Origin of the sequence: Mucilaginibacter antarcticus, assembly GCF_042686155.1 — a bacterium.
Taxonomy (GTDB): Bacteria; Bacteroidota; Bacteroidia; order Sphingobacteriales; family Sphingobacteriaceae; genus Mucilaginibacter; species Mucilaginibacter antarcticus.
Genome location: NZ_JBHUON010000003.1, coordinates 115,343 through 173,013 on the forward strand (window position 1 = coordinate 115,343; position 57,671 = coordinate 173,013).

General features: G+C 42.4%; 50 protein-coding genes and 1 tRNA gene (2 of these 51 running past the window's edge). 32 read left to right on the forward strand and 19 right to left on the reverse strand.

All coding sequences use genetic code 11. The features are described from left to right. Positions 1–52: the 3' end of a glycosyl hydrolase family 28-related protein gene (locus ACFSYC_RS04085; protein WP_377123808.1), read on the forward strand. Its footprint begins 1,502 nt before the window's first position; the window shows 52 of its 1,554 coding nt (coding positions 1,503–1,554); its start codon lies off the left edge, out of view; its stop codon occupies positions 50–52. A gap of 56 nt (positions 53–108) precedes the next feature. Here ACFSYC_RS04085 and ACFSYC_RS04090 read toward each other — a convergent pair whose 3' ends face one another. The 5 genes from ACFSYC_RS04090 to ACFSYC_RS04110 form a co-directional block, all read right to left on the reverse strand. Further along, positions 109–1,239, reverse strand: coding sequence for an acyltransferase family protein (locus ACFSYC_RS04090; protein ID WP_377123810.1), 1,131 nt, complete (start codon positions 1,237–1,239; stop codon positions 109–111). 24 nt (positions 1,240–1,263) lie between these two features. Next, complete coding sequence (locus tag ACFSYC_RS04095) at positions 1,264–1,647, reverse strand: response regulator (protein ID WP_377123812.1); 384 nt, start codon at positions 1,645–1,647, stop codon at positions 1,264–1,266. Positions 1,648–1,717: 70 nt separating this feature from the next. Beyond that, complete coding sequence (locus ACFSYC_RS04100) at positions 1,718–2,167, reverse strand: GNAT family N-acetyltransferase (RefSeq protein WP_377123814.1); 450 nt, start codon at positions 2,165–2,167, stop codon at positions 1,718–1,720. 299 nt (positions 2,168–2,466) lie between these two features. Beyond that, positions 2,467–2,553: transfer RNA gene (locus ACFSYC_RS04105), tRNA-Ser, on the reverse strand. Between the two features lie 151 nt (positions 2,554–2,704). Beyond that, complete coding sequence (locus tag ACFSYC_RS04110; protein WP_377123816.1) at positions 2,705–4,768, reverse strand: HD family phosphohydrolase; 2,064 nt, start codon at positions 4,766–4,768, stop codon at positions 2,705–2,707. A gap of 240 nt (positions 4,769–5,008) precedes the next feature. On the opposite strand from ACFSYC_RS04110, the gene ACFSYC_RS04115 reads away from it, so the two are divergent. The 10 genes from ACFSYC_RS04115 to ACFSYC_RS04160 all read left to right on the forward strand — a co-directional run bounded on the left by ACFSYC_RS04115 (position 5,009) and on the right by ACFSYC_RS04160 (position 15,993). Further along, positions 5,009–5,548, forward strand: coding sequence for a hypothetical protein (locus ACFSYC_RS04115; RefSeq protein WP_377123818.1), 540 nt, complete (start codon positions 5,009–5,011; stop codon positions 5,546–5,548). 3 nt (positions 5,549–5,551) lie between these two features. Then, positions 5,552–5,719 (forward strand): Arc family DNA binding domain-containing protein, encoded by a 168-nt coding sequence (locus tag ACFSYC_RS04120; RefSeq protein ID WP_377123820.1) that lies wholly within the window; start codon positions 5,552–5,554, stop codon positions 5,717–5,719. Between the two features lie 33 nt (positions 5,720–5,752). After that, positions 5,753–6,931: an acetyl-CoA C-acyltransferase gene (locus tag ACFSYC_RS04125; protein WP_377123822.1), complete on the forward strand. Its 1,179-nt coding sequence runs from the start codon at positions 5,753–5,755 to the stop codon at positions 6,929–6,931. 49 nt (positions 6,932–6,980) lie between these two features. After that, complete coding sequence (locus ACFSYC_RS04130; RefSeq protein ID WP_377123824.1) at positions 6,981–7,913, forward strand: hypothetical protein; 933 nt, start codon at positions 6,981–6,983, stop codon at positions 7,911–7,913. A gap of 87 nt (positions 7,914–8,000) precedes the next feature. After that, positions 8,001–9,494 (forward strand): POT family MFS transporter, encoded by a 1,494-nt coding sequence (locus ACFSYC_RS04135; protein ID WP_377123826.1) that lies wholly within the window; start codon positions 8,001–8,003, stop codon positions 9,492–9,494. Between the two features lie 119 nt (positions 9,495–9,613). Then, entirely contained in the window at positions 9,614–10,345 is a 732-nt protein-coding gene (locus tag ACFSYC_RS04140) for a polyprenol monophosphomannose synthase (RefSeq protein ID WP_377123828.1), read from the forward strand. Between the two features lie 129 nt (positions 10,346–10,474). After that, the gene (gene ruvB, locus ACFSYC_RS04145) at positions 10,475–11,497 is read left to right on the forward strand and encodes a Holliday junction branch migration DNA helicase RuvB (protein WP_377123830.1); all 1,023 of its coding nucleotides are present in this window, start codon (positions 10,475–10,477) and stop codon (positions 11,495–11,497) included. Positions 11,498–11,591: 94 nt separating this feature from the next. Continuing rightward, positions 11,592–13,922, forward strand: a complete 2,331-nt coding sequence (locus ACFSYC_RS04150) for a GH92 family glycosyl hydrolase (protein ID WP_377123832.1) — start codon at positions 11,592–11,594, stop codon at positions 13,920–13,922. Then, positions 13,912–15,030: a Gfo/Idh/MocA family protein gene (locus ACFSYC_RS04155; RefSeq protein WP_377123834.1), complete on the forward strand. Its 1,119-nt coding sequence runs from the start codon at positions 13,912–13,914 to the stop codon at positions 15,028–15,030. The genes ACFSYC_RS04150 and ACFSYC_RS04155 overlap by 11 nt, the downstream gene beginning before the upstream one ends. Positions 15,031–15,111: 81 nt before the next feature. Continuing rightward, on the forward strand, positions 15,112–15,993 hold the full coding sequence (locus ACFSYC_RS04160) for a polysaccharide deacetylase family protein (RefSeq protein WP_377123836.1): 882 nt from the start codon (positions 15,112–15,114) through the stop codon (positions 15,991–15,993). 131 nt (positions 15,994–16,124) lie between these two features. On the opposite strand, the gene ACFSYC_RS04165 is transcribed toward ACFSYC_RS04160, so the two are convergent. Further along, entirely contained in the window at positions 16,125–16,373 is a 249-nt protein-coding gene (locus tag ACFSYC_RS04165) for a hypothetical protein (RefSeq protein WP_377123838.1), read from the reverse strand. A 10-nt stretch (positions 16,374–16,383) separates the two neighbouring features. Next, positions 16,384–16,752 carry a SpoIIAA family protein gene (locus ACFSYC_RS04170; RefSeq protein WP_377123840.1) on the reverse strand — a complete coding sequence of 123 codons (369 nt, stop codon included), beginning with the start codon at positions 16,750–16,752 and terminating at the stop codon, positions 16,384–16,386. 71 nt (positions 16,753–16,823) lie between these two features. On the opposite strand from ACFSYC_RS04170, the gene queG reads away from it, so the two are divergent. Continuing rightward, the gene (gene queG / locus ACFSYC_RS04175) at positions 16,824–17,750 is read left to right on the forward strand and encodes a tRNA epoxyqueuosine(34) reductase QueG (RefSeq protein ID WP_377123842.1); all 927 of its coding nucleotides are present in this window, start codon (positions 16,824–16,826) and stop codon (positions 17,748–17,750) included. A 90-nt stretch (positions 17,751–17,840) separates the two neighbouring features. On the opposite strand, the gene ACFSYC_RS04180 is transcribed toward queG, so the two are convergent. Next, the gene (locus tag ACFSYC_RS04180) at positions 17,841–18,830 is read right to left on the reverse strand and encodes an exonuclease domain-containing protein (protein ID WP_377123844.1); all 990 of its coding nucleotides are present in this window, start codon (positions 18,828–18,830) and stop codon (positions 17,841–17,843) included. A 125-nt stretch (positions 18,831–18,955) separates the two neighbouring features. Here ACFSYC_RS04180 and ACFSYC_RS04185 point away from each other — a divergent pair, with 125 nt between their 5' ends. Further along, complete coding sequence (locus ACFSYC_RS04185) at positions 18,956–20,929, forward strand: transglutaminase domain-containing protein (RefSeq protein WP_377123849.1); 1,974 nt, start codon at positions 18,956–18,958, stop codon at positions 20,927–20,929. Between the two features lie 166 nt (positions 20,930–21,095). On the opposite strand, the gene ACFSYC_RS04190 is transcribed toward ACFSYC_RS04185, so the two are convergent. Both ACFSYC_RS04190 and mutS read right to left on the reverse strand, forming a co-directional pair. Then, positions 21,096–21,659 carry a C40 family peptidase gene (locus ACFSYC_RS04190; protein WP_377123851.1) on the reverse strand — a complete coding sequence of 188 codons (564 nt, stop codon included), beginning with the start codon at positions 21,657–21,659 and terminating at the stop codon, positions 21,096–21,098. Between the two features lie 129 nt (positions 21,660–21,788). Next, positions 21,789–24,398, reverse strand: coding sequence for a DNA mismatch repair protein MutS (mutS, locus tag ACFSYC_RS04195; RefSeq protein WP_377123853.1), 2,610 nt, complete (start codon positions 24,396–24,398; stop codon positions 21,789–21,791). 353 nt (positions 24,399–24,751) lie between these two features. On the opposite strand from mutS, the gene xth reads away from it, so the two are divergent. From xth to ACFSYC_RS04210, 3 genes are all read left to right on the forward strand, one after another. Beyond that, the gene (gene xth / locus ACFSYC_RS04200; RefSeq protein ID WP_377123855.1) at positions 24,752–25,525 is read left to right on the forward strand and encodes an exodeoxyribonuclease III; all 774 of its coding nucleotides are present in this window, start codon (positions 24,752–24,754) and stop codon (positions 25,523–25,525) included. Between the two features lie 76 nt (positions 25,526–25,601). Next, positions 25,602–26,225 carry a hypothetical protein gene (locus tag ACFSYC_RS04205; protein WP_377123857.1) on the forward strand — a complete coding sequence of 208 codons (624 nt, stop codon included), beginning with the start codon at positions 25,602–25,604 and terminating at the stop codon, positions 26,223–26,225. Positions 26,226–26,428: 203 nt separating this feature from the next. Continuing rightward, on the forward strand, positions 26,429–28,774 hold the full coding sequence (locus ACFSYC_RS04210) for a TlpA family protein disulfide reductase (protein WP_377123859.1): 2,346 nt from the start codon (positions 26,429–26,431) through the stop codon (positions 28,772–28,774). A gap of 23 nt (positions 28,775–28,797) precedes the next feature. On the opposite strand, the gene ACFSYC_RS04215 is transcribed toward ACFSYC_RS04210, so the two are convergent. Beyond that, complete coding sequence (locus ACFSYC_RS04215) at positions 28,798–29,088, reverse strand: antibiotic biosynthesis monooxygenase family protein (protein ID WP_377123861.1); 291 nt, start codon at positions 29,086–29,088, stop codon at positions 28,798–28,800. 20 nt (positions 29,089–29,108) lie between these two features. After that, the gene (locus ACFSYC_RS04220; RefSeq protein WP_377123863.1) at positions 29,109–30,044 is read right to left on the reverse strand and encodes a cation diffusion facilitator family transporter; all 936 of its coding nucleotides are present in this window, start codon (positions 30,042–30,044) and stop codon (positions 29,109–29,111) included. A gap of 155 nt (positions 30,045–30,199) precedes the next feature. Here ACFSYC_RS04220 and ACFSYC_RS04225 point away from each other — a divergent pair, with 155 nt between their 5' ends. The 4 genes from ACFSYC_RS04225 (at position 30,200) to ACFSYC_RS04240 (ending at position 33,697) form a co-directional block, all read left to right on the forward strand. After that, positions 30,200–31,204, forward strand: coding sequence for a DUF2975 domain-containing protein (locus ACFSYC_RS04225; RefSeq protein WP_377123865.1), 1,005 nt, complete (start codon positions 30,200–30,202; stop codon positions 31,202–31,204). 2 nt (positions 31,205–31,206) lie between these two features. Further along, positions 31,207–31,413, forward strand: a complete 207-nt coding sequence (locus ACFSYC_RS04230) for a helix-turn-helix domain-containing protein (protein WP_377123867.1) — start codon at positions 31,207–31,209, stop codon at positions 31,411–31,413. A 28-nt stretch (positions 31,414–31,441) separates the two neighbouring features. Next, positions 31,442–32,920, forward strand: a complete 1,479-nt coding sequence (locus ACFSYC_RS04235) for a TlpA family protein disulfide reductase (protein ID WP_377123869.1) — start codon at positions 31,442–31,444, stop codon at positions 32,918–32,920. A 132-nt stretch (positions 32,921–33,052) separates the two neighbouring features. After that, the gene (locus tag ACFSYC_RS04240) at positions 33,053–33,697 is read left to right on the forward strand and encodes a DUF4397 domain-containing protein (RefSeq protein WP_377123871.1); all 645 of its coding nucleotides are present in this window, start codon (positions 33,053–33,055) and stop codon (positions 33,695–33,697) included. Between the two features lie 169 nt (positions 33,698–33,866). Here ACFSYC_RS04240 and ACFSYC_RS04245 read toward each other — a convergent pair whose 3' ends face one another. Both ACFSYC_RS04245 and ACFSYC_RS04250 read right to left on the reverse strand, forming a co-directional pair. Continuing rightward, positions 33,867–35,060, reverse strand: coding sequence for a GAF domain-containing sensor histidine kinase (locus tag ACFSYC_RS04245; RefSeq protein WP_377123873.1), 1,194 nt, complete (start codon positions 35,058–35,060; stop codon positions 33,867–33,869). Between the two features lie 75 nt (positions 35,061–35,135). Then, positions 35,136–36,014, reverse strand: a complete 879-nt coding sequence (locus ACFSYC_RS04250; protein WP_377123875.1) for a LysR family transcriptional regulator — start codon at positions 36,012–36,014, stop codon at positions 35,136–35,138. 101 nt (positions 36,015–36,115) lie between these two features. Between ACFSYC_RS04250 and ACFSYC_RS04255 the strand changes: the two genes are divergently transcribed. From ACFSYC_RS04255 to ACFSYC_RS04270, 4 genes are all read left to right on the forward strand, one after another. Beyond that, complete coding sequence (locus ACFSYC_RS04255) at positions 36,116–36,838, forward strand: class I SAM-dependent methyltransferase (RefSeq protein ID WP_377123877.1); 723 nt, start codon at positions 36,116–36,118, stop codon at positions 36,836–36,838. A 125-nt stretch (positions 36,839–36,963) separates the two neighbouring features. Continuing rightward, positions 36,964–37,245: a pyrimidine/purine nucleoside phosphorylase gene (gene ppnP, locus ACFSYC_RS04260; protein WP_377123879.1), complete on the forward strand. Its 282-nt coding sequence runs from the start codon at positions 36,964–36,966 to the stop codon at positions 37,243–37,245. Between the two features lie 44 nt (positions 37,246–37,289). Continuing rightward, a complete protein-coding gene (locus tag ACFSYC_RS04265; protein ID WP_377123881.1) occupies positions 37,290–37,619 on the forward strand; it encodes a YbjQ family protein in 330 nt (109 codons plus the stop codon). Positions 37,620–37,929: 310 nt separating this feature from the next. After that, positions 37,930–38,145, forward strand: coding sequence for a hypothetical protein (locus ACFSYC_RS04270; protein WP_214071009.1), 216 nt, complete (start codon positions 37,930–37,932; stop codon positions 38,143–38,145). A 70-nt stretch (positions 38,146–38,215) separates the two neighbouring features. Here the strand turns inward: ACFSYC_RS04270 and ACFSYC_RS04275 are convergent, their stop codons facing one another. After that, complete coding sequence (locus tag ACFSYC_RS04275) at positions 38,216–38,683, reverse strand: CYTH domain-containing protein (protein ID WP_377123883.1); 468 nt, start codon at positions 38,681–38,683, stop codon at positions 38,216–38,218. A 162-nt stretch (positions 38,684–38,845) separates the two neighbouring features. On the opposite strand from ACFSYC_RS04275, the gene ACFSYC_RS04280 reads away from it, so the two are divergent. The 3 genes from ACFSYC_RS04280 (at position 38,846) to ACFSYC_RS04290 (ending at position 43,437) form a co-directional block, all read left to right on the forward strand. Beyond that, entirely contained in the window at positions 38,846–41,608 is a 2,763-nt protein-coding gene (locus ACFSYC_RS04280) for a carboxypeptidase regulatory-like domain-containing protein (protein ID WP_377123885.1), read from the forward strand. Positions 41,609–41,691: 83 nt separating this feature from the next. Then, positions 41,692–42,573, forward strand: coding sequence for a hypothetical protein (locus ACFSYC_RS04285; RefSeq protein WP_377123887.1), 882 nt, complete (start codon positions 41,692–41,694; stop codon positions 42,571–42,573). A gap of 114 nt (positions 42,574–42,687) precedes the next feature. Further along, positions 42,688–43,437: a hypothetical protein gene (locus ACFSYC_RS04290; RefSeq protein WP_377123889.1), complete on the forward strand. Its 750-nt coding sequence runs from the start codon at positions 42,688–42,690 to the stop codon at positions 43,435–43,437. A 54-nt stretch (positions 43,438–43,491) separates the two neighbouring features. Here ACFSYC_RS04290 and ACFSYC_RS04295 read toward each other — a convergent pair whose 3' ends face one another. Beyond that, on the reverse strand, positions 43,492–43,782 hold the full coding sequence (locus ACFSYC_RS04295) for a YciI family protein (RefSeq protein WP_377123891.1): 291 nt from the start codon (positions 43,780–43,782) through the stop codon (positions 43,492–43,494). Between the two features lie 123 nt (positions 43,783–43,905). Between ACFSYC_RS04295 and ACFSYC_RS04300 the strand changes: the two genes are divergently transcribed. The 3 genes from ACFSYC_RS04300 (at position 43,906) to ACFSYC_RS04310 (ending at position 46,404) form a co-directional block, all read left to right on the forward strand. Then, a complete protein-coding gene (locus tag ACFSYC_RS04300) occupies positions 43,906–45,066 on the forward strand; it encodes a galactokinase (protein ID WP_377123893.1) in 1,161 nt (386 codons plus the stop codon). Between the two features lie 46 nt (positions 45,067–45,112). After that, a complete protein-coding gene (locus ACFSYC_RS04305; protein ID WP_377123895.1) occupies positions 45,113–45,643 on the forward strand; it encodes an RNA methyltransferase in 531 nt (176 codons plus the stop codon). Between the two features lie 101 nt (positions 45,644–45,744). Next, entirely contained in the window at positions 45,745–46,404 is a 660-nt protein-coding gene (locus ACFSYC_RS04310; RefSeq protein ID WP_377123897.1) for a YdeI/OmpD-associated family protein, read from the forward strand. Between the two features lie 109 nt (positions 46,405–46,513). Here ACFSYC_RS04310 and ACFSYC_RS04315 read toward each other — a convergent pair whose 3' ends face one another. Beyond that, entirely contained in the window at positions 46,514–47,995 is a 1,482-nt protein-coding gene (locus ACFSYC_RS04315) for a glutamate synthase subunit beta (RefSeq protein ID WP_377123899.1), read from the reverse strand. A 6-nt stretch (positions 47,996–48,001) separates the two neighbouring features. Next, a complete protein-coding gene (gltB, locus tag ACFSYC_RS04320) occupies positions 48,002–52,531 on the reverse strand; it encodes a glutamate synthase large subunit (protein ID WP_377123901.1) in 4,530 nt (1,509 codons plus the stop codon). A gap of 452 nt (positions 52,532–52,983) precedes the next feature. Here gltB and ACFSYC_RS04325 point away from each other — a divergent pair, with 452 nt between their 5' ends. Then, positions 52,984–53,199, forward strand: a complete 216-nt coding sequence (locus ACFSYC_RS04325) for a hypothetical protein (protein ID WP_377123903.1) — start codon at positions 52,984–52,986, stop codon at positions 53,197–53,199. Between the two features lie 186 nt (positions 53,200–53,385). Further along, on the forward strand, positions 53,386–56,421 hold the full coding sequence (locus tag ACFSYC_RS04330) for a protein O-mannosyl-transferase family (protein WP_377123905.1): 3,036 nt from the start codon (positions 53,386–53,388) through the stop codon (positions 56,419–56,421). A gap of 52 nt (positions 56,422–56,473) precedes the next feature. Here the strand turns inward: ACFSYC_RS04330 and ACFSYC_RS04335 are convergent, their stop codons facing one another. Beyond that, a protein-coding gene (locus tag ACFSYC_RS04335) for a formylglycine-generating enzyme family protein (RefSeq protein WP_377123907.1) crosses the window boundary here: on the reverse strand, positions 56,474–57,671 show its 3' portion. The gene runs 935 nt beyond the window's last position; the window shows 1,198 of its 2,133 coding nt (coding positions 936–2,133); its start codon lies beyond the right edge, outside the window; the stop codon is at positions 56,474–56,476.

The window sequence follows — 57,671 nt, forward strand, 5'->3', positions numbered from 1 at the left end:
ATATTATTACCAATTAGGCTTCGCAATAGTTGCAGACAATACTGCCGGCTAACAGCAGCAATTCATAAATGCAAAAAGCCATAACAATATTGTTATGGCTTTTTGCATTTATGAATTTAACGGGCGGCCTTCCATTTGTGGGACATACCCGGGTCGCTGGTTGGCAGGCTTTTTATAGGTAAAAAGCCACCATATATTATACCTCATACAAATATTATAAAAAAGTATTGGTATTACCGTCCCGGCAGTCCAAATCGTAATTATCAGAACCGGAACGTAGGTAATTTTTAATATATTAACCATAATTACCCGCCCTATAGTCATCACTATTATTTGCATGCAATAAATGTACAGGGAGTGGTATCCTATTACTCTTAAAAATTTAAGTGCGTTATACTTTTGCAATAAGAAAGATACGTTAAGAGAAATAGCGCAGCCAATTAAAGCCTCCACCAAGAAGAAAAATGGCATCTTATGCTCTACAAAATCAATCCCTTCTTTACCACCTTGCATATTATATTCTGCAAACTGGTATTGCATTACCAAAAAAACCGCTAACAGCGGAAAAAATATTTTAAAAGACGAAAACCGATCAATATTTTCCTGTTTTAAAACCGGGCTTGATAGCAGGTCACCTATAGCAAAGAAGATGTAAAACTCACAAACGTCCGTTAGAAAAGCTGCCTTTAGATCGTTAAGATGGATGTAACTTGAAATAGCGTATAAAATTAGCCCGAGCGCAACCTGATAAAATGGTTTGATCTGTAATTTTGCTTTTAAGAATGCGTAGACAACGCCTATAAAGAACAACGTATTTAGATACCAAAAATGACCGGTTTTACGCGCATCAATAAACAAATTGAGATAGTTCATGGTGGTAATACCATTATTGGTGTACCGCGCTGTAATAAGCTGAAAAGTAATCTCTATAAAACCCCAAACTGCTAATGGGTATAATATTGTATCCATCCGGTTGATCACATAACCATTTAATTGCTTCTTTTTTAGGCCAGCAGATATAAATATGCCCGAGATAATAAAGAATAAGGGCATCCTAAATCCATATAAAAAAACGCTAATATATTTAACTGTGGGATAATCGTATAATGCCAACCCATGGTTATCTAACACGGCGAGACAATGTCCAAAACCGACTAAAAGAATACTTATTCCTTTATCAGAGTCAATAAAAACCCAACGCTTTCTACTAAGAATGCTGCTACTATTGAAAAAAATCATGTTAAATTTAATTGTCTCTCAGGATCAATTAATTGCGGATTGTTTTTGACGTAATAAGTTATTTATAGTGCTTACTAGTTTATTGATATCAAACGGTTTGGGAATAAACGCGTCAAAACCAAAGTTACCAAGTGATATGACCAACTCATGATAAGCAGATATTAACACTACTGGAAGGTGGCATGTTTTCTCGTTGCTTTTTATAAACTGGCAAATCTTGCCGCCATTCATTCCAGACAATAAATAATCGGTTAAGATCAAATCTGGCTTATACATATCAACGCTTTGAATAATATCATCTGTCCGGTCAAGCCCCATTACCTCAAAACTATTAAAATTAAGCACAGTTTCAAGAACCTTTAAAATATCCTGATCGTCTTCTATTATCAATATTTTTCGCTTTTGCATTAGTCAAACATTAAGGGGTAAAAAAAGCAAGATTTGCCATTTGCTTATATGATAACAAATACTTTACCAATTATATTTCAGGTTGTATGTTTTTAAATAATATTACAAATGGCTGTGCATGAATAAAGTCATTGTCCAGATAAAAATTCATGGCCGGCATAAATTTATTAGTCATTAATGTTATTGTCTGTAAATTATTATCCTCCGCGTATTCTTCAGCATATTTCATTAACTGCTTGCCGCAACCTCTTTTCTGAAATTGAGGCGAAACGAATAATTCATCAATAAACAACTGTGTACTGTTCCACCATGTTTTTGTGTGGGCCAATAATGCACCTGCAATTTCGCTACCTTCATAAATAGCAAAACCTTTAAATTGTGGGGATGAAGCGTATTCTTTCAAGTATTTTACACTATCGTCAGGTGTCCAAGCATAATTCCAGGGTGCCTGATTGTAAGTTTGAATAAATATCTCTGCACAAGCCTTTATATTATTAGCTTCAAGTGGGCGTATTTCCATCGATTTAATTTAATTGGGCAGTTATTTTTAAACTGGTTCCCCGTTTTACATATTTCCTTTAAATTACATAACAACGGCAATTTAGTTTTAACAGATTTAAAATAACTTCGGTCTATATTGAAGAGTGTAGGTTGGGTTTTACGAATAACGGATCGCTAGCGAAATGCGGGCGACAGAACAGTCACCAAACTTTTAAAATCAACTCCCTCGAGTAACTGTTTTACGGAGTGTGCATTAAAACAAAAAACCTGTAAATCAAAAATTTACAGGTTTTTTTTAGCTGTCGATATGCACTGGAGCGGTGAGGGAGGGATTCGAACCCTCGGTACAGTTTCCCGTACGTCAGTTTAGCAAACTGATCCTTTCGGCCTCTCAGGCACCTCACCGTTTATTTTAAAGAAAGCCCCTTTTTCCAAGGGACTGCAAATATAGCAATTAGGTTAAGTCAACAAAAAATATTTTCAGTTAGTTTGAGCAAATAAATAGCCGTTAACAACGACTAATCACTTAATCAACCACTTAACTGTCAACAAACAGTTAATAATCTATCCGCACGTGATAAATACTCATCAACATGCGTTTAAATATAGTTTTGATAGTTTCCAGATCTTTAAGGGTTATATTACTGTCATTCAGTTGGTTTTGATCTAATTTGTATTTTATAATTCTATCAACCAACCCGCCGATTGATTTTTCATCGGGCTCCTTTAATGATCGCGAAGCGGCTTCAACAGAATCGGCCAACATTAAAACTGCAGTTTCTTTTGAAAAAGGGATAGGCCCCGGATATCTGAAAGTATTTTCATCAATAATTTTTTCTGGAAAATTTTTCAAGTAGGACTGATAAAAATAATCTACCCGCGTATTACCATGATGCGTACGGATAAAGTTTACAACAACATCCGGAATATTGCCTTTCTCGGCAAGCTCAATACCTTTTAATACGTGCCGAATTATAATTTGCGCGCTTTCTTCGTACGGCAATTTATCATGTGGGTTAAAGCCTGAATTTTGATTTTCTATAAAAAACAATGGGTTTTCCATCTTACCAATATCATGATAAAGAGCTCCGGCCCTAACCAATAAGGCATTGCCGCCAATTTCATAAATAGCATTTTCGGCAAGGTTGGCTACCTGCAATGAGTGCTGAAACGTCCCGGGAGCAGTAAAAGCCAGTTGACGCAACAAAGGCGCATTTGTATTAGTTAATTCAATCAGCGTGATGTCCGAGGTAATATTGAAAATCTTCTCGAACAGATAAATTAGCGGGTAGGCTAGCAGCGTTAATATCATGCTGATAACAAACGGTACAAAGTTTCTCCAATCTATGTCTACCAGACTACCCTCTCTTATTAAGGAGATACCTAAAAATGATACAAAATAGGTAAAGGTGATGATAAGCGCCGAGATCAAAAACTGTTCGCGGCGCACCAGGTTTTTAATACTATAAATAGATACCATCCCGGCTGTGATCTCAAAGTAAGCAAACTCAAAGCTATTAGGCACAAAGAAACCGGCAATCATTACCACGAGCAAATGTATGTTTAATGCCAAACGGGTATCAAACAAAATGCGGATAATAATAGGTACTATACAATAAGGTATATAATACAGATTTGGCAATTGCAGCTTAATAGCCATAGACAGTGTACCCAACATGGCCGTGATAACCAATAGAATCAAGCTTACAAGGCGGTTATCAGCGTAAATATCTTTACGGAATAGAAATAGAAATATCATCAGCAACGATATAGCTATCGTCACCAATAACAACTGCCCGCCCAGCACCAGTTTAGGATTACCATTAACCCGGGCATTATCTTCAAATGCTTTTTTGTATGATTCAAGCTTTTGGTAAACATCATCATTAACAACAGAACCTTTGGCGATAATAGTCTCGCCTTGCTGAACCATGCCACGGGTTGACGACAGGCCATCAAGCACTTCGGTTTCAAGCCTTGTGGTAAGTTTACCGTCAAACGCTACGTTAGCTTGTAGCCTGTTTTGCAACAAGTCAAGCATAAAACTTCTGTCAATTTCGGGGTGCCCGTTTAAGATCTCGCCACAGTAAACTAAAGCCGTTTCGCGGGTAAACAGGTCCGATGAATTCTTTTCTGTGGATACATTTCTATGCAGTATCACTACCGGATATCCTTGATTTTTATCGTATTTTACGTTAGGGCTAAAAACACCTTTAGTATAAACATCGGTCAGTAAAGCCACGCCAACATTCAGGTAATTGGGCTTACGCTTATCATCAATACCTGCATTATGCCACTTTATCTCCAAATCGTTTTTAAACCCGTCAATTTGCTGCGTCGCGACATCGGTATTTAACTGAAATAGCGGCGTAGTGCTGGCAAGAGCGTTTTTACGATCGTTTTGGATTTCGGTTTGTGTTTTTAGTATTGCGAAGTTATATGGCGATACCAGATCTTTTTGATTCCAGATCCGCCCCTTCTCAATTTCATAACTAAACTTAGCCTGTTTAGGCAACGAAAAAACTATCAAACAAATACTAAGCACCATCATGATAAACTTGACGTTGCGGGCGTATTTGCGTAGTACTGCCTTTTGGCGCGAAATGGAGAGTGTGGCCATTTAAAATATTAAGCGCCTCAAAAATAGCATATTTTATAGATATGTATTTTTTTATTGCTTTTGTCATTTCAATTTTGATATCTTTATGATATCACTTTAAAATCAAAATGAAATGAATACTGAAAAGATTATCAACCCTCCCTCAGGTTATTTAACCTTTATACAACCTTTTAGTTGTTTTATGCGGTGATAAAAGCGTAAATCCTATTGTTAACACCGGCACACTTTATCACTAAAATAATGAATAACTTTCAACAACTTGACCCATCACGTATCCTTGAATTGATGGTTATCCGTCAGGGATGGTTTAAATCGAGGTATATTTTAACAGACAATCAGTTTGAATATGGTTCATTGGGCTGTGCGGGTGGCGGCATTTTTAGCCGCGATAAAAAAATCGAGACGGCCGAGGGGAGCTTTATCATAAAACCGGTAGGTTTTTTTGCAAAACAAACGCAAATTATCGACGCCGGTAGCAACGAGGTATTAGGCACCTATACTCGGAATATGTGGGACTCAAAGAACTACATTTCGCTCACCAGCGGTCTAAATGCCGAACTGCTTCGTGAAGGTGGGATCTTTTCAAGAAAAATGGTTTGGAGCAACAAACAATTGGGTAACTTTATGACCTTGAAATCTTGCGCTGGTTTTTCAAAAACTTTTACCATAACTTTTGATCAAAACCTAATCAACAAGCCCATTCCTTTGGCGTTACTAAGCTTAGTTGGCGCAAATATAATATTACTAAAGCAAGCGCAGGCCGCAGCAGTAATAACCTAGTTTATGGCCGAAAAAAAAGCTTTTATATTACGTATCAATCCTGAAATGTTGAAGGAAATAGAAATTTGGGCCGGGGAAGAATTTAGAAGCACCAACGGCCAGGTTGAATACCTGCTGCAACAAGCTTTACAAGTCAGAAAAAAAACCTTAAAAAAAAAGAAGGAAGAATAATTAGATAATTTCGTATCACCAAATAACTATCTAATGAAAGAAGTAGTCATTGTATCGGCCACCCGCACGCCTATTGGCAGCTTTGGCGGCAGCCTGTCAGGCTTTACAGCCACACAATTAGGGGCTATCGTTATCCAATCAGCCGTTCAACAATCAGGTCTAGAACCAACCCATATCCAGGAAGTTTTTATGGGCAACGTGCTGTCGGCAAATTTAGGCCAGGCACCCGCTACCCAGGCGGCCACGTTTGCCGGGCTACCGCCTTTACCTGCTACAACCATAAACAAAGTTTGCGCATCGGGCATGAAAGCCATTATGCTGGCTGCGCAAAGCATAGAACTGGGTCAAAATGAAATTGTACTAGCCGGCGGCATGGAGAGCATGAGCAATGCGCCCTACTACCTATCTAAAGCCCGGACAGGCTATAAACTGGGTAACGACTTATTGATTGACGGTTTGGTTGAAGACGGCCTGTGGGATGTATATAATGATTACCACATGGGATCTGCGGCTGAGCTTTGCGCGGCAGACTGTAATATTAGCCGCGAAGAACAGGACGCTTATGCTGTTGAGTCATACAATCGTGCCATTAACGCTCAGAATGGTGGTAAGTTTGTAAACGAGATAACTCCAATCGAAATCAAAAATAAAAGAGGCGAGATAGCTTTATTTAGTGACGATGAGGAGCCGGCAACCGTCAAGTTTGATAAGATCCCGTCACTAAAACCAGTATTCAAAAAAGATGGTACTATAACAGCCGCTAATGCTTCAACCCTTAATGATGGTGCCGCGGCAGTAATATTGATGAGCCGTGATAAAGCCGAAGAGCTGGGCATTAAACCCTTAGCACGTATACTGTCGTATGCCGATGCTCAACAAGCGCCAGAATGGTTTACTACGGCCCCGGCCAAAGCGATACCCTTTGCTTTACAGCACGCAGGATTAACTGGCAACGATATTGATTATTATGAAATTAATGAAGCGTTTTCGGTAGTAGCTATCGCCAATAATCAGCTACTTAAACTCGATCGAGCCAAAGTAAACGTAAATGGCGGCGCGGTGTCATTAGGGCATCCTTTGGGAGCATCCGGAGCGAGGATTGTGGTTACCCTGCTTAATGTATTACAGCAAAACAACGGCAAGTTTGGTGTAGCAGGCATTTGTAACGGCGGCGGCGGAGCCAGCGCAATTGTTATTGAAAATTTACGTTAAGGATAAAAATCGGTTATATTTACTGCTTACCTATATTAAGAGATTAATAGTGCCAAAAAAATCCTTTTTAGTTTTGATTTTAATACTATTGCTGTCGCGGGTGTTTGCGCAGCAGCCAGTTGTTGCCAATAACATTAATCAACTTAATACTTACCAGGACAGCTTAAAAAAGCTTGGCAATGAGTTTGTTCATAATCAAAATGACCTTGAACGTAAAAATGCTAATTATGCTTTTATAAAAACATTGGTTACCGCGCTAAAAACAAATAACTCATTTACCTACCCTTTCGATTCGCTGAAAACGATATCGCTTACTCAGTCGCCCGACAATAAATTCAGAATATTCAGCTGGCATGTCGCTAATAACGACGGTAGCTATCGCTTTTATGGCGCTATACAAATGAACACCAGTGGCCCATTAAAATTATACGGTTTGGAAGACTACTCGCCGTTAATTAAAAACCCGGAAGATACGGTGGCTGATAATCGCACCTGGTTTGGCGCACAGTATTATACCATCGTGCCCGTTATGAGTATAAAACCCTATTATGTGTTATTGGGGTGGAAAGGTTATACAGATAAATCTACCAAAAGGGTGATAGACGTACTATCTTTTAAGGACGATAAACCGGTATTTGGGATGCCTATATTTGAAGGGAATAACAAAAAGCGGAGCCGTGTAGTGTTTCAGTACGCACGCCAGGCTTCTATGCTGTTAAAACATGTCCCGGCTCAAAATTTAATTGTATTTGATAATCTGGCTCCGCCAGATAAGCGGAATAAAGACCAGCCGGAAACTTACGGCCCAGACCTTACTTATAACGGATACCAACTTAAAAACGGTAAGTGGACCTACGTTGATAATATAGACATGCGCAATATACCTAACGAGATGGACGAGGGCTATGTTGATCCAAGAGTACAGCAGCAACAAACTCGCCCAATAAAGGCCGAACCAGCCAGGCAAAAACGTGTGCAATAAATACAATTTCTTAATAATCAGACCTGTAAATATGCTTTATTACATTTAACAGAATAATAGTATTTTAGACAAAATTTAACTGATCATATGTCTGCAAAAACCCTAACAACCGACAGCGTTGTTATTACAGAACCCAAGTACCCCCGCAGTATTCCATTTATTATAGGCAACGAAGCTGCAGAGCGCTTTAGCTTTTATGGTATGCGTTCAATTTTGGCTACGTTTCTGGTTGCCCAATTTTTTAATCCCAGCCTTAGCCCGGCCTTGCAAGCTGTTGCCGAGGCTAAAGCTAATCAGAGCACACACTTTTTTGTAACCCTGGCTTACACCATGCCATTTATTGGTGGTTTAGTTGCAGATTGGTTTACTGGTAAATACAAGATCATACTTTACATATCCATACTTTACTGTTTTGGCCACTTGTGCCTTGCTTTATTTGATACTAATTTAGACGGTTTTACCATAGGTTTAGTATTGATAGCAGTGGGTGCCGGGGGCATAAAGTCGTGCGTATCTGCCAACGTTGGCGATCAGTTTGATAAAACCAACCAGGCATTGATGTCAAAAGTATACGGTTGGTTTTACTTTAGTATAAATGCTGGCTCTGTGGTGTCAACCGTATTGATCCCTTGGGTATATGCTAATTATGGCGCGCAATGGGCCTTTGGTATCCCAGGCATATTAATGGCTTTAGCTACGCTAATATTCTTTTTGGGACGTAAAAAGTACGTAAAAGTACCACCGGGTGGCATCAACAAAAATAACTTCGTATTTATATCAGTGTACGCCTTATTTAATCTTGGCAAAAAGCTAAAAGGCCAGTCATGGTTGGATGTTTCTAAAGGCAAATTTAATCCAGCCAAAGTAGAAGGGGTAAAAGCGGTTTACCGTGTAATGTCGGTATTTATCTTCGCGCCTATATTTTGGGCCATGTGGGATCAAAACCTGTCAGAATGGGTTCTACAGGCCGAAAAGTTGGACAGGCACATCAGCCTTGGGTTTATTGACTTTACTGTATTACCCGGCCAGGTACAAACCGCTAACCCTATTTTCTTATTGTCGTTCATCCCGCTATTTACATATTTTGTTTATCCTTGGTTTGACAAAATTGGTATTAAAACCACCCCATTGCGCCGCTTTGGTGCCGGTTTAGCATTAACCGCACTATCTTTTGTAATTATCGCTTTGATTCAGATGCGTGTAGATCTAGGCGAACATCCATCAGTATGGTGGCAAATACTGGCGTATGTAGTACTGTCCGCAGCAGAAGTATTAGTATCGATAACCGGCTTAGAGTATGCTTATACTCGGGCACCTAAGTCAATGAAAAGCACCATGTCTGCCATTTGGTTATTAACCGTTGCAGCCGGTAACTTATTTGTGGCTCTTATTAATGGTAGCATTGCCAACGGCGGTTTCTTTTCCAAGTTCACAGGAGCCAATTTCTACTGGATGTTTGTTGGCATTTGTGCGGTATTTTTAGTAGCATTTATAATTATATCGCCGCGTTTGAAAGAACGCAGCTATATAGATGAGCCTGAAGATGATAGCGAGATAATAGCAGAAACAAATAATTTATAATACACGTTGATCGTTATACAAAGAGCAGGAGAATTTACTTTTCCTGCTCTTTGTATTTTTTTAAACTGGTAAATCTGTTACTTTAGTAAACTGTTTGTCTAAAGCTAAAATTATCTTAAGTGCCTGATAGCTTAATCATTATACCTACTTATAACGAGAAAGAAAACATCGAACGGATGATCCGTAAGGTATTTTCGCTTCCGTTCGATTTTCATATTTTAATTGTTGATGATGGTTCGCCGGACGGTACTCAAATAATTGTCAAATCATTGATGAATGTTTACCCGGAAAATTTGTTCTTACTGGCCCGCGAGGGTAAGCAAGGTTTGGGTACCGCTTACATCGCTGGTTTTAATTGGGCTATTGAGCGCCAATATGACTACATTTTTGAAATGGATGCCGATTTCTCGCATAATCCGGATGACTTGATAAAACTGCGTGATGCTTGTGTGGCAGGTGCCGATGTATCTGTTGGGTCGAGGTATATTACCGGAGTAAACGTAGTTAACTGGCCAATGAGCCGCGTGCTAATGAGTTATTTTGCATCAGTATATGTACGGTTTATTACGGGGGTAGATATACAGGATTTTACGGCTGGCTTTATGTGCTATAGCCGTAAGGTTTTAGAGACTATCGAATTGAAGAAGGTAAAGTTTGTGGGCTACGCTTTCCAGATAGAAATGAAGTATACCGCGGTAAAGCATGGTTTTAAAGTAACCGAGGTGCCTATCATATTTACTGACCGCACAGCCGGTGCGTCAAAAATGTCTAAAGGGATATTTAAAGAGGCGGTATTAGGCGTATTGACTATGCGCATCAACAGTATTTTCCGCAAGTATCCGGAAGGATAACGATTGGTTTATTGAAGAATGGCTATAAAAGATTAAAGATTAGTTGCTATCCAACTGAAAGCTAGTCTTCTTATCTTAAACTCTAATCTTTTTGATAACTAATCTTTCAAAAATCCTAATTTTACCTCAATGAATGAAAATCTTGATCCTGAGCGCGAGAGCCTTTCGCCTGCCGAGCGTGATATTGAAAAAGTTTTACGCCCGCAGGCATTCGAAGATTTTACCGGTCAGTTTAAAATATTAGAAAACCTTAGAATATTTGTTCAAGCGGCACGCCAGCGTGGCGAGGCGCTAGACCACGTCTTACTGCATGGCCCTCCCGGATTGGGCAAAACCACGTTGTCGCACATTATCGCTAATGAGATGGGCGTCGGTATCAAAATAACATCGGGCCCAGTATTAGATAAACCCGGCGATTTAGCAGGTTTGCTAACTAACCTTGAAACAGGCGATATTTTATTCATTGACGAAATCCATCGTTTGAGCCCCCTGGTTGAAGAATATTTGTATTCTGCTATGGAGGATTTTAAGATTGATATTATGCTGGAAAGCGGCCCTAATGCCCGCTCGGTCCAAATTTCGCTAAATCCTTTTACTTTAGTAGGTGCTACAACCCGTTCTGGTTTGCTTACCGCGCCTTTAAGAGCAAGATTCGGGATAAACTCGAGACTTGAATATTATGATGCTAAGCTACTGACTACCATTGTACTGCGTTCATCATCAATATTAAAAACGCCTATCACCGACGAAGGTGCTTATGAAATTGCCCGTCGCAGCCGTGGCACTCCCCGCATAGCCAATGCTTTGCTACGACGGACGCGTGATTTTGCCCAGATAAAAGGTGATGGAAATATAGACACCGCAATAGCCAAATATGCCCTTAATGCCCTTAATGTTGATGAACATGGACTTGATGAAATGGACAACAAGATCCTTACAACCATCATTGATAAATTTAAAGGGGGGCCTGTTGGTTTAAAGACTATAGCAACCGCTGTTGGTGAAGACGAAGGCACTATTGAAGAAGTTTACGAGCCCTTTTTGATACAAGAAGGGTTCCTGATGCGTACATCAAGAGGGCGTGAAGCTACTGAGGCAGCCTATCGGCATTTAGGTAAGATAAAACTGGGCGGAAATCCTTCCTTATTTTAAGTTTTTATTAGTACTATTGTTATTCAAACAAGTACAATAATATTCAATATTTTAACCATTAAATACTATAGTTTACCGCTATAAACAATCCTTTATGAAACGAATATTACTTTTTGCGACCGTGTTGTTATCAGGCAGCACTTTTGCTCAAACGGTTACCAAAATAACCGACCCGGTTGATTATGTAAACCCGTTGATGGGTACCGCCTCCCAACCCGATCTTTCAAATGGTAACACTTATCCGTGTATAGCTTTGCCATGGGGTATGAATTTTTGGACGCCACAAACCGGCGTTAACGGTGATGGTTGGGCCTACACTTACGATGCACACAAAATAGTTGGCTTTAAACAAACGCACCAGCCGTCGCCATGGATGGGCGATTACGGCCAATTTTCTATCATGCCGGTAACCAAACACCTAAAAGTTACCCAAAACGAGCGCGCAAGTTGGTTTTCTCATAAAGCCGAGGTTGCAAAACCGTATTACTATAATGCTTATTTGGCTGATCATGATGTAACTACTGAGATAGCCCCTACGGAACGTGCGGTACAATTTAGATTTACTTTCCCTAAAACCGATAGCTCATTTATTGTTGTCGATGCTTTTGAAAGAGGATCATATATCAAAGTAATTCCGGGCGAAAACAAGATCATAGGTTATTCAACACGTGTAGCCCGCGGTCCTTTAAAGAATTTCAAAAATTACTTTGTTATTTATGTAGACAAGCCATTTACGCTGTCGCAAACGTATAACCTTACCGAAGAGGAAAGAACAGGCCGCAATGGCGCGCGTAACCGCATTGAAGTTGCTGCCTTAAACAGCGGATTAGAAACTACCACTACCCATGCACTAGCCGCAATTGGCTTTAAAACTCGTGCCGGCGAAACTGTTAACCTACGCGTTGCCTCATCTTTTATCAGCTTTGAGCAGGCAGAACTTAACCTGAAAAGAGAAGTTGGTGGCGATAGCTTTAATGCAACAGCTTCAAAAGGGCGTGCTATCTGGAACAAAACACTGGGACGCTTAGCGGTGTCTGGCGGTACTGTTGACCAAACCCGTACTTTTTACTCATCGCTTTATCGTATGCTGTTTTTCCCGCATAAAATGTATGAGTTAGATGCTGCGAATAAAGTAATGCATTACAGCGCCCAAAACGGAGAAATTTTACCTGGCTACAAATTTGCCGGTACCGGTTTTTGGGATACTTTCCGTGCGCTGTACCCATTCTTAAACCTGGTTTATCCTTCTATCGATAAAGAAATGCAGGAAGGCCTGATCAATGATTATAAAGAAGGTGGCTGGCTGCCTGAGTGGTCAAGCCCTGGTTACTCAGACATCATGATTGGCAACAACTCAGCTTCTGTTGTTTCTGACGCTTATGTAAAAGGTATCCGTGGTTATGATATCAACACACTTTGGGATGCTGTAGTTAAAGGCGCTAATAATACAGGTCCTAATGCTACCGGACGTCGCGGTGTCGAATATTATAACACTTTAGGTTATGTACCATATGATGTTAAAATTAACGAAAATGCCGCCCGTACAATTGAATATGCTTATGACGATTTTGCTATCTGGAAATTGGGTAAAGCTTTGGGCAAGCCAGCTGCCGAAATTGATATTTATAAACAGCGCAGCTTAAACTACCGCAACTTATTTGATACCAGAATTGGCTTAATGCGTGGCAAAAACAAAGACGGATCATGGGTAACACCGTTTAATCCGCTTAAATGGGGTGATGCATTTACCGAAGGCAACTCATGGCACTACAGCTGGGGCGCTTTACATGACATGCAGGGCATGATCAACCTATTGGGTGGAAAGAAAGCATTTGTTAACAAGCTAGATTCCATCTATATCATTCCGCCGATTTTCGACGATAGCTATTATGGTGGCGTTATCCATGAGATCCGCGAGATGCAGATAGTGAACATGGGTCAATATGCACACGGTAATCAGCCTATACAGCACATGTCCTACCTATACAACTTTGGCGGCCAGCCTTGGAAATCTCAAGCTCGTGTACGTGAGGCTATGGAGAAACTATACGCGGCTACCCCGGACGGCTATTGCGGTGATGAGGATAATGGCCAAACCTCGGCTTGGTATATCTTCTCATCGATGGGTTTCTACCCCGTTTGTCCTACAGCAGGTGAGTACGTAATTGGGACCCCCTTGTTTAAAAACATGACAGTCACGTTAGATAACGGGAAGAAGATTGTTATCAACGCGCCAAATAACAGTGCTGCTAACAAATACATTCAGGCCTTAACAGTAAACGGTAAGCCATACGACTTAAACTACTTGAAACATACTGACCTTACTAAAGGCGCTGTTTTAAACTTCACTATGTCGGCTAAACCAAACATGGTGCGTGGTACAAAAGATTCAAGTGCTCCTTATTCCCTTTCAAATGAGAAATAAGCTATCGGGCTTTTATAAAAAGCTAATTGTACTAACATTAGCCACCTGTGCTTTTGCTTCGGCAAGTGCACAGGATACACGCCTGCGTTTAGGTATCTATGGTTTAAACCATGACCACATCAGCGGCTTTTTTAGCCAGATGAAACAGGGTAAAGCCAACGTTGTTGGTGTTTACGAACCCAGCCGCCCGCTTTGGGAAAAATACAAGAAGCGTTTTAACCTGCCCGATTCGCTTTACTTTGACGATGTAAAGAAAATGATAGCCGCACGCAAGCCCCAGGTTATGCTGGGTTATAACGCCGTTGGTAAACACGTTGATATTGTTGAGTTGTGCGCCCCTTTGCATATCCCTGTAATGGTTGAAAAACCGTTAGCGGCTACGCTTACCCAGGCAAAACGCATTGAGCAGTTGGCCAGGCAATACAACATTAGGGTATTAACTAATTACGAAACTACCTGGTACCCATCATTTCAATACACTTACGACGTGGTTAACCAGGACAGTATTGGTAAAATTCGGCGCATGGTCATCCGCGACGGTCACCGCGGGCCTAAAGAAATTGGCTGCAGCCCCGAGTTCTTAGCGTGGCTGACAGATCCTGCTGATAATGCTAATGGTGCAGGCGCCTTAAACGACTTTGGTTGCTATGGCGCCGATTTGGCTACCTGGTTGATGAAAGGCCAACGCCCTACTGCTGTTACGGCCGTAGCGCAACATTATAAACCATCGGTGTATCCAAAGGTTGAGGATGATGCTACCATTTTGGTTGAGTACCCTACTGCCACTGCTTCAATAGAAGCATCATGGAACTGGGCGCTGAACATTAAAGACATGGAAGTTTGGGGCGAAAAAGGTGTTATCCACGCTTTTGATGGCAATAACGTTCAAACCCGTTTAAAAGAAGGCGGTTACAATTTGGTTAACCGGGCTAAAGCTATCCCGTCGCCAAACAACGACCCTTTGATTTATTTAACCGCGGTATTACGTAATGAGATCCCGGGCACAGATGATCAGGCATCATTGAAATACAATATGATAGCTATGGAGATATTAGATGCTGCAAAGCGCTCTATTCAAACCGGTAAACGGATTGTTTTAAATCCGTAAAAACTTAATCAACATTAATTGTTTATAGGAGCTATGGATCAATCGTCCATAGCTCTATTTTTAATATCAAATTTATATCACATGTTAAAACCTACTATTGCTTTATTGCTACCTGTAGCTATGTTATTTTCTGTAGCCTGCCAATCTGAACCCGGCAAGACGACCAAAGCCGATACTGTTGCCGCTACAGATGGCACAGCAGTTGAAACCGAGGCCACTGCCCCTGCTGCGCAAGGCCCAAAAGCATCAAACGCAGAGATAATTGCCCGTAAACAGGTGCCTATTTTGTGCTATCACCAAATACGCGACTGGCGCGCTAAAGACTCTAAAAATGCGAAGGACTATATTGTACCGGTAGCAGATTTTAAAGCCAAAATAAAAATGCTGGCCGACAGCGGTTACCACACTATCCTGCCAGATCAGTTGTATGATTACCTTACTAAGGGCGCTGCACTGCCTAAAAAGCCTATTATGCTAACTTTCGATGATACGGACTTGGATCAATACACCATAGCTGCCCCTGAGCTTAAGAAGTACGGTTTTAAAGCAGTTTATTTTGTGATGACCGTATCTATCGGTCGCCCTAATTACATGACCAAGGAGCAGATAAAAGCCCTGTCAGACGCGGGTAACGTGATAGGCAGCCACACCTGGGACCACCACATGACCAGCAAATACAAACATGATACCGACCCTAAGAAAGACGACTGGACCGTGCAGATTGACAAACCAACAAAGAAACTTGAAGAAATAACCGGCAAAAAGATTACCTACTTCGCCTACCCTTTTGGTATCTGGAACAAATCTGGCTTCCCAGAATTCCACAAACGCGGCTTTAAAATAGCGTTCGGATTAGCAGACAAACGCGATCCGAACGATCCCTTGATGTGTGTGAGACGTATTTTGGACAGCGGCTACTGGAGCACTAAGACTCTGAGCAACGCTATCAGGAATAGCTTTTAGCCGGCAGCCCCTAAGGGGAAGTGATATGGCAACATTAAAAAAGCCGCTTCAATTTTGAAGCGGCTTTTCCATTTTATTGCTGTCACCTGTTGTAAAGGATGACGACAGGGACTAAACAAGCGCTGACGACATTATAAATTCTCTTCTGCCGGCCCGCCGTCTTTATTAGAGCTATCACCGTCTTCATCACCTTTTGATGGCGTTGGATCGCCGCTTTCTTGCGCCGGAGTTACCGTTGGTACACGCACGTCGCCAGGCTGGTCTTGCACGTTGGGCTGTTCGCCCTGTTCTAGATCATTATCGCCGTCTTTATTGGTAACAGAGTCATCCTGATTTGTTATCTGATCATCTATCGGGTCTGTGTTTTCTAAATTTTCCATATATATAGATTTAATTGTTTGCTGATATCCATTTGGTTGCTTCATCAAGTTCACTTAAAGAAAAGCCTTTTGCTGTACCGGGGATGAAGTGCGTAAAAGCATCTGTAAACCACTCCACTCCTTTTTGATCGCTCACTACGGCTATGCGTTTCCATTCGGTAAAATGTTTAATGCCTGCTACCAGGTCTTTCCACCAAGCCGCGAGGGTAAAGTTTGAGACATCGGTTTCCAAAACTAACAGATATTTAATTTCGCCTTGCCGTTTGGCAAGTTCGTCTAATCGCGGCAGTAAAACGGTTTCCATATCTTGTTTTGTGATCTCGCCTATAGCATGTATGCCAAGGACGTCATCTGGTAAGTTATTAATATATTGAAGCATGCCTTTATTATTTGAGAGTGTGTATACGATGAATAAAAAGTCTGTTTTTTATTTATGTTATCTTTGCGCCAATGCAAAACAAGGCCGCATACAGTAAACTTATCAAAGACGAAGCCAAAAAACTGGGCTTCCTGTTTTGCGGTATCTCGAAAGCCGAATTTTTAGAAGAAGAAGCTCCCCGCCTTGAAACCTGGCTAAATAAAAATATGCACGGCGAAATGCGTTACATGGAAAATCATTTTGACAAACGCCTTGACCCACGATTGCTTGTTGATGGTGCTAAATCGGTCATATCTATGGGGCTAAATTATTACACAGACGAAATTCAAACCGATCCGTCGGCACCTAAAATATCAAAGTATGCTTATGGCCAGGATTATCATACCGTAATAAAAGACAAGCTAAAACTACTGTTGGAGTTTATTAACCAAAACATAGGTGAAGTCGGCGGACGTGCCTTTGTCGACTCCGCGCCGGTATTAGATAAAGCCTGGGCAAAAAAAGCGGGGCTGGGTTGGATAGGTAAAAATACTAACCTGATCAATCAACGCACAGGCTCATTCTTTTTCTTAGCAGAACTGATAGTTGATATTGAACTTGACTATGAGATTGAACCGACTGCCGACCATTGCGGCACCTGCACCCGTTGCATTGATGCCTGCCCTACCGACGCAATTGTTGGCCCATATGTGGTAGATGGCAGCCGCTGCATATCATACCTCACCATTGAGTTAAAAAACGAACTTCCAACCGAGTTTAAAGGCAAAATGGATAACTGGATGTTTGGCTGCGATATATGTCAGGACGTTTGCCCGTGGAACAAATTTTCAGTGTTACACAGTGAGCCGGCCTTTCACCCGCACCCGGAATTGCTGGGCCTTAACCATGCCGATTTGAAAGAAATTACGGCTGACGTTTTCCAAAAGGTATTTAAAAACTCGGCGGTAAAGCGTACCAAGTTTGAAGGGTTGAAAAGGAATATTGAGTTTTTGCGATAACTATATTGTCATTGCGGGGACGAAGCAATCGCATAGTGAATGGTTCCGCTTTCTCCGTGCGATTGCTTCATTCCTGGCAACGACAAGGGTTTACCCCTTCTTAAACTTATCAGCCAGCAGCTTCAACATATCGTCGTTAACCGGTGCAGAAGGTTCTTCTTTCTTTTGATGAGATTTGTTATCGTAAGGCTTGTTATACGGCTTTTGATCAACTGATTTTGGAACCGCTATCGTCGCCGAAACTACGGCAGGTTGCGATTGGCGTTCAGTGATTTTTTTATTGTTCCAGCGTTTATATATCTCCGTTAGCTTACGTTTGGTATACAGCGGGAAATCGCCATTCATCATCCACGAATAATAACTTGGCTCACTATCAAACACATCTTCCACCTTTCTGCCCTTGTGTTTGCCAAAATTTAAAACTTCTTCGCCGGCATCGTTAAAAGCCATACGGCCTGCAAAATCAACCGGGCGGTGCAAATTGGTAAACAAGTGCAAACCTTCTACATGATTTACCACCGGGGTGCTTTTATTGCCTTTTTTATCTTCCCACTCCTGGTTTTCATAACGCGCTATCTGCGCAAGTAAAACTTCCATAGTGGCACGGGTATCCGCTTCGGCAGAGTGTGCGTTTATAATTTGTTTTTGGCAGTAAAACTGGTAAGCAGCCTTTAGCGTACGCTGCTCCATTTGATGAAAAATATTTTGCACGTCGACAAAATGACGGTTATCTATATCAAAGGTAACACCTACACGTAAAAATTCCTCCATCAGCATCGGGATATCAAATTTATTGGAGTTGTAACCGGCCAGATCGCTATTGTCTAAAAACTCTGCTATCAGTGGTGCAATCTCGTTAAACTTAGGCGCGGTGGCAATATCTTCGTCGTAAATACCGTGTATCAATGAAGTCTCTAACGGTATTGGCATTTCGGGATGTACGCGCCAGGTTTTCACATCTTCAGTGCCGTCCGGATGAAGTTTGATAATAGATATCTCCACGATCCTGTCGACCCCAATGCTCATACCTGTAGCTTCAATATCAAAAAAAGCCAACGGTCGTTTTAAATTCAAATTCATTATTGCGGGATAAGTATATGCAATTGCAAAAGTCTTAAAAAAAATCAGCACCAGAAACACTAAAAATGATATTAAATTTGTTTACCAAAAATAGTACCTTAATCTTACCAATTCCCCTTTTCAGAATGAGAAAATTAATACTTATTAACCTCTTTGTTGTTGTGCTTGCATTTACAGCAACCGCCCAAAACTTTCCATTTGGTCAGGTTGATATTGATGCGTTGTCAATGAAAACGTATGCAAATGACGAAAAGGCCCATGCCGTTGTTTTAAATGAATACGGCGAGTCGAGATTTTTTGCCGGAGAAATTGGTCACGCCACTATTACACACGACTATCACGTTAAGATAAAAATATTAGATAAAGAGGGACTAAAATACGGGCGGATAGAAATTCCATTGTATAATACGGATGTACAGGGCATGGAAGAAACGATAGACCAGCTACAGGGCATTACTACTTATAAAGACGACAACGGGGCTGTACAAACAAAAGAGTTTGAACCCTATTTTGCAATAACAGTAAAAAAGAACAAGAACAACAAAATACTTAGGTTCGAGTTACCCGATCTTAAGGCAGGCTGCGTTATTGAGTATACCTATCACTTTGTTACGCCTTTTTTTCAGAATTTTCATCCATGGCAATTCCAGGCCGAAATACCTAAAAAGATTTCGACTTATGAAACTTACGTTCCTTCGTTTTGGAGATATAACACGGTTTTGAGAGGAAATTTAAAGCTGAGCAGAAATACTTCAGAAATTAGGCGCCAATGTTTCGTACTGGGTTCAACAAAGGCAGATTGTGTTTATTCGTTATATCAAATGACCAATATCCCGGCGTTTATTGCTGAAGAATACGCTTCGTCGCCAAAAAACTTCATGGCCGGATTATATTTTGAGCTTTCGCAACATACAGAATTGTATACAGGCAAGCCTATAAAAATCGCTAAAGAATGGGAAGGTCTGGACCTTCAATTTCAGCAAGATGAAAATTTTGGAGCGCAGTTTAAGCGAGTGGACTTTTTAAAATCAAAAGTCGGCGCGGTAACTGCCGCCATTACAGACCCCGTAGCTAAGGCTAAAGCAGTTTACTATTACATTCAACAAAACATGAAATGGGATAGTAGCTATGCAATGGGCAGCTCAAGCCTACGCAAAGCCTTTGATAAACATGTCGGGGATGCAGGAGATATAAACCTGCTACTGGTTGCTGCCTTAAATGTGGCCGGTATACCAACCTCGACGGTGCTTTTGTCTACGCGTGACCATGGCGTGATCAATATACAAAACATAAGCCCGACGGCATTTAATTATGTGATTGCGGAAGCTAAAATAAATGACAAAAAATATTTGCTTGATGCGACAGACCCCTTACTGGCTTTTGGCACTTTGCCACTTAGGAGCTTAAATAACAATGCACGGGTATTAAGTGTAGACGAAGCTGCGCACTGGATAGATCTGACGTCTAATCAGACTCAGAACAGTACCTACCTGCTAAATTTAAAGCTACAGGATAATGGTAAAATAACCGGAACTTTAACCAGCCGTTTTACCGGTTACTCGGCGTATAACAAAAGAAAAGAAATTACAACCTTTGCCGACACAAAAGCTTATGCTGATAGTTTCGACAAACGCTTACCAGAGTTGAAAATCACCCATTCAGAAATCAACAACCTTGATAGCCTTGATTATCCGTTAACAGAGACGTTTGACATTGAGGTAGATGCTGCCACACAAAATGATAAAATCAGCTTTAATCCGTACCTAATAAGCCGTGTTGTAGCCAATCCGTTCAAATCAGAAGACCGCAATTATCCTGTTGATCTTGGTATGGCATCTGATGCAAAGTTCATCATCAATATCACCTACCCTGCAAGCTACGTTATAGACAACGCTCCGCAGAGCGCCACCCTGTCGTTACCTGACCAGGGTGGGCGTTATTCTGTAACCTCTCAGGTTGACAGCACATCGCTCTCGTTAACAAGTACGCTGTCGTTAAAAAAATCAACTTATACGGTCGATGAGTATCAACAGCTAAGGGAGTTGTATGACAAGGTAATTGAACAAGAAAAACAGGAATTGATATTTAAGAAGAAATAGTTTAGCTAAAAATCCAGATCCCCAGCAGGATGCCAACGATCATGATCACATAAAGTAAGATCTCGTTACCGGCAAAGCGTTTGTATTTGGTCCAGAAGCTGTAGTCGTTTTTTGCCATGATGAAGCAAAATTAAGAATAATATCGGGTCATGACGAATACTTGATATTACTCAACCTGCGCTGCCACGGTTTGCTCAACAATAACCGACCCACCGCGCGAGAAGTATTTGTACATCCCAATATCATGCAACTTGACAATCATTACACCTTTGCGGGTACTGGCATGCACAATGTACCCGTTTTGCAGATAAACACCTACGTGGCTAAAAGGCTTGCCATCAAAATCAAAAAACACCAGGTCGCCTTCTTTTAACTCGTCTTCGTATTTGCGTTTGATGACTGCTACCTGCTGATAGGTAATGCGTGGCAGGTTAACGCCGTACACTTGCTGCTGCAATAACTGTGTAAGGCCAGAGCAGTCTATACCATCTTTGTTTTGACCACCAAATTTGTAAGGCGTACCCATCCAAAAATCTATAAAGCTGTACAACCGGCCGTTTTTGATGTCGCGTTTTTTGACAGCCATTATTTCGCAGTATTTGTCGGCAACGCTGGCTGTGGGTGCAACGACATCCCCGGGATTACCTTTTAGCGCAGCTTTTTTGCTATGGCATGATGATAAAACTATAATGGCCGCGCAAAGTGCTAATACGTAATGGTTCAGCTTCATAATATAAAAGTAATAGCAATGATAGGCCGGGCGTTAAGGATGTTTTAAACATATCAACATTGTCCCATCAGTGAGGCACATGGCACTGCCTGTGCACGCTTAGTGCAATTGCACCTAAAATGGGATTTCTTAACTTTTTATCAACCGCTGTATCTCATCCAGCTTCATTAAGGCTTCTACCGGGGTAAGGGTGTTTACGTCGAGATTGTTCAGGTTATCACGGATCTTTACCAGCACGGGATCATCAATGCTGAACATCTGCATCTGCACGGCTTGCTTTTGCACCTTACGGATACTCTCTTTAATGTGCTCGCCGCCGGTACGCTCATTTTCCAGTTTCTTCAAGATCTCATTAGCCCGCGATAGCACCTTAGGCGGCATACCGGCCAGTTTAGCCACGTGGATACCAAAGCTATGCTCGCTGCCTCCTGGTACCAGCTTACGCAAAAAGATGATCTGGTGACCAATCTCTTTAACCGTGACATTGTAGTTTTTGATACGGTTAAAGCTGTTGCTTAGTTCGTTTAACTCGTGATAGTGCGTGGCGAACAGTGTTTTGGCTTTAGCTACCGGGTGATTGTGAAGATACTCGGCGATTGACCATGCAATAGAGATACCATCATAGGTTGAGGTACCGCGGCCAATTTCGTCTAACAGGATCAAACTACGGTCTGACACATTGTTCAGGATGCTTGCCGTCTCGTTCATTTCCACCATAAAGGTTGACTCGCCCGACGATAAGTTATCTGACGCCCCTACCCTGGTAAAGATCTTATCTACCAAACCCAGCGACGCCGACTTAGCAGGCACAAAGCAACCCATCTGCGCCATTAACACAATCAAACCTGTTTGCCTTAATAGTGCCGACTTACCCGCCATGTTTGGCCCGGTGATGATGATGATCTGTTGCGTTTCAGAATCCAGGAAGACGTCATTAGTAATGTACTCCTCGCCCTGCGGTAAAGTTTTCTCAATAACCGGGTGGCGGCCGCCTTTTATATCAATAACCTTACTATCGTTCATCTGTGGCTTGACGTAGTAATTCTTTATGGCGATGCTTGCGAAGTTCAGCAACACGTCTAAACGGGCTATTAACTGCGCATTTAGCTGGATAGGTTTGATATACTCGGCAAGGGCGTATAGCAGGTCATTATATAGTTTGGTTTCAAGGGCAAAGATCTTCTCCTCTGCTCCAAGTATCTGCTCTTCGTATTCTTTAAGTTCAGGGGTGATATACCGCTCGGCGTTCACTAAAGTCTGCTTGCGGATCCAGTCTGTTGGTACCTTTTCGCGGTGGCTGTGGGTAACCTCAAGGTAGTAGCCAAATACGTTGTTGAAAGATACTTTTAACGATGGTATGCCCGTAGCTTCCGCTTCGCGCTTTTGAATCTCTAACAGGTAGCCCTTGCCACCAAAAGCGATCTTACGCAGGCGGTCAAGCTCCTCGTTAATGCCATCATTCATTACCGAACCCTTAACAAGCATTACGGGCGGTTCAGGATGCAGCTCCTGGGTTATCTTTTCACAGATCAGTGTGCATGAATTAAGCTGCTCGCCAATGGCTTTTAACGGCAAGCTTACTGACTGCTCGCACAGCTTCTTTATAGACTCGATCGCAATCAAAGCCTTCTTTAGCTGGCAAACCTCGCGTGGGTTAGCTTTTTGTAAGCCTATCTTTGATATCAGCCTTTCCAGGTCGCCTATCTGGCGTATTTGTTGCTGCAGATCCTGGCGTAGTTCTTCTTCGGCTATCAGGTATTCAACAACGTTAAGGCGGTCGTTGATTGGCTTAAGCTCTTTAAGCGGCATCACTATCCAGCGGCGCAGTAACCTGGCCCCCATCGGCGAGCAGGTATGATCCAACACCTCAACCAAGGTGCGCGCGTTCTCATTGGATGATCCTATCAGCTCCAGATTACGTATGCTGAACCTGTCCAGCCATAAATGCCTGTCCTCTTCTATCCGGCTTACTGATGATATGTGCTGCAGGTTACGGTGCTCGGTCTCGTTCAGGTAATGCAGCGCCACGCCGGCGGCTACAATGCCCAGGTTTAGCTTATCGATACCAAACCCTTTGAGCGATTTAACACCGAAATGCTTTAACAGCGTCTCTTGCGCGTAATCGCCGCTGTATGGCCACTCATCGAGGGTGTAGGTGTAATAGCGGTCGCCGTAATGGTCTTTAAACTCGGCTTTACGGCTTTTAGGGTATATCACCTCGCTTGGGCTAAAGCCCTGTAGCAGCTTGTCTATATATTCGGGGTTACCCTGGGCGGTGATGAACTCGCCTGTGGATATGTCTATCAGGGCTATACCGATGCTGTTCTTTTCGAAATGCAGCGATGCGAGATAGTTGTTACTTTTTTGATTAAGGATACTATCATCAGTGGCAACACCGGGAGTAACCAGCTCTGTAACGCCACGTTTTACTATAGTTTTGGTTGTCTTTGGGTCCTCCAGCTGATCGCAAATGGCCACACGTTGCCCCGCACGCACCAGCTTTGGCAGGTAGGTATCTAACGAGTGGTGCGGGAAACCGGCCAGCTCAATAAAGGTGGCTGCACCGTTGCCCCTGCGGGTAAGCGTTATACCCAAAATGCCGGCGGCTTTAATGGCATCCTCGCCAAAGGTCTCGTAAAAATCGCCTACGCGAAACAGCAACAAGGCACCGGGGTACTTGGCCTTAATGGTATTGTACTGCTGCATTAAGGGGGTTTCTTTGGTTGCGTCTTTAGCCAAGCGGGTTATCCTTTTTAAGTAAACGGTAAAGTTAATGCATTAGGTGGGGTTTGGCAGGATTGTTGAAAATTTGCACAGATGTGGATAGCCAATGGTGTTTGTTTCACGCGTGTGTGACACAAATGAAACAAGTGAAACAAGATTTTTGGTTAACTAACTGCTAATAAGCTGTTTGTGAAAATAGAGTGAAACAAAATGAAACAAGATTTTGACTTAACAAATTGATAACTAGACCTTTAAAAAACAGCTAAATGTATTAAAAATGAAACAAACTAGTATTTTTTCTTGCGATTATCTGCCCTATTTTGGAACAATTACACACAAAATTTCTTTAATTTTTATAAGTTTAAACTATGAAAGTAGCTACCTATAATGTAAACGGCGTTAATGGCCGATTACCTGTTTTGCTGCGCTGGCTTGAAGAAACCCAGCCCGATGTAGTATGCCTGCAAGAACTGAAAGCTCCGCAAGAGAAATTCCCGGAGCAAGCCATACTTGATGCAGGCTATAACGCTATTTGGCACGGCCAAAAAAGCTGGAACGGTGTAGCTATTTTAGCCAAAGGCGATATACAGGAACTTAAACGCGGCCTGCCCGGCGACCCTGAAGATCTGCACAGCCGATACATTGAAGCTTTTATAAACGGCGTAGTGATAGGATGCCTTTACCTGCCCAACGGTAACCCGGCACCAGGGCCAAAGTTGGACTACAAGCTGCAATGGTTTGAGCGCCTGATCAGTCATGCATCGGGCCTGTTAGCACGTGGTATCCCGGTAATATTAACCGGTGATTACAATGTAATGCCAACTGAGCAAGACGTTTACAAACCCGAACGCTGGCTGGACGACGCGCTTTTTCGCCCTGAAGTACGTGAGGCTTTTCACCGCCTGGTGGCTCAAGGCTGGACTGATGCCATCCGTAAGCTATATCCTGACGAAACCATTTATACCTTTTGGGATTATTTCCGCAACGCGTACGGCCGCAACGCCGGTTTACGCATAGATCATTTTTTGCTAAGCCCCGAAGTTGAGGGCCGTTTGCTGGCAGCGGGGGTAGATAAACACGTACGCGGCTGGGAAAAGTCAAGCGACCATGCGCCGGTTTGGGTGCAGATAAAAGACGAGTAACAGTCTATTTGCCTAGCTGAGCTGTTGCAATTCTTTGGCTTTCTTTGTTTATGTTTGGTTATAAATCTAAACCAAAATGAAATTAATTACAATTGCTTTATTTGCGCTTTCGGTAACCACAGCCAGCGCGCAATCAGCAAACCAGCCGCCTTTGCCTGCTGCTTTCCAGAAAAAGCTTGATGATGGTAAGCTGATATTTATAAAGCCGCAAGGCGCTGTTGAGGTGCCTATAATGGATAAGCCTAGTCCGGCCTACCAGTACGCTTTAAAAGTTGCAAATAAAAATGTAGAGGTGAGGTATTTGATTATGCCTTTGACCAAAGATCTGTTTGACGCTTATGATAAGCGCATAAACCTACATGGCGACGATACCGTAATTTTTCCTAACAACTTGTATAAGCGACTGCCTGCAATTATTTATTGTAAAATTGCCGAGGGAAAGTTATACATCGACCGAATAAAACTACAGCCTATGAAACCCAAGGATCAGGGTGCTGATGATGGATTTATGTTTGCCGGACCGGTCGGGCCCACTTTTGGCCAGAAATATACCTTTGGTTTTTACGCCATGATGCATAAAGATTTCCTGGCAGATGTTTATATATTTTATTTATTTGAAAGCGAAGCGACCATGTTGAGTTTAATAGCCGACTTGCTGAAAAGTTCGGACATCATTGGTTCGATCAAATTTAAAAATTAGCTAACTAACAAAACGTCTCGTAATACTCAACCACCGTTTGATTATAGTTGGCGGAAGTTAATGTGCCCTAAGACTTATAAGGCCTTAAAGCTTTAGTAAGCATAAAAGTCTGGTATTTTTAAAGAGTGTTAAAATTTTAATTTTTTTTATGCTGTTTATTTAAGCTGTGATAGATTGCTATATTTGATCAAACCTTAACCGCTATGAAAAAAGCAATCACAACTATCGCGCTGTTGTTAGTAACCTTAATTTCGTTTACAGCATCCGCACAAAAAACAATATTTCAGCCGCAATTTACCGCTACTAACGCCCCCAAACTTACTATAGAAAAGATTGCTTTGAGCGATACCGCTACACAGGTATTTTTCAAGTATGTGGCGCCGGGGAGTCAATGGTTCCGTATGTCGTCTAAGAGCTACCTTACCGCGGGTAGTGCTACCAAGCTATTTGCAACTTCTATTAGTGGGTTATCGTTCGATAAGGAATCGTACACCATCAACGGGCAGTCGTTATTCAGTATGTCTTTTCCAGCTATAAACGCCAAGGCAACCAGTATTGATTATTATGAGGGCGATTGCGAAGACTGTTTCAGGGTGATTGACATTGCGTTAACCACCCCCAAAAAAAGCAATTTATTACCGCCGGATACTTATGCCGCCTGGTTTAAGACTGACGGAAGCAAAGAGTGGGTGTTAAATATTACCGACCGTAAGTTGATTTATGACAATCGCGCTTGGGATTATAAGATAGCTAACAACACCAATGGCACTTATAAAATAAGCCTTAAAAATGGCAAGGCCTTAAAATACATCTACTTAAAAAAGACGGAGGACGGCTTGAGCATTTGGGAAGACAAAATGCCAAAACAATTGCTTACCAATAAACCTGCGGACCAGAAATTTGCGATAGTAAATGACCAACCTTTTAAAGCACCGCTGATAAAAAACGACAGCACCACGCTTACCGGTTTTATTAACGGCTACTCGCCAAAGTTGGGGTTTAAAACGGGAATGATTTATGTTGACGATATTATATCGAGCCAACAAAACAGCTATGCCGTATACATCGCTGCCGATGGTAGCTTTACGGTAAAGTTCCCTATGGTTTACCCTGAAGGTTGTTTTTTAGCAATTGCCGACTCTTATCAGACTATTTTTTTGGCACCAGGCAAAAAGACCTTTGTATACATTGATTTTTTAAAGGGCGAAGACAAATACCTATACATGGGCGATTATGCAACAGTAAACCGCGAGTTAAAGGAAACATCCCCGATGATTGATTTTGACTACAATAGGTCTACAGCTAAAGCTGTTGAACTAGGGGCGATGCCGTATCAAAATTATATTATTGACCAACAAAACAAGAGTCTTGCTAAAATCAAAAACTATCGTGCAGAACATGGCATGAGCTTGAAAGGCTACCAGTTGGTAACAAACAATATCAAATATCGTGCGGCGGTATTTTTATTAGAGTATAATAGGTTTAGACAGGGTGCTTACGCAAAAGCTAGCGAGGGCAAGAACGCAAAAGACATTGCCGAGTACAAACCCGTAAAACTTGACGATGCCTACTTAAGCATCTTTGCCGGCTACCCCCTTAATGACGAGTTGTCGGCACTGTCTGCGAACTATGATACCTTTATTAATCGCATAAAATTTATTGACGAGGTGCGTGACCACCTGGACGCTAAAATGATACAATATTATGCGGACGCGTTTAAGGCCATACCGCCTGTTGATGAAGAAGAAAAACAGCTATTGGCCAGTTTTAATGCAGCCTTAACAAGCGGCCAGGGCACCCTGTACGGTATCTACAAAAACAATACTAAGGCCTTTAATTCGATGTCTGAAAAACGAAAAGCTTATTTCGAAGCTAACCCTCCTAAACAAGATAACTCCCGGGCTGACGCGGTGAAAGACCTGATAAAAAGCGACATCAGTTTTACCCGCGATATTATTGAAGCCCAGGATAGAGCCGGTATGATTAATGCAGAACTGAAGCCAAAAAACAAAAATGAACTTGCTGAACTAAAAAGCAAGATTACTAACCCGCGTGTTTACAATGCGCTGGCCCATTATAACCAAAGCATTGCAAACAAAATTGAGGCCAACAGCAAAATAAAAACAGGATTTGTACTTAATAAAATGCCAAAAACAACTGCCGACAGCGTATTTAATGCCATACTAACCAAATACAAAGGTAAGGCAGTATACGTTGATTTTTGGGCCACCTGGTGCGCCCCTTGTCGTGCTGGTATTGAAGAAATTGCCCCGCTTAAGGAAGACATGAAAAACCATAAGGTGGCCTTTGTTTATATAACGGACCCGTCATCGCCGGAGGACACCTACAAAAAAATGGTACCGGGCATACCCGGCGAACATTACAAGCTAAACAAAGATGAGTGGAACTATATAGCAGGTAAGTTTAGCATTAGTAGTATACCCCGCTATATGCTGGTTGACAAAAATGGAATGATTGTTAATGATAGTTACAAAGGCGGCAGCAACGAAACCATAAAAGCAGACTTACTTAAAATTGCTGCTGACTAACACTATTAAATGAGATTTTAATGCTATGCCAGGGTTTGGTAATGCTGCACCACCGGAAACGGCTCATAATATTGGTGCAGCAGTTTTTTCCACTCCAGATATTCCGCTGACTGGCGAAAGCCTATGGTATGATCTTCCAGTGTCTCCCACTCTACCAATAACAGGTACTGATTAGGTTGCTCAATACATTTGTTTAGCGAATGTCTGAGATAACCTTTTATGGCGCTGATGTATTGCCCGGCGATGGCAAAATCATGTTCAAATTGAGTCTCCTGCCCGGGGATAACGTTGAGTATTGCGGCTTCTAAGATCATCCCGCTAATATATCAATCATTTATATATACGCCTGCACGTTGGGGTCTATCCTACCCTCTATCACATCGGGCTGGATAATTACAAAACGGATACGGGCATATTCTGCTTTTATTTGGCCGCGGATACGGTCTATCGAATCGTTGATCTCCAGTGTGTTTTGATCATGTTTAAAGGCAACAATGATCATCAGCAAAATCTCTTCGGGGGATTGATAGCTGGACATTAGGTGCATTAGTTTTAAAACACCGGCGTCGCCCTCTACTATTTGGCGAATGCGTTTTTTGGTGCTCAATTTTATACCCTCGCCCATTAGCAGGCTGCGGCTTTCGCGAGCCAATATCAATGATACAGCAATCAGCAATATACCTACCAATAATGATGCTACGCCATCCAGATAAGGGGCGTCTAACGCGTGGCCAAGGTAAAGGCCTATCAATACTATAAACAAGCCCGCAACTGCCGCGGTGTCTTCAAACAATACCAAAAAGGTAGATGGGTCCTTGCTTTTTATGATAGCATCCCACCAGCTCAGGCCATCGCGCAGCTTATTAAACTCAATAGCTGCCACTACCAGCGACGCACCCTCGAATAAAATTGACACAGCCAATACCGCATAGCTCCAGGTCGGGTCGCCCAGCTCTTCGGGATGGATAATGTGGATAATGCCCTGGTAAACCGATACGCCGCCGCCCAAACCAAATATTAATATTGATACTACGAAAGACCAGAAATACAGCTCTTTACCATAGCCCAACGGGTGGTAGCGGTCGGGCTTTTTTTTGCTCAGCGTAATACCCATTAACAGCAGTAACTGGTTAACAGTATCTACCACCGAGTGAATGCCCTCGGCAATCATAGACGAGCTGTTACTGATGCCTCCGGCTAAAAATTTGGTAATGGCTATAATAAGGTTAGCAAAAAGTGCAGCGTAAATAGATTTTTTTGAGCCAGTCATACTTATAGGGTTAAATGTTAAAAAGGCATTAAATGTTTTAGATGAATTTTTTAAGTAATAAAATCTATTATTTATTGAATTACAATAAATATTTTGTTATTATCAATAATTATTTATTTATTTGCGATGTATAATCTAAACCTTATCACATTATTATGACTACTACTTTTAAATCAAGAATTGCCGGGTACATTATCATTGCTGCATCGGTAATATTTATTGCGGGCTACCTGCACTGGCTTTTCACCAAGGCCAGCAGGCCTAAAGGCAACCCCTTGAGCTGGTCGCAAAACAAGATGAAACCCATTGATGATATTGAATATCCGGATACGCTGCCTTACAATAAATACATCAAGTTAAAAGATAGTGTAAGCACCATTCGCCATTTAAAAAACGGCAGCGGCGAGCTGGACCTGCCCATGGGACAATTTATCTACCTGGGCACACAGGTAAGCCTTGCCTGCGATACCTGCACCTACACCTGGGCAAAAGATAGAGTTATGGGCGCATTTTTTGGTTCGATGATGAGCCCGGATGCTGTTCCTGAACCTTATGGCGATCAGATCCAATACTACATTAAACTACATGCCTTTACCATAAAAAAGAACTATCCGCAATTGGAAGATGACGGTATTTTTTACGCCGAGAAAGGACAGGGCTATCTTCGTACTACTTATAAAGACAAAACAAAAGCGGGCCTCGCAGCGCGCCAAATAAATGTTGTTGACGAGCCCGTTAAGTTTAGGTATGATATTAAAGACCAATCACTACTAATACCCATTACTAAAGGGCAGGAAAAAACTTTCAGGGTAATGTCTCAAATCATGCTGACGATTTATGTAATTGGCATTTTGACTTTGCTATACCTGTTTCTAAGGTTTGTATATGATACATCAAGAGGTAAACCATTTACCCGCAAAAATGTAAACCGGTTAAAGATTATAGCTCTAGCTGTAACAACGTGGCCCGCAGTGGTGCTGCTTATTAACTTATCTATGCGATGGATATTTAGCGAGTACTTTACCCCGCAGATTATTTTGAAAGGTATTATATGGGAAGATTCATGGAGCACGTTTCGCCTGGGAATTTTATTAACGTTGTTGTATGGTGCTTTTGCACGAGCTACCTATTTGCAGGAAGAACAAGACTTAACCGTATAGCCATGCCCATAATAGTAAATTTAGATGTGATGATGGCTAAACGTAAAATGTCATTAACCGAGCTGAGCGAAAGAGTGGGCATCACTATGGCCAACCTGTCTATCTTAAAAACAGGCAAGGCCAAAGCCGTGCGGCTGGAAACTTTAGAAGCAATTTGCAATATATTAGATTGCCAACCCGGCGATATATTGGAATTTGTTAAAGAATAGCTAAATTTAGGCAGACAAACCTTTTATCATGAAAAAACTCTTTGCGGGTGCCCTTATTGCTTTAAGCATCAATAGCCTCGCCCAGTCAAAAAGCGCCACCCTGTCCGGCAAATTAATTAAATCAGCTGGCGATAGCCTGGTGTTAGACGCGGGCGATCATCATCCCATAAAAATTGCAGTAGATAAAAACGGGGCATTTAAATCGACATTTAAACTTGATAGCGGTGCCTACTACGCTTTTACAACGGGTGTACTTTACCTGGCCCCCGGAATGGACCTGACTATCAATAAACCGGATACGGCGCTTGTTTTTGCAGGCAAGGGCAGTATAGAGAACACGATAATGAGGCAGATAAACGGATCAATTAAATGGCACGTACCTTTTGGGCAAGCTGCGCTGTTTGAAAAAATGGTTGATACCCCGCCATCTGATTTTCTGAAAGAAATGGATGCCTATAAAGCCGACGCCACTAAACTGTTGACAGACAATAAAGGCTTAAGCCCTTATTTTGTTAAAACACAAAAACAAAATATAGACTACATTATCCGGTGGGCGACAGACACTTATAAAACAAGGTATGGTAAAGACCCCCTGGTAGAAAAACAGCAGCGCGAATTGATACGCACCTTTACTACCGTAGAAGCCATGAACGCCAGCCGTAATAAATTGATGGAGTTAGTAGGTAAAATGTATGCCAAACGTATGGAGCCTAAGGACCACCTTATGATAAACAAACTAGCGTGGGCCGACTTTGATATCAATAATGCAGACCTGTTCAAATTATCAGGCAATTACAGGTACATGCTTGATCGTAAAATAGCTGAAATGGTATCCGCCGAAAAGATGAAAACATCATATGCCAGTAACAAAAGCGCTGACGAAATGACCTTTGATGTTACCTTAAAAGAAATTAGTAACCCTTACATCAAACAGCGCTTAACCTTTCCAACCATGCGTTTACTGTTAAGGCCAAGCAGGGACAGTGTAGATGCAATTTATAGCAAATTTATGGCGATGGCGACAGATCAATACTACAAAACGCAGGTTGAAACACTTTATAAAAGCATTAAATTATACGGCAAAGGCGGCCAAACCCCATTGTTTGTTTTTGATGACGTTAATAACAAACCCATAGCGCTTAAAGACATTCTAAAGGGCAATTACGTATACATAGACATTTGGGCTACCTGGTGCGGCCCTTGTATTGCCGAAATTCCGTCGCTGAAAAAAATGGAAGAGAAATATCATGACAAACCCATAAAATTTGTAAGTATTTCTATTGATGCCGATAAGGACAAAGAAAAATGGAAAAGCTTTGTTAAAGACAAGCAATTGGGCGGCATACAGGTTTATGCGGGCCGAAACTCTGACTTTGTAACCAAGTACAACGTGCCCTTTATCCCACGTTTCATTCTACTTGATCCTAATGGCAAAATCGTGTCCGAAGATGCTGAACGCCCCTCTAACCCTAAACTACAAGAGCAACTTGATAAATTACTAAACTAATAATACCGTCAATACTATATCCTTACAATGCCCGTTATGAAGCCTTATAGCGGGCATTGCTATGTAGCGATTATTACATTTGACCCGTTATATCAGCATATTTGTATTATTACACCCATAACATTATTTAGAATGAGAAGAAATATACTATCTGTAATGGCTATAGTGCTTTTGGCATTAAGCTTTACCTCTTGCAAAAAAGAACAAATTGGTACCGGTTACATACAATTTACCAACGCATCAGAGTTATCATCTCCGGTGGATTTTTACGTATCTGACATTAAAAAGAACAGCAATGCTTTAGCTTATACGCAAAGTACCGGCTACTTTGCTTTAAGTGCTAAAAAACAACCGGCAAACGTAAAGGTAAGTTTAACAGGCACAAGCGTTTTTAATTTTGACGTAACCCCGGCGGATGCAACCTATTACAGCGTATTTTATATAAGCGAGGGTACTGCGGTTGCCTATCCCGATGCTTTTAGCGCCCCTGCCACAGGTAAAGCGAGGGTACGTTTTATAAACCTTAACATGGCCGCTGCTATTTCAAATGATTTTGGAATTTCGGGCGGTGCAAAACTTGTTTCGGCGTTAGAAGCTAAGTTACCATCTGACTATTACGATGTTGCTCCGGGAGCCACTTTTGCAGCATATGTAACAGGAACTACCACGGTACTTTTAAATATCCCAACAACTATAGAAGCGGGGCATATTTACACTATTTACCTTTCAGGAAAAAATGACGCCGGCTTAAAAGCTAATGTATTGCTTCAAAAATAAGGCAGGCACGCTAGACATAAGAAATGCCCGATGCTAAGCAGCACCGGGCATTTTTGTTTATGCGGATATGATAAATTATACCTTAATTAGCCGCATGATGAAATTATTTTGGCTGGCTGTATTATTTATAGCAGTTGTTATGTACGTCCGTACAATACGTCGCTAGATATCAGTTGTCTACAGGTATGCTTAAATGGAAGACGCTACCCTTGCCTTCTTCTGAGGTTATGGACATCGTTCCTTTGAGGCTCCCAACCAAGTGCTTCACCAGGGCTAAACCAAAGCCATAGCCTTGTTCGCCCCCGGTTCCGTTGGTCGACGTTTTATTACCGCTTAATATATTATCTATCCCCTCCTTGCTTACACCTATGCCTGTGTCAGAAACCTTGATTTTAAGCATTTCTCCATCTTCCTGATGCGCTATGTCCATGTGTACCGTCACCTTACCTTGGGCGGGGGTAAACTTCATGGCGTTTGATATCAGGTTACCTATGATTTGTAAAAGCTTATTTTTCGAAAATGGCGTGCCCGCTTCATCCGGGCTTATAATTACACTAAAGTTGATATTTTTAGTGCGTGCCTGGGGCTGATATAACTTTTCTAACTTATCTTTAAACAGCGAAAGATTAAACTCGTCACCTTTTAAAGGTTTAGGTTCGTTGTTACTCAAAATCTCGTCGGCCAGTTCAAGAATAGAGTGGCCGCTTTTATGTATCATATTCACAAAGTCAAGCACTTCCTCTATCTCGTTATCATGCCCCTGTTCAGATATAATGCGCGCTAGGCCAACTATACCACCCAAGGGGCCACGTATATCATGTGCTACTTTTTTCTTATCCTCGTTAGCCTCCTTCAATCTACTTCTAAGGTTGCTAATCACTTTAATACCTTTTAAGCGGTTAACAATCTCGTCGGCTATAATCTTTAAAAGTTCCGCCTTTTCGGGCGTTATCTGGCGTTCCTGGTTGTCTAGCACGCACAACGCTCCCAGGTTAATGCCATCTGTCTTTAAAGGCACACCATAGTAATAGCGCAGGTTGGGATCATCTACCACATAAAACTTCTCTTTAAAACGATCATCAAGAGCCAAGTCTTTAATCTCGAATCCCTCATCACCCATAATAGTATGCTGGCAAACGCTATCCTCGCGTGGCATTTGGTCAATCTCTAAACCATGGTGAGAAATTGTCCACTGTGTGTAAGTATCTATAAGGTTAACCAGCGATATTTCTGTCCCGGCAACTTTGGCGGCTAACTTAGCCAGGTCTTTAAAACTATCTTGTTGGCTGGTATAATCCAGGTCAAAATCAGCCAGATTCATAATTCTTTCTAACTCATTGTCAGGTATCGGCGCACTAGTCATAATTTCAAGTTTAAGTGAAATTTATACGTGCTAACGGCACGGATGGTTGTAAAAAAGCAAGATACATACCTCACCTCAACTTTGAGGATAATTTTTTAAAAACCACTCCAGCGCCTTGCCTGTGTTGGTAGGTTTATAAGCCAGCACAACCTCGGTATTTACCGGGAGATCTTCAAGGCTTACAAACGATAACCGTAAATCAGCATATTGCTGTTTTAATGACAGCGGCAGTATAGATACCCCCAAGCCCGCCTCCACCAATTGAACTATAGAATGCACGTTATTAGCTTCGTGCGTGATATCAGGTTTGAACCCTAACCTGTAACATATTTCAATCAGTTTATCGTAGTAATGGGGCGCATATTCTTTATTGAAAAATATGAAGGGTTTGTCGCGTATGTAGTCAGCAATATTTTTCCTCTCAGGGCCTTTATCACTTTTGGGCATTACCACCATAAAGGGATCAAAAAACAGGGTTTTAATTTCAAGCTTATCAGAATTTACCGGCATGCGTAAAATCCCGGCATCAAGCTGCCCTTGCTCAAGGCTTCCAACCTGTTTTATGGTAGGCCGCTCGTACAAGCTTGTTTTAATGTATGGAAACTGCTGCCTTAAAGATTTTAAAACCCCGGCTAAATGCGGCTGATATACAGAACTGATGTAACCTATTTTCAATTCGCCGCTATCCGCAGCGTTATGTATTTGCCGGGCGATATTTGTGCTCTCCTCAAGTATCGCAAATATGTTATCTACGGATGTCGCGAAGTATTTACCTGCTTCGGTTAAGGCTACACGTTTGTTGTTTCGTAAAAACAGCTGCACCCCCAGCTCCTCTTCCAGCTCTTTAATTTGCCTGCTTAACGGCGGTTGCGAAATAAATAATACGGACGCAGCCTTACGAAAATGCAAATGTGCTGCAACCGTTTTAAAATACCAAAGATGCCTTAACTCCATATGTTTGATACCTAAAAAATATCAATAGTTGATAAAATTGATATTTTTCGAATATCGTAAAAGCTGCTAGTTTTGGCAAATACCAAATGCAATTTATAATTATGACAACAGATTATACAGGCAAGGCCACCAACGACGAGATACGTGCACGGTTTGATAATGATGTAGAACGTTTTTCGAACCTTGATACCGGGCAGGCTACCACTATTGATGCGCCCCTAACCATGGACCTTTGCACCGAAGCTGCCAAATACGTTAACCCCCATGCCACACACCTTTTGGACATAGGCTGCGGCGCTGGTAACTATACTTTGAAAATGCTAAGCAAGGTCTGTAACCTAAATTGTACGCTGAATGACTTAAGCATGCCCATGTTAGAGCGAGCTAAGCAACGAGTATCCGCTGAAACCAATGGCGAGGTTACCATCATTCAGCAGGATATGCGTGATTTGGATTTGCCCGATAACCATTTCGACATTATTTTGGCGGCAGCAACATTTCATCATCTGCGCAGTGAGGCGGATTGGGAAAACGTGTTTACTAAAATGTATAACACATTGAAACCCGGCGGTAGCTTTTGGATCTCTGATTTAATTGCCCATAATGCCGAGCCATTGAACCGCCTATTTCAGCAACGTTACAGCGACTATCTTGATACACTGGGCGGACCGGAGTATCGCCGGAAAGTATTAGACTATGTGGACCACGAGGACACCCCCAGATCTGTAAACTTCCAGATGGCATTGTTAACCAAAGTTGGCTTTACCCATGTAGAACTATTGCACAAAAACTCTTACTTCGCGGCGTTCGGTGGGATCAAATAACGTTGGTTATTGGATTTTTGTCCAAATCTGGAACTGAATATTGGTATTGTTACCAGACAACAAATCCGAAATTTGATATCCTAAATCCAAAATTTTCACCATCTTCGGCCCAAAAACATACAACAATGATAAACGTAAACGAATATTTTGACGGTGCGGTAAAATCACTGGCCTACACGTCAGCAAAAGGTAAATCCACCATCGGCGTTATTGAAAGTGGCGAATACGAGTTTGGCACCTCGACCCATGAAACCATGACCGTTATTGAGGGCGAACTGGTAGCTTTGCTGCCCGGCCAACAAGAATGGAAAAGCTATACCAACGGCCAATATTTTGAAGTACCTGCAAACACTTCTTTTAAAGTAAAATGCCAGGGTCAAACTTCTTATTTATGTACCTACCAATAGTTATTGCTTATAGGTTATATTTGGTATAAAAATATTTATCAATTATGGATTTATCATTAATAACTACCAGCACCAGCCTTGAGGGTTATCGCATTGTTAAACATTTAGGCGTAGTACGAGGCATTACCGTGCGTAGCCGGAGTATTGGCGGTAACTTTGTCGGCGGTTTGCAGTCGTTGTTTGGCGGCAGGCTTTCTATTTATGTTGAGCTTTGCGAAAAGGCCCGCGAAGAAGCCTATCAACTGTTAATACAACATGCGCAGGAAACCGGCGCGAATGCGATTATCAATATGCGTTATGACGCTAATGAAGTAATGCAAGGCATCACCGAAGTATTAGCTTATGGCACCGCCGTAGTGGTTGAAAAGGTTTAATAATTAACGCTTAATTTTGTGACAGCCCGGGCCTGTATAGCTTTAAGCAGACAGTTACCATTTATATTTGGCTATGACCATTTCAACCATCAAAGATGATTTGCAAGACTTAAACTGCCAAATTAAGTTTGGTAGGGCAAACAAGTTTTCCACATTTTGATGAAAAGGGCCTAAAACGGGCGGTTATCCACATTTTAGCTTACAAAAAATACGCGTATGCGTATACTACTTAATAAAAGTAAAACTATGTTTGTGAAAACAATTCACACCTAACACAGGTTAACTTTTATTAAACAATTAAAAACTTATCATGGCAACACCTACAAGTGGCGGCATTACCGCTTATTCAGTAAAAACGAAAACTAAAAATGTACCAATGGTTGATCCTACGATTGATGTAAAATCAGGTAGATACATCGCTACTGGTGCTGATGCTGCAGGCAACAAAATGGCTGCTATCATGAGCAAAGCTACTGCAGAAGGTCACATCGCTAGCGGCGCAGCTAAAAAAGGTAGCGGCTGGTAAGCATCACTGTTGGCGCATGCCAATAGTATAAATAAGGCCGGTACTTTACATAAGCACCGGCCTTATTTATTTACCACTTTTGAAAAGGTGTAACAGATAAACTGGAGTTGTAGTAGTGCTCATCATCACTTACCTCTGGCCCCGCCCATGGCGGCAATTCAAATTTCTCATTCTCGGTATCCAATTCTATCTCGGCAACTATAAGCCCCTGGTTATCGCCGCTAAAAACATCAACCTCCCAAATTTTATCTTGGTAGGTGATATTATACCTGGTCTTTTCTATACCGCTTTCTACAAATAAGTCAAACAGTTCAGTTGCATCGGCGACAGGAATTTCGTATTCAAATTCTGCCCGGCTTATGCCCTGTGTTCCGCTTTTAAAGGTTATATAAGCTTTAGTATCGGTTATACGCAACCTTATGGTTTTACCGGTTTCATTTACCACGTATCCTTGCCGCATTACTGTCCCGGCGGGTTTAGCTTGCTGCTGCCAAATATCATGCTTTACTAAAAACTTGCGTTCAATTTCAATCCCCATAGCTATTTACTTTTACAGGCAGTCACTGTTGGCTATTTACTTTTTTCACCGCCTGTTGACACTACAATTATGTAAAAAGATGTTAAAGTTTATTATGCTTTATCATCATACTGCATAAATAGATATATTTATCCATCTTTTTAAATGTCTTAATACATACAAATGAATTTCAGAAAGTTTGTTGCTGTACTATCTATATTATTTTTGATCTGCCTATCGGCATCTGCCCAAACTGACACCGTAGGTGTAAAAAGCATTGTTGATAAAACCATAAAATACAATGCCGATTTCCCCCTTGAAAAAGTATACGTACATTTTGATAAACCCTATTACGCCGCAGGCGACACCATTTGGTTTAAAGCCTATGTAACCAGCGATATGCTGGCTACGGAAGACATGACCAAAAACAAGCACCTGCCGTCGCAAATAAGCAAAATTGTTTATGTTGATATCCTTACCGCCAAAGACTCTGTTATACAAATTTTAAAGCTACCCGTAACTGATGGTGTGGCTGCGGGCGACATATTATTACCTAAAAATGTTTACAAGCAAGGTAATTATCACGTGAGGGCGTATACCAACTGGATGCGCAATTTTGACCCCGAATACTTTTTTAACAAAACCATACCTATTGGTACATTGGTAGACCGCACCGTGTTTAGCACCATTACGCTTGCCGGTAAGTTTAATGAAGATAAAATTAAGGTTGATGCCATTATACACTATTACACAGCCGACGGGCGCGACTATGCCGGCCGAAAAGTAAGCTGGAAAGTACAGAACAGCGAGTTTGAAGATAATTTAAGTAAAGGTAAAGGCACTACAGATAGTAGAGGCAACCTTGCGGTAAGCTTTAACACCAGCAAGACAGCCGCGCTAAGCACTGCTATGCTAATAACCGGTATCGAGATCAACAATAACACTACCGTAAATTCTTATCCGCTAAAAAATGTAGCGGCTCCTATTGATGTTCAATTTTTCCCCGAAGGTGGCGATATGATTACTGGCATAAAAACAAAAGTAGCTTTTAAAGCCATTAAAGGTGATGGAATGGGTACCGACTTTAAGGGGACAGTTACTGATAATGGCGGAGCTACGGTTGCGACTATTGCAACTCAACACTTGGGTATGGGATTTTTTGAATTTACACCGGCAACAGGAAAAACTTATAAAGCAAACCTAACTTTTCCGGACGGAACGCAAAACACCTACGACCTGCCCCAAGTAAAAGATGTGGGTATGACGCTGTCTGTAAATAACACTGACCCTGAAAAAATCACCCTGACATTCGCCGCCAACGACGCGTTTATTCAAGCGGGCAAAAACAAAACTATTGCTATTGTAGGTAAATCAGGCCAGTTGGTTTGCTATGCCGGCCAGGTACCGTTGTTAAGCAAGCTTTACACCGCTACCATCCCAAAAGCTAAGTTTCCTTCGGGCGTTGCGCAGTTTACCATCTTCGCGTCAAACGGCGATGTATTGGCCGAGCGTTTGGCATTTATACAACGTAAAGACCAATTACAACTAACATTAAGCACACCAAAAACTAGTTATACCGGGCGCGATTTAGTACCATTTACGGTGGGTGCTAAAACACCGGCTAATCAACCTGCATTGGCAAACCTGTCGGTAACAGTTATTGATGACAGAAAGGTACCTTTTGATGAGAACAGCGAAGTGACTATTCTTACCCATCAACTGCTAACGGCCGATTTGAAAGGCTACGTTGAACAGCCGAACTACTATTTTAACAAACCCTCTGCCGCTACAGCTGCTGATCTGGATATTTTAATGCTTACCCAAGGCTATCGTCGTTTTGTTTACAAGGATATCCTAGCCAATAAAGCGCCGATAGTTAAGTATCTGCCCGAAGAGGGCATAGAGGTAAGCGGATCGTTGCGCACCGCAACAGGCATGGCTGTACCGCGCGGTACCATTAACTTTTATATCAAAAATATGAAGATCTCGTCGGTAGTAAATACCGATGCAAACGGTGAATTTAAGATCCCTAAATTATTTTTTCCGGATTCTGTTAAAGCAGTGGTTAATGCACGCGGCAGTAATAACGCTAATAATTTGATGATTATGCTGAGCAATCCGCAGCCCCAGGCAGCAACCCCAAGTTTTACCACAGCGGCCGAACTGGTAAACATTGATACTGCCTTGAACGCCTATTTGCAAAACGACAAAAAAATTGCTCAAAATTCCAGGGTGATAAAAGAGGTTGTTATTAAAGAGGTTAAGATTGAAAAGAAAGCAAGTCACCAGGATTACCCCAATTTGGTAGGCTTAAGCATGATGGCCGACCATACGCTTGATGGCTCCGCTTTAAAAGGCTGCCCCAATATTTTTGCATGTATACGCAGTATGATGCCGGGCGTTATTGAAAATCAAAACATGCTATACCTGGCCCGCGAGTATAATAGCGGCAGGCACATACCGATGTCTATCTATATGGATGGCGCGGTTATAGACTATACCGACTTACTAACAGTATTGCCAGACAATATTGACCAGGTTGAAGTATTTAATACCGAAGGGTTAAGCGGCATAAACCGAGTTAATAACACCAGCGGCGTTTTGGTAGTAACGTCAAAAAAGAGAGTGAAAGGAAAATTAGATAAAGAGCTGCTGGCAGAATTGCTTACCCCCCAATACAGCGCCCGCAACTTTACGCCAAAAGGTTATTACATGGCGCGCAGCTTTTATTCACCCCGATACGACGCGGCTAAAACAGGATCTTTTGGGGGCGATTTACGCACCACCATTTATTGGAACCCAAAAGTTATTACAGATAAGGCTACCGGCGCTGCTACATTTGATGTAACAAACGCTGACGGTACCGGCACCTATCGCGCTATTATTGAAGGAATTGATACCGATGGTAATATTGGCCGTACGATGTATCGTTACACGGTAAAATAGTAGTTTTACAACTGAAAAACATAAAGGCGATGCACCAGTGCATCGCCTTTATCATTATATTTGATGATACCTAACGCCTTGTGATGAGTTATAATTCGATACTATTTTCCGTACTCCTATTATTTTTGCCAACTGATACTGTATTTGCGCAAACTGATCCCCAACCAAGAGGGAGAGTAAAATCAATCATACAGTACTCGTACCAACCTATAAAAGGCAAGCATAAACTATTTGGTAAAATCACAACACTGTATGATACACTGGGACGAGAAATAGATTCGAAAGGTTTTTTTCGGTTGAGCAAAACAGATACTCTTTCTATCTGGGATCAGACGCTATACGATGATAGCGGTCGTCGCGTAAAAATTATCAGAAAGCTACCTAAAGCCCTTAACAGTTTATTTACGTACACCTACAACAGGCAGAATAATTTAGTAGAGACCTATTATGTTGATGAAGGTAAGGCAGAAACATCCCACACCGTTTATGATAGGGCAAAGCAAAGGGATACCTTTTACAGGGAGGGAAAACTAAATCCTTTTAAAATTGTGCGACACATTGACAAGTTTCATGACGAGGAAATATCATTTTACCTGGCTCTGGCCACCATCTCAACTGACTCTACCTTATTTTCTATAAAAGATAATCCTTTAGAACATACTTCATTAATAGCCTACAATCAAAATCATCAGAGGGTATCAGAAATAGTTCATAACTCAAATGGACAAAAAGAAAGTCACAAAATTTACCGGTACGATGAAAGACAAAATCTGTTAGGTTTTACAGATTCTATATGGCGCGATGCGCGCGATAATCGGGAGAGAAAACTGAAGCTTGCTGGAGTAAACGCTGCTGCTTATAAATACACCACGTTTGATAAGCCCGGCAACTGGACAAAAAGGTATACTTTAAACGATGCTAAGTTTGTTTTGACCGCCCGCCGTAAGCTTAAATATTACCGTTAACGCAATTTTAATTTAAAGTATAAATAATTTCGTGACATTATTATGATAATTCAATTTATAGTCTTACTTTTAAAGAGTTAAGATTATATGACTGATCAAAAGAATATCGTAATTATGAAATCCCCCCTAATATTCATAATGGCTATTGTTATAACCGCATGCGTTGGCTGTAAGAAAATGCAGGTAGCCGAAGTTAATACAGCAATTTCTATAGAAGAATCGGCAAACATGATAGCCGGCGCTTTATCATCGAGCACCAATGGACTAAACACCCTGGCTACCGATGTTACAAACTGTTCATTCAAACTGTACAAAAATAGCGTTGGCTGCGGTGCTATCATTTCTGATTCCATCTCTCGTCAAAGTGCGCCCGGATCAGCCACCACATTCAATTTCACAAGCAAAATAGTAAGTACAGTTAACTGCAATACTAACAACCAGTACCAGAGTGTTAGCAGCGCTGCAGCTTTTAAAGGGCAGTATTACGGCCTTAAACTATCGTCGCAGGGCAATGGCAGTGCAAACACTACCGTTACCGGCCTTGGCGATGCAGCACCTGCGTTTATCGTAAATGGCCAGCTTAAAAACATGTGCGGATTTAAGATGAATGCTGACACTACCCGTAAAGGCACTATCTCTATCAATATAGGTTTAACCAACTTAACGATAGCCAAGTCTACCGCCACAGTACCGGCTACAATAACCGCCGGAACGGCAACAGCCAGTGTTACCGGCAACTCGCCTAAAGGCGCTTTCTTATTTGAAGGCAAGCTAACCTTTAATGGCTTTAACGACGCGACATTGGTAATCAGCAAAGAAACTTATACCATTAACCTGGCAACAGGGGCCGTTGCAAAGCGGTAATAAACCTCTCATTATGAGAAAGCCTAAGCCGGATTCCTTCCGGCTTTTTCGTTTCTATACGTCGGCTACCCTGAAAGGTTTGATATCAACCGACTCCCAGATCTTTTGCGTGATGTAGGGCTCGCTCTTTTGCCAGGCCAAAAGTTCTTCTTCATCATTAAACTGCAACACCATAGTCGATCCTATCATCTTGCCCTCTTCGTCCACCATCGCCCCGCCGATAATGAAGTTGCCACTGGCTTTTAGCGCGCGTGCACCGTCAAGGTGGTGGGGGCGAATGTTCATGCGGCGTTCCAGAGCGCCATCGTCGGTGTAATCGTATGCGGTTATCAAAAACTGTTTCATGCTGTAAAACTTTGTGTATTAGCTAAACAAGTGTAGGTATTTTCTGCTAAATATTTGCTTAAACCAAGCGGCTTATAAGCTATTATTTGCAATATTTGCCAAACCAAAAAATAACGCCTGCAAATGAAATACGATCTGCTTACCAAATTCAAAGACACCTACAGCAAAGAAGCCGCTCACGCCTTTTTTTCGCCCGGCAGAGTAAACCTTATCGGCGAGCATATAGATTACAATGGCGGCCTTGTTATGCCTGCTGCTATCACATTTGGCACCTATATGCTGGTGAGCCCTAACGACGAAAACGTGTTTCGCTTTAAAAGTCTGAATTTTGAAGAGCAGGCCGAGATACCGGTTAGCAGCAGTTACCAAAAAGATGGTGATGGCTGGTATAATTTCCCTTTGGGGGCGATAGCGCATTTTACAAAAGACGGCCACAAGATCACCGGCCTGGATATATTGTTTTTTGGCGATATACCCATTGGCGCGGGTTTGTCGTCATCGGCTTCTATTGAAGTAGTGACATCATTTGCGTTAAACGAGCTGTTTAATAGCGGTTACAGCAAACTTGAATTGGTAAAGATAGCCAAGTCTGTCGAGAACAATTTCATGGGACTGAACTGCGGGATAATGGACCAGTTTGCCGTTGCCTTTGGCGAAAAGGACAAAGCCATCGTACTAAACTGCGATACTTTGAAATACGATATCGTACCCAGCAATTTAGGTAACCATGTATTGGCTATTATCAACACTAATAAATCGCGCAAGCTGGTTGAATCAAAATATAACGAGCGGGTTGAAGAATGCCAGGCAGCACTTAAATCGCTTAGTGAAAAATTGGACATTAATTATTTATGTGATATAGATTCGGCAACCTTTGCTCAACATAAGCATTTGATAGCCGACGAAACTGTACGCAAGCGCGCACAACATGTAGTTGAAGAAAATGACCGGGTTAAACTGGCTGCCGACACTTTAGCTGCTAATGACCTGGCCAACTTCGGCAAGCTGATGTATGCCTCGCACGACTCCTTGCGCGACCTTTACGAAGTAAGCGGTAAAGAGCTTGATGCCATTGTTGAATATGCCAAAACCAACCCTGATGTTGCAGGCGCGCGTATGACAGGGGCAGGCTTTGGCGGTTGCGCGATAGCGCTGGTAAAGGAAGCTGCGTTTGATAAATTTGCGGCCGAACTAAATGAGTTTTATACGAACAAAATAGGTTACGCACCCTCCGTTTATCAATCACTAATTGGCAATGGCGTCGGCGTGCTGCAAACTACTTAAATTACGTGGTACCGAAACTAATATCTGATCAACTAATCACCGACAATTGCGTAAACTAATATTAGACGAGCTTAACCGCGCCACGATAGAGGAGTTTAAGGCACAGCAAAAACTTCCTGTAGTTGTGGTGCTTGACAATGTGCGCAGTATGCACAATATCGGTTCAATCTTTCGTACGAGCGACGGTTTTGCAGTGGATCAGATCTGTTTGTGCGGTATCACGGCCCAGCCCCCGCACCGCGAGATAGAAAAAACAGCCCTCGGCGCTACGCAATCTGTAAACTGGACCTACTACGCTGACACCACACACGCTTTAAAGCAATTACGAGCGGATGGTTACAAGATCATTGCCATAGAGCAGGCACAGGATAGCGTGATGCTTAACGCCTTTACACCCGATAAAAACGCCAAATACGCCCTTATCTTCGGCAACGAGGTTAATGGAGTGAGCGATGAAGTGATGCAGCTGATAGATACATGCATTGAGATACCGCAGTTTGGCACTAAGCATTCTTTTAACATCGTAGTATCCGCAGGTATTGTTTTGTGGGATTTTTTTGCTAAATTGGAGTTATAGGATAACTTTTTATTGATACTGAGGACAAGGAATTTGGGACGGCGTATTGGTTCCGCAGATCCTTTACGGCTGCTCAGGATGACATATAAATCAATATCAGCATGACTCCGTTAGCAAAAAAACTTTTTATAAAAGCACGCAAAAGCTGGTTACTTTATAAGGCACCTGAAAATTATCTCAGCTTACTTGAGCCCTTGCCCGAGGGCGCGACCATACGCCACCAACCCGAGGGAGATTTTGACGGTGTACAGATCTTTGTAACGAATACCGACGAACTTGTATTATCCCTCAAAACAATATCACCCGTTTTAAAACCTGATACTATCTTTTGGATCACCTACCCCAAAAAGAGTTCTGGCATTAAAAGTGACCTGGAAATGATGGGAAGCTGGGTAGAGGTAGAGAAATACGGCCTGCGTGTTGTAGCATCTGCTGCTATTGATGACACCTGGACTGCCCTGCGTTTTCGCCCCTTGGGTCAATCTAAAATAGCTCAGGGTGGCAATGAGCAGATTCGCCAAAACGAATATGCGGCTTATATTGACGTTGATAACAAGCAGATAAAACTCCCCCCAATTATCGCCGATGCCCTTGCAAACCAACCTGCTGCTATGGCCTTTTACCAAAGCCTCTCCTACTCAAACAAAAAGGAGTATGTGCTTTGGATACTTTCTGCCAAACAGGATAAAACGAGAGATGAACGGTTAGAGAGAATGGTTGATAAATTAAATGCCGGTAAAAAGAATCCGTCGGAGAAGTAATCTCCCCTTGCGGGCAACGAACTGAACAATTAAAATAAGCTGTGCAAAAACAAAACTCCTCTCCCGCATTGCGAAAGAGGAGTTTTCTATTCATTCCTAATAAAAATGTTTAGCTAAATACCTGCTCAAATTGGTTAATAGAATCCTTGCTCTCTAAAGCAGAATGTCCCATCAAAAACTCGTCAACCTTGCGGGCGCATTCGCGGCCTTCAGATATAGCCCAAACAACCAATGATTGTCCGCGACGCATATCGCCAGCTGCAAATACTTTGCTTACGTTGGTGCGATAAACACCTTCTTTAGCGTCAACGTTCTTACGTCCGTCAACTTCTACACCAAGGCTTTCAAGCATACCCACGTATTGCGGGTTCAAGAAACCCATTGCCAAAAATACACGTTGGCAAGGTATCTCGCGCTCCGAGCCTTCTACTTCATGAAACTTAACCGGGCGACCTAAGAAATCAATTTCCCATTCAACATCCGAAACGCGCAATGCACGCAGGTTACCATTTTCGTCGCCTAAAAACTCTTTAGTATTGACAGCCCAATGGCGCTCAACACCTTCATCATGCGATGTAGTGGTTTTTAGTAACATGGGGTAGGTTGGCCAAGGCATGTGTTCTGTACGTGCCTGAGGCGGCTGAAACATTACTTCAAACTGCTTAATAGAGTTTGCACCCTGGCGGTTTGATGTTCCAACACAGTCAGAACCGGTATCGCCACCCCCTATAACAACAACATCCTTACCCGTAGCTAATATCTCTTCAACAGTGATTGGCGAATTGCCAACGCGTTTATTTTGCTGTTTCAAAAACTCCATGGCAAAGTAAACGCCTTTAAGCTCACGGCCCGGGATAGGTAGGTCACGCGGAATAGTTGAACCACCGGCCAACACTAACGCGTCAAAATTACGGGTGATTTCGTCAGCAGCAATGTCTTTACCTATTTCGGTGTTGGTTTTAAATACGACACCGTCTTGCACCATAACTTCAACACGACGGTCAATAACAGTTTTCTCTAACTTAAAGTCAGGGATGCCGTAGCGTAGTAAACCGCCAACCTTATCGTCGCGCTCAAATACGGTAACTTCGTGGCCGGCTTTTGCCAGTTGTGCTGCAGCTGCCATCCCCGCAGGGCCAGAACCTACAACAGCAACCGTTTTACCGGTTTTAACCAATGGAGCCGTTGGTTTAACCAGGCCTTTTTGGTAAGCTATTTCAATAATGTGTTTCTCAATCTCTTCAATAGCAACCGGCGGTTTATTTATACCCAATACGCAGGCGCTCTCGCAAGGTGCAGGGCAAATACGGCCCGTGAACTCAGGGAAGTTATTGGTAGACGATAGTATCTCGTAAGCGTCTTCCCATTTCTCTTTATAAACAGCGTCGTTAAACTCCGGAATGATGTTACCCAGCGGGCAACCCGAGTGGCAAAACGGTACACCGCAATTCATGCAACGTGCCGATTGCTTGTTTAACTGATCGTCAGAATACAAGCTTTCAAATTCCTTATAGTTTTTTACACGTTCTGCAGGTGGCAATTTATCAGGCATTACCCTGTCGTATTCCTGAAATCCTGTTGGCTTTCCCATCTAAAATTATTTGCTTGTAGTTTGTAATTGTAATTTTTCAATAACCTTTTTGTACTCTCTTGGATATACCTTGATAAACTTAGCCGATACTTCGTTCCAGTTTTTGATGATATCCTGCGCCAGCTTACTGCCGGTTAGGCTTACATGCTTACGCAATAAGGTTAATATTTCTTCCTCGTCTCTGGTCGATAGCGGATCAAGGTCCACCATTTCGGTGTTACAGTTTTCGGCAAACTTACCGTCAACATTGTACACCCAGGCAATACCACCACTCATGCCTGCCGCAAAGTTACGGCCTGTTTTACCAAGTATAAGCGCGCGGCCACCGGTCATGTACTCGCAACCGTGATCGCCAATACCTTCAACAACTGTTGTAGCGCCAGAGTTACGTACCGCGAAACGCTCGCCCGCCATACCCCTAACAAATAACTCGCCTGATGTAGCGCCGTAAAGGGCAACGTTACCAATAATGATGTTATCCTCTGGTACAAAGGTTGCTTCGGCATAAGGATAGATAGCCAACTGCGCACCTGATAAGCCTTTACCTACGTAATCGTTAGACTCGCCTTCCAACTCAAACGATACCCCTTTTGTAGAGAATGCACCAAAGCTTTGTCCGGCAGGGCCTTTAAATTTGTAGTTGATGGTATTGTCTGGCAAACCTGCAGAACCGTATATCTTAGAGATCTCGTTAGATAACAGTGCGCCAATAGTTCGGTCTGTGTTAACCACATCATAAGTACCAAATACAGGCGTTTTGTCTGCTAATGCAGGTTTTGCATCTTCCCACAATTTCCAGTCGATAATGTTATCCATGCCGTGATCTTGCGACTCACTATTATATAAAGTTAAGTTTTTATCGTTAGTTACCGGATGCAACATTCCTGAAAGATCGATCTTTTTAGCTTTCCAGCTTTTAAGGTTATCGCGTACTTTCAAAAACTGGATACGGCCAACCATTTCGTTAATGGTACGGAAACCCAGCTCAGCCATGATCTCGCGCATCTCTTGCGCCATAAACTTAAACAGGTTTACAACATGCTCTGGTTTACCGGTGAATAGTTTACGCAATTCAGGGTCTTGCGTTGCCACACCCACAGGGCAGGTATTTAAGTGACATTTACGCATCATGATACAACCACCGGCAACAAGCGCTGCAGTTGCAACACCCCACTCCTCTGCACCCATCAGCGCAGCAATGACTAAGTCGCGACCGGTTTTTAACTGACCATCGGCCTGCAAAACTACACGGCTACGCAGTTTGTTGCGTACCAGGGTTTGATGAGCTTCGCTCAAACCAAGCTCCCAAGGTAAACCTGCGTGCTTAATAGAGCTTATTGGCGATGCACCAGTACCACCATCATAACCGGCTATAAGGATCACATCGGCGTGTGCTTTAGCTACACCAGCGGCAATAGTACCTACACCTGCTTTTGATACCAACTTAACGTTGATACGTGCCTGGCGGTTAGCATTTTTAAGGTCGAAAATAAGCTGTGCCAAATCCTCGATAGAGTAAATATCGTGGTGTGGCGGCGGAGATATCAAACCTACACCCGGTGTTGAGTGACGGGTACGTGCGATCCAGTCATCAACTTTATCGCCCGGTAATTGACCACCTTCGCCCGGTTTTGCACCTTGCGCCATTTTAATTTGTAACTCATCAGCATTGGTCAGGTAATTTGATGTTACACCAAAACGACCTGACGCTACCTGCTTGATAGACGAGCGCATTGAGTCGCCATTAGGAAGCGTTTTAAAGCGCTCTTCATCCTCGCCACCCTCGCCGGTATTGCTACGGCCACCAATGCGGTTCATCGCAATAGCTAAAGTACTGTGAGCCTCGTGCGATATTGAACCAAATGACATAGCACCTGTAGCAAAACGCTTCATGATGCCTTCCGCCGGTTCAACCTCATCAATAGAGATCGCCTCGCGGTGATGAACGAAGTCTAACAAGCCACGAATGGTATAATGCTTCTCTGTTTGCTCGTTTATGGCTTTAGCGTAGTTTTTATAAACGTCATAGCTACCGCTTTTTGTAGCGTGTTGTAATAAGTGTACGGTAGTTGGGTTAAACAAATGCTCTTCGCCACGTCGTTTCCATTGATATAAACCACCTTCCGGCAGCAATTTACTTTCGCCGGCTTGGGCACCAAAGCCAATACGGTGTTTACAAAGTGCTTCGCGTGCAATCTCATCTAAGCCTAAACCACCTATACGGGTAACCGCGCCGCTAAAATATTTATCAACTACGGCTTTGTTTAAACCTAATATTTCAAACACTTGTGAGCCATGGTACGATTGTAAGGTCGAGATTCCCATTTTCGAGAAAATCTTTAACAATCCGTCATTGATAGACTTCACATAGTTTTTCAACAAGTATTTTTTGTCCAGCTTAGTGTCAAGTACACCGGCATCTTTTAAGTTCTCTATGGTAGCTTGTGCCAGGTATGGGTTAATGGCAGTAGCACCAAACGCCAATAACGTAGCAAAGTGATGTACTTCCCAAACGTCGCCAGCCTCGGCAACAATACCTACGGCGCCACGCAAACCTTTTTTAATCAAGTGATGGTGTACTGCAGATATAGCTAATAATGATGGTATAGGCGCGTGCTCAGAATCTAAAGCACGATCCGAAAGGATTAATACTTCAAAGCCATCTGCAACTGCATCTTCGGCATAACGGCATATACGCTCAATGCCTCTTTGTAACGATCCGGGGTTGCCATCAGCATTAAAATAAGTTTGGAGCGTTTTGGCATGGAACATACCGGTATCAATACTGCGCAGTTTTTCTAACTGGTGATTTTTAAGGATTGGATGTTTAAGCGTTACACAATGGCAATGCATTTTATCCTCGTCTAACAAATTACCGTTGTTACCTATAAACGTAGCAAGGCTCATTACCAAACGCTCGCGGATAGGATCTATCGGCGGGTTAGTTACCTGTGCAAAAAACTGTTTAAAGTAGCTTGACAGGTGCTGAGGTTTGTCGGACAAAATCGCCAACGGAACGTCGGTACCCATAGAGCCAATTGGTTCTTTACCATCAAGCGCCATTGGTTTGATGATGGTTTCGATATCCTCGCGGGAGTAACCAAAAACCTGCTGGTAACGGAAAACCGCGTCAGCGCTCAGGTTAGCAAATGCTAAACGTGGCTCGCGCAGGTCTTCTAGTCTTATTTTGTAGTTCTCTAACCAACGCTCATAAGGTTGGCGGGAAGCAATTTGTTGCTTTATTTCTTCGTCGGTAATGATCATACCTTTTTCGGTATCAATCAGCAACATTTTACCCGGTTGTAAACGGCCATTTTGAACAATGATCTTTGGATCGATCTTTACGGCGCCGGTTTCAGAAGCTGCAATTACGCGACCATCGCTGGTGATAGTATAACGTAGCGGACGCAGGCCATTACGGTCAAGTACCGCCCCTACCAATTTACCATCGGTAAAACTAATAGCAGCCGGCCCATCCCATGGCTCCATTAAAGTAGCGTGGAACTCGTAAAACGCTTTTTTGATCGGGTCCATCTGCTCGTTGCCATCCCATGCTTCCGGGATCAGCATCATCATTACGTGTGGTAATGAACGGCCGGTATGCTGCAATATCTCGATGATATTGTCAAGGCATGCAGAGTCGGACTGGTTATTGTCGATCACGGGCAATAACATTTCCATCTCCTCGGCGCTGAAATAGCTTGAGGCGTATGATTTTAAGCCCGAGTAAAACCAGTTTAGGTTACCTGTAAGCGTGTTGATCTCGCCATTATGCGCAATCATGCGGAAAGGCTGAGCCAGTTTCCATGAAGGGAAGGTATTGGTTGAAAAGCGTGAGTGAACCAAAGCCAGGCCTGATTTCATGCGTGGATCATTAAGATCATGAGCATAATATTGGCGCACCTGGAATGTAGTTAACTGGCCTTTATAAATAATAACCTTGCAAGAAAACGATGGGAAATAAAATGAATTACGCGCGCCTGGTAACGACTCGGTAACTGTTTTATTAATATATCTGCGTAAAACATAAAGCTTACGTTCAAAATCCTCGGGGGTAGTAACACCATTGGGTCTGGCAACAAATAGTTGCTCGATATCCGGCTCGGCGCTGCGTGCTGTCTCGCCAATAACAGACGAGTCAACTGGCACCTTACGGTAGCCTAATTTCGTTAAACCAAGCTTTTCAAGCGCGCCATCAATTATAGTACGGCAAGCTTTCTTTAAAGCCGGCTCTTTTGGAAGAAAAACCATACCCACACCATATTCGCCAGCCTCGGGCAGGCTGATCTCCAGGTCTGAGCATTCTTCCATGAAAAATTCATGAGGTAACTGTAGCAATATACCGGCGCCATCGCCAGAGTCCGGGTCGCAACCACAAGCGCCGCGATGCTCCATATTGGCTAACATGTTAAGCGCATCATCTATAATTTGGTAGGTTTTATGCCCGTTAATATGGGTTATAAAGCCGGTACCGCAAGAGTCGTGTTCAAATTCTGGCCTGTAAAGACCCTGTTGTGTGCTTTCGTTCTGATCCATCGCTGTACAAACGGGTTATATGTGTTCGTAACCACGAAAATAAGAAAATCAAAACTTTTTTACGATATAAATATTAATTTTTGGGATTATACTAAATTCTTATATAGAATAGGTGTTATAATTTTAAATTTAATAATTTTTTAACAAGTTCCGTTAAATAGTCTCAAATTATATGACCTAGGTAATATTAACCAAATTAAACGTTACCATGTGTTTAAACAACGAAACACCATTTCAAATAACACAAAAAAACGAAATCTAATTACGATAATACTGAAATTTACATTATTTAATTTCTGAATTTATTATAAATAAGGCCCTGTATCGACGCGGTGAACCAGTCAAAACATTGCTTTAACACTCAAACAATTAGGGCATTGAATTCGGTTCAAATCGAGTTAGCTCAAACAATTCAAATACAGATACGCTTGTAGTTAGATAAGTATAAAACTATGGCAAACACATCCCTCAAAAAATATTACCCGCCTAAACAAAACCGGGTAGAAACATTACAAACTAACTGGGAAACAATGAAACCCTTTGTAAAATTTGGCTTTAAAGCTATTGGTATTATTGGCGGCGCATTAATAAGCATCGTCAAACTGCTGCCTATGCTGGCGCCAGAAAAGCCGCAACAAAAGCAAGATAAACGTATTATAAAAATATAACAGATCAATCACTGTTAACCGGGGGCGGATACTTTCTATTAAGGTATCCGCTTTCTTTTTATCATCTTTGCCGCACAGATAGCCGCATTACAAACTTGTTAAAAGATGTTAATGCCGGATGAAGTAGCAATATTTTGATTCAGAATTATTGATATTTACTTCATCGAAAAAACTCTACTCAAACCTATGCAATACAACAAGATCAACAACCTGCTGGGCTGGCTTTGCTTCCTTATAGCCTCTGCAACCTACATTTTAACTTTAGAGCCTTCTGTTAGTTTTTGGGATTGTGGAGAGTTTATTTCCTGCGCGTACCGCCTGCAGGTGTCGCATCAGCCGGGTTACCCTTTGTTTGCCATGTTAGGTAAAGTATTCTCGCTGTTATCGTTGGGCGACGTTACCCGCGTACCTTATTTCACTAATATGGGGTCCGCTATTGCAAGTGGGGCCACCATTATGTTTTTGTTTTGGACCATTACCGCGATGGCTAAAAAGCTGTTACCTGCCACAGCGGGAGAAAGCGAAAAAACACGCACCATATTGATAATGGGCGCCGGCTTAGCGGGTGCTTTGAGTTTTACTTTTACAGATACATTTTGGTTCTCGGCAGTTGAGACGATCGTGTTTGCGCTATCAGCCCTCTGTACTGCTATTGTTTTTTGGGCGATATTAAAATGGGACGCTCATGCTGATGAACCGGGCGCCGATAAATGGCTGGTTTTTATAGCCTATATGATAGGCCTATCTATAGGCATACACCTGCTTAACTTATTAACCATACCTGCAGTTGCCCTGGTAGTTTACTTCCGCAGAACCAGTAAGGTGACTTTAAAAAGTGGCTTATTAGCTTTGCTAATTGCCGTTGTGATACTTGGTTTAGTACAATTCGGTATCAGGCAGTGGACTATCCAGCTATCTGCATATTTCGACCTTTACTTTGTAAATACTTTAGGGTTAGGTTTTGGTTCAGGGTCTCTATTTTTCTTCTCGCTGTTGATAGCAGCAATTGTAGGCGGTATTATTTACAGCATCCGTAAAAAGAAAGCTTTATTAAACCTGGGCCTGCTTTGCGTAGCATTTATTTACTTTGGCTATAGCGCTTTTGTTTATATTCCTATACGTGCAACTGCAAATACCAATCTTGATAACTCGCACCCTGATAATGCCTTTGTATTAAACAGCTATTTAAACCGTGCGCAATATGGCGAAACGCCTTTACTGACAGGCCCCTATTTCGATGCCAAGGTAGTTGATCAAACCGAAGGCCAAACCCTTTATCGCCGTGGCGAAAAACAATACGAGGTATCGGGCAAGAAACAGAAATACAGTTACGACCATAACACCATCTTTCCGCGTATTTACAGCACCGAAGGGCAAAACCCGCTATTTTACTGTCAATGGCTACAGATGAGCGAAGGGCAGGTACCCAATTTTATTGATAACCTTAAATTCTTCTTCAGCTGGCAATCATACGTAATGTATGTGCGCTATTTTATGTGGAATTTTGCCGGCCGTATTAATGACATGGACGGGCAGGAACATCTGATCAGTCCACTGAGTTTTAAAGGGTATGTTGATGGTGATTGGACCACAGGCATTTTTGACGGCGCGAAACAGCTACCAAAATCGGTTACTAATAACTTAACCTATACGCCCCTATTCGCTCTGCCGTTGATATTGGGGTTGATAGGTATGTGGTATCACTTTAAACAAAAACAACGTGATGCCCTGGTGATTACTTTACTGTGGTTTTTTACCGGTCTGGCCATCGTTTTATATGTAAACCAGCCATCTGTTCAACCGCGCGAGCGCGATTACTCCTACGTGTCGTCTTTTTACGCTTTCGCGATATGGATAGGTTTGGGTGTCATCGCGATAGCTGATTTTTTGAGGAAAAAAATAGACCCAAGAACTGCCGCCTATATAGCTAGCGCACTTTGTTTGTTCACGGTGCCTGTTGTAATGGCATCGCAAGAGTGGAAAGCGCACGACAGGTCAACCAAAATGGTGGCGCATGACATGGCTTATAACTACCTGGTATCATGCCCGCCAAACGCCATTTTGTTTACCTATGGCGATAATGATACCTACTGCGTTTGGTATGCGCAAGAAGTAGAAGGCATACGCCCCGACGTACGACTGGTTAACCTGAGCCTGTTTACCGGCGACTGGTATATACGCCAGATGCAGCGTAAAATAAATGCGTCTGACGCATTGCCTATCACTATGCCTTATGACAAGTATAAAGATGGCGTGCGCGATGTAATCTACTACAGAAATGCCGGCATACCCGGCGCTGTTGAGGTTAAAGATGTGTTTGACTTTGTTACATCTGACGACCCGCGTACGTTTGCGACTTATCAAAGCGGTGAAACCGCTAATTACCTGCCTACCAAAGATTTTAAAATCACCATAAAGCGTGATGATGTTATCAAAAACAATGTGGTATCAAAGGATCAGCAGCACCTTATTACCGATACTTTGCAGTGGAAGTTTACATCAAACTACCTGTTAAAAGACAACCTGGCCATACTGGATATAATGGCTCATAACAATTGGAAAAGGCCGATATGCTTTGCCACTACCGTTGGTAGCGAAAATTTGATAGGCCTGCAACCCTACCTGTATAAAGAAGGCTTTGTATACCACCTTATGCCGTTAAAGCCTGATACCAGTATTAAGTTTCAGGATAGTAAGGTTAATACCTTGGTGATGTATGATAAGATCATGAACAAGTTTAAATTCGGCAAGTTTAAAACCGCCAAATACCTTGACCACGAATCAAAAACGATGTTCTACCCGGTAATGATCAGCACATTTATTGATTTGATAGATGACCTGATTGCAAAGGGCCGCCTGGATCTTGCCGCTAACCTGATCAACAAATTCGATAAGGAAATGCCCGAACTAGATGTGGATATGCGTACCTCCCGCAATAAGTTTTCGCTGGCACAGCGCGCGTTTAAGGTAAATAACGTTGCATTTGCTACTAAATACTTCAATACTATTGACAACTATATAGTTGATCAGCTGGATTATGCCGGCCGACAAATGCAGAACCACTCGGGTGCGTTTAATGGTTATGATATTCAAACCGCATTTGATATACTTTACGGCATGGCGGATGCCACGCGCAGCGCTCATCAAGCCAAATTGTATGATAAATACATGGCCCAGATAAAAAAATACGAGCCCCAGTTTGCGTCGTTGTTTAAAGAGTAAACGCTAATTCTATATAAACAAAAATGGCGACCTTGTCAGGTCGCCATTTTTGTTACTGCGCGTCTGCTACACACCTAAAGCCTATCGTTCGGGCCCGGTCAATGCTCGGTGCCATTAGCAGGTATTTACCATACTTAGTAAGCTCTAAAGCCGGCGGGAAATACCAGCCCGAGGTTTGCGCGTGATAATAACTACTTCCTTTTAAAATGGCTGTACGGCTGTGCTCGTCGTGATACTCATCTGTCCATTGCCATATATTACCTATCAAATCTATCACCCCAAACGGGCTTGCACCTTGTGGATATGCGTTAACCGCGGTAGGCTTGCGCATAGCGCGTGCGGTGTCTGCCGGTGGATAATTGGCTTTATTATTATCGTTCCCCCATGGATAAACCCTTCCATCCGTACCTTGAGCAGCATATTGCCACTCCCACTCGTGCGGTAAGCGTTTGCCGGCCCACTTAGCATAAGCGCGCGCGTCAGCTAATGACACCCAGGTTACAGGCAGCTCGGCCTCGCCTTCGGCATATATGCCTTTAAACCAATCTTTTAAAAAGTTATGGCTATCTGTAGGTTGGTAGCCGGTAGCGGTTAAAAATGTTTTAAACTGCTTATTCGTTACCGGGTATTGATCAATATAAAATGAAGCAATGTCCATTGAATGTTTCTGCGACCGTGCAGGATGGCTCTCCCATGAGTGTTGCACCCCCACCGCCGGTGGCAGCTCGTTACCCTCAATCATCACGCCTACCGATTCAAAATTATAACCTTTTACGGCAGGTATCCTCAGCATTCCGGCCGGTTGTTTAACCGCAAGTTTAGTTTTAGCAATTGGCAACATTTGCTGTGTTGCCGGTTCCCAGCTAGCGGAGTAGGTTTTTAGCCCGCGCTTACTCATTACTGCCATTTTAGTTAAGAAAGCGGTAAGCGTTGCCGGCTTTGCTGTGCCGTTTGCAACCAGCACAGCACCAAAGCCATAACCTTCTATTTTGAAATTTAAAGCAGCATTACTACCACTAATTTGCGGTACTATCTCTTTACCATTCCATAGGTCCCAATACTTTTGGCCGGCGATATATGGTAAGGTTATTTGTGTACCGTTGGCATCTGTGCTGTCGCGGTTAACCAGGGTATATATCGTTTTATTTGCGTCAGGGAACTTTGATGCAAACACACCCTTTTGCTCAGTTTTAATGTAGGGTTCCCAATCGGCGTTACTCCACACATCAGGGAACTGGTGATAAATGGCC

What these genes read in the sequence shown, in the direction of transcription:
- ACFSYC_RS04090 (WP_377123810.1), bottom strand. Translation starts at nt 1,239, where the DNA reads ATGATTTTTTTCAATAGTAGCAGCATTCTTAGTAGAAAGCGTTGGGTT.
- ACFSYC_RS04095 (WP_377123812.1), bottom strand. Translation starts at nt 1,647, where the DNA reads ATGCAAAAGCGAAAAATATTGATAATAGAAGACGATCAGGATATTTTA.
- ACFSYC_RS04100 (WP_377123814.1), bottom strand. Translation starts at nt 2,167, where the DNA reads ATGGAAATACGCCCACTTGAAGCTAATAATATAAAGGCTTGTGCAGAG.
- ACFSYC_RS04110 (WP_377123816.1), bottom strand. Translation starts at nt 4,768, where the DNA reads ATGGCCACACTCTCCATTTCGCGCCAAAAGGCAGTACTACGCAAATAC.
- ACFSYC_RS04115 (WP_377123818.1), top strand. Translation starts at nt 5,009, where the DNA reads ATGAATAACTTTCAACAACTTGACCCATCACGTATCCTTGAATTGATG.
- ACFSYC_RS04120 (WP_377123820.1), top strand. Translation starts at nt 5,552, where the DNA reads ATGGCCGAAAAAAAAGCTTTTATATTACGTATCAATCCTGAAATGTTG.
- ACFSYC_RS04125 (WP_377123822.1), top strand. Translation starts at nt 5,753, where the DNA reads ATGAAAGAAGTAGTCATTGTATCGGCCACCCGCACGCCTATTGGCAGC.
- ACFSYC_RS04135 (WP_377123826.1), top strand. Translation starts at nt 8,001, where the DNA reads ATGTCTGCAAAAACCCTAACAACCGACAGCGTTGTTATTACAGAACCC.
- ruvB (WP_377123830.1), top strand. Translation starts at nt 10,475, where the DNA reads ATGAATGAAAATCTTGATCCTGAGCGCGAGAGCCTTTCGCCTGCCGAG.
- ACFSYC_RS04150 (WP_377123832.1), top strand. Translation starts at nt 11,592, where the DNA reads ATGAAACGAATATTACTTTTTGCGACCGTGTTGTTATCAGGCAGCACT.
- ACFSYC_RS04155 (WP_377123834.1), top strand. Translation starts at nt 13,912, where the DNA reads ATGAGAAATAAGCTATCGGGCTTTTATAAAAAGCTAATTGTACTAACA.
- ACFSYC_RS04160 (WP_377123836.1), top strand. Translation starts at nt 15,112, where the DNA reads ATGTTAAAACCTACTATTGCTTTATTGCTACCTGTAGCTATGTTATTT.
- ACFSYC_RS04165 (WP_377123838.1), bottom strand. Translation starts at nt 16,373, where the DNA reads ATGGAAAATTTAGAAAACACAGACCCGATAGATGATCAGATAACAAAT.
- ACFSYC_RS04170 (WP_377123840.1), bottom strand. Translation starts at nt 16,752, where the DNA reads ATGCTTCAATATATTAATAACTTACCAGATGACGTCCTTGGCATACAT.
- queG (WP_377123842.1), top strand. Translation starts at nt 16,824, where the DNA reads ATGCAAAACAAGGCCGCATACAGTAAACTTATCAAAGACGAAGCCAAA.
- ACFSYC_RS04180 (WP_377123844.1), bottom strand. Translation starts at nt 18,830, where the DNA reads ATGAATTTGAATTTAAAACGACCGTTGGCTTTTTTTGATATTGAAGCT.
- ACFSYC_RS04185 (WP_377123849.1), top strand. Translation starts at nt 18,956, where the DNA reads ATGAGAAAATTAATACTTATTAACCTCTTTGTTGTTGTGCTTGCATTT.
- ACFSYC_RS04190 (WP_377123851.1), bottom strand. Translation starts at nt 21,659, where the DNA reads ATGAAGCTGAACCATTACGTATTAGCACTTTGCGCGGCCATTATAGTT.
- xth (WP_377123855.1), top strand. Translation starts at nt 24,752, where the DNA reads ATGAAAGTAGCTACCTATAATGTAAACGGCGTTAATGGCCGATTACCT.
- ACFSYC_RS04205 (WP_377123857.1), top strand. Translation starts at nt 25,602, where the DNA reads ATGAAATTAATTACAATTGCTTTATTTGCGCTTTCGGTAACCACAGCC.
- ACFSYC_RS04210 (WP_377123859.1), top strand. Translation starts at nt 26,429, where the DNA reads ATGAAAAAAGCAATCACAACTATCGCGCTGTTGTTAGTAACCTTAATT.
- ACFSYC_RS04215 (WP_377123861.1), bottom strand. Translation starts at nt 29,088, where the DNA reads ATGATCTTAGAAGCCGCAATACTCAACGTTATCCCCGGGCAGGAGACT.
- ACFSYC_RS04220 (WP_377123863.1), bottom strand. Translation starts at nt 30,044, where the DNA reads ATGACTGGCTCAAAAAAATCTATTTACGCTGCACTTTTTGCTAACCTT.
- ACFSYC_RS04225 (WP_377123865.1), top strand. Translation starts at nt 30,200, where the DNA reads ATGACTACTACTTTTAAATCAAGAATTGCCGGGTACATTATCATTGCT.
- ACFSYC_RS04230 (WP_377123867.1), top strand. Translation starts at nt 31,207, where the DNA reads ATGCCCATAATAGTAAATTTAGATGTGATGATGGCTAAACGTAAAATG.
- ACFSYC_RS04235 (WP_377123869.1), top strand. Translation starts at nt 31,442, where the DNA reads ATGAAAAAACTCTTTGCGGGTGCCCTTATTGCTTTAAGCATCAATAGC.
- ACFSYC_RS04240 (WP_377123871.1), top strand. Translation starts at nt 33,053, where the DNA reads ATGAGAAGAAATATACTATCTGTAATGGCTATAGTGCTTTTGGCATTA.
- ACFSYC_RS04245 (WP_377123873.1), bottom strand. Translation starts at nt 35,060, where the DNA reads ATGACTAGTGCGCCGATACCTGACAATGAGTTAGAAAGAATTATGAAT.
- ACFSYC_RS04250 (WP_377123875.1), bottom strand. Translation starts at nt 36,014, where the DNA reads ATGGAGTTAAGGCATCTTTGGTATTTTAAAACGGTTGCAGCACATTTG.
- ACFSYC_RS04255 (WP_377123877.1), top strand. Translation starts at nt 36,116, where the DNA reads ATGACAACAGATTATACAGGCAAGGCCACCAACGACGAGATACGTGCA.
- ppnP (WP_377123879.1), top strand. Translation starts at nt 36,964, where the DNA reads ATGATAAACGTAAACGAATATTTTGACGGTGCGGTAAAATCACTGGCC.
- ACFSYC_RS04265 (WP_377123881.1), top strand. Translation starts at nt 37,290, where the DNA reads ATGGATTTATCATTAATAACTACCAGCACCAGCCTTGAGGGTTATCGC.
- ACFSYC_RS04270 (WP_214071009.1), top strand. Translation starts at nt 37,930, where the DNA reads ATGGCAACACCTACAAGTGGCGGCATTACCGCTTATTCAGTAAAAACG.
- ACFSYC_RS04275 (WP_377123883.1), bottom strand. Translation starts at nt 38,683, where the DNA reads ATGGGGATTGAAATTGAACGCAAGTTTTTAGTAAAGCATGATATTTGG.
- ACFSYC_RS04280 (WP_377123885.1), top strand. Translation starts at nt 38,846, where the DNA reads ATGAATTTCAGAAAGTTTGTTGCTGTACTATCTATATTATTTTTGATC.
- ACFSYC_RS04285 (WP_377123887.1), top strand. Translation starts at nt 41,692, where the DNA reads ATGAGTTATAATTCGATACTATTTTCCGTACTCCTATTATTTTTGCCA.
- ACFSYC_RS04290 (WP_377123889.1), top strand. Translation starts at nt 42,688, where the DNA reads ATGAAATCCCCCCTAATATTCATAATGGCTATTGTTATAACCGCATGC.
- ACFSYC_RS04295 (WP_377123891.1), bottom strand. Translation starts at nt 43,782, where the DNA reads ATGAAACAGTTTTTGATAACCGCATACGATTACACCGACGATGGCGCT.
- ACFSYC_RS04300 (WP_377123893.1), top strand. Translation starts at nt 43,906, where the DNA reads ATGAAATACGATCTGCTTACCAAATTCAAAGACACCTACAGCAAAGAA.
- ACFSYC_RS04310 (WP_377123897.1), top strand. Translation starts at nt 45,745, where the DNA reads ATGACTCCGTTAGCAAAAAAACTTTTTATAAAAGCACGCAAAAGCTGG.
- ACFSYC_RS04315 (WP_377123899.1), bottom strand. Translation starts at nt 47,995, where the DNA reads ATGGGAAAGCCAACAGGATTTCAGGAATACGACAGGGTAATGCCTGAT.
- gltB (WP_377123901.1), bottom strand. Translation starts at nt 52,531, where the DNA reads ATGGATCAGAACGAAAGCACACAACAGGGTCTTTACAGGCCAGAATTT.
- ACFSYC_RS04325 (WP_377123903.1), top strand. Translation starts at nt 52,984, where the DNA reads ATGGCAAACACATCCCTCAAAAAATATTACCCGCCTAAACAAAACCGG.
- ACFSYC_RS04330 (WP_377123905.1), top strand. Translation starts at nt 53,386, where the DNA reads ATGCAATACAACAAGATCAACAACCTGCTGGGCTGGCTTTGCTTCCTT.